At 68.5% G+C, this 45,006-nt stretch carries 33 protein-coding genes; 11 read left to right on the top strand and 22 right to left on the bottom strand.

The genetic code is table 11. The annotated features are described in order from the left end of the window. The coding region (locus AAF184_10875) for an EAL domain-containing protein (GenBank protein ID MEO0422831.1) at positions 1–3,510 on the top strand (3,510 nt) is incomplete at its 5' end. Positions 3,511–3,516: 6 nt separating this feature from the next. On the opposite strand, the gene AAF184_10880 is transcribed toward AAF184_10875, so the two are convergent. Continuing rightward, the gene (locus AAF184_10880; GenBank protein MEO0422832.1) at positions 3,517–4,398 is read right to left on the bottom strand and encodes a PHB depolymerase family esterase; all 882 of its coding nucleotides are present in this window, start codon (positions 4,396–4,398) and stop codon (positions 3,517–3,519) included. 336 nt (positions 4,399–4,734) lie between these two features. On the opposite strand from AAF184_10880, the gene AAF184_10885 reads away from it, so the two are divergent. Continuing rightward, positions 4,735–6,453 (top strand): methyl-accepting chemotaxis protein, encoded by a 1,719-nt coding sequence (locus tag AAF184_10885; protein ID MEO0422833.1) that lies wholly within the window; start codon positions 4,735–4,737, stop codon positions 6,451–6,453. A gap of 10 nt (positions 6,454–6,463) precedes the next feature. Here AAF184_10885 and AAF184_10890 read toward each other — a convergent pair whose 3' ends face one another. The 5 genes from AAF184_10890 to AAF184_10910 form a co-directional block, all read right to left on the bottom strand. After that, entirely contained in the window at positions 6,464–7,030 is a 567-nt protein-coding gene (locus tag AAF184_10890; GenBank protein MEO0422834.1) for a methylated-DNA--[protein]-cysteine S-methyltransferase, read from the bottom strand. A gap of 12 nt (positions 7,031–7,042) precedes the next feature. Then, positions 7,043–8,323, bottom strand: a complete 1,281-nt coding sequence (locus AAF184_10895) for a helix-turn-helix domain-containing protein (protein ID MEO0422835.1) — start codon at positions 8,321–8,323, stop codon at positions 7,043–7,045. A gap of 15 nt (positions 8,324–8,338) precedes the next feature. Further along, positions 8,339–9,082 carry a hypothetical protein gene (locus tag AAF184_10900; GenBank protein MEO0422836.1) on the bottom strand — a complete coding sequence of 248 codons (744 nt, stop codon included), beginning with the start codon at positions 9,080–9,082 and terminating at the stop codon, positions 8,339–8,341. Between the two features lie 59 nt (positions 9,083–9,141). Next, positions 9,142–10,242: a ferrochelatase gene (hemH, locus tag AAF184_10905; GenBank protein ID MEO0422837.1), complete on the bottom strand. Its 1,101-nt coding sequence runs from the start codon at positions 10,240–10,242 to the stop codon at positions 9,142–9,144. Between the two features lie 162 nt (positions 10,243–10,404). Next, complete coding sequence (locus AAF184_10910; GenBank protein MEO0422838.1) at positions 10,405–12,087, bottom strand: amino acid carrier protein; 1,683 nt, start codon at positions 12,085–12,087, stop codon at positions 10,405–10,407. 161 nt (positions 12,088–12,248) lie between these two features. Between AAF184_10910 and AAF184_10915 the strand changes: the two genes are divergently transcribed. From AAF184_10915 to AAF184_10930, 4 genes are all read left to right on the top strand, one after another. Continuing rightward, a complete protein-coding gene (locus AAF184_10915) occupies positions 12,249–13,643 on the top strand; it encodes an MATE family efflux transporter (protein MEO0422839.1) in 1,395 nt (464 codons plus the stop codon). Beyond that, complete coding sequence (locus tag AAF184_10920) at positions 13,640–14,371, top strand: DUF429 domain-containing protein (GenBank protein ID MEO0422840.1); 732 nt, start codon at positions 13,640–13,642, stop codon at positions 14,369–14,371. The genes AAF184_10915 and AAF184_10920 overlap by 4 nt, the downstream gene beginning before the upstream one ends. Positions 14,372–14,478: 107 nt before the next feature. Beyond that, on the top strand, positions 14,479–14,655 hold the full coding sequence (locus AAF184_10925; GenBank protein ID MEO0422841.1) for a DUF4160 domain-containing protein: 177 nt from the start codon (positions 14,479–14,481) through the stop codon (positions 14,653–14,655). Positions 14,656–14,690: 35 nt separating this feature from the next. Then, on the top strand, positions 14,691–14,909 hold the full coding sequence (locus AAF184_10930; GenBank protein MEO0422842.1) for a DUF2442 domain-containing protein: 219 nt from the start codon (positions 14,691–14,693) through the stop codon (positions 14,907–14,909). On the opposite strand, the gene AAF184_10935 is transcribed toward AAF184_10930, so the two are convergent. Both AAF184_10935 and pdsR read right to left on the bottom strand, forming a co-directional pair. Further along, a complete protein-coding gene (locus tag AAF184_10935; protein ID MEO0422843.1) occupies positions 14,888–17,065 on the bottom strand; it encodes an ATP-binding protein in 2,178 nt (725 codons plus the stop codon). The genes AAF184_10930 and AAF184_10935 overlap by 22 nt on opposite strands. Before the next feature lie 9 nt (positions 17,066–17,074). Next, positions 17,075–17,770: a proteobacterial dedicated sortase system response regulator gene (gene pdsR / locus AAF184_10940; protein MEO0422844.1), complete on the bottom strand. Its 696-nt coding sequence runs from the start codon at positions 17,768–17,770 to the stop codon at positions 17,075–17,077. A gap of 142 nt (positions 17,771–17,912) precedes the next feature. Between pdsR and ggt the strand changes: the two genes are divergently transcribed. After that, positions 17,913–19,694 (top strand): gamma-glutamyltransferase, encoded by a 1,782-nt coding sequence (gene ggt, locus AAF184_10945; GenBank protein MEO0422845.1) that lies wholly within the window; start codon positions 17,913–17,915, stop codon positions 19,692–19,694. On the opposite strand, the gene AAF184_10950 is transcribed toward ggt, so the two are convergent. The 7 genes from AAF184_10950 to AAF184_10980 form a co-directional block, all read right to left on the bottom strand. Continuing rightward, entirely contained in the window at positions 19,691–20,446 is a 756-nt protein-coding gene (locus tag AAF184_10950) for an isocitrate lyase/phosphoenolpyruvate mutase family protein (GenBank protein MEO0422846.1), read from the bottom strand. The genes ggt and AAF184_10950 overlap by 4 nt on opposite strands. Continuing rightward, a complete protein-coding gene (locus AAF184_10955) occupies positions 20,443–21,510 on the bottom strand; it encodes a trifunctional transcriptional activator/DNA repair protein Ada/methylated-DNA--[protein]-cysteine S-methyltransferase (protein MEO0422847.1) in 1,068 nt (355 codons plus the stop codon). The genes AAF184_10950 and AAF184_10955 overlap by 4 nt, the downstream gene beginning before the upstream one ends. A 70-nt stretch (positions 21,511–21,580) precedes the next feature. Further along, positions 21,581–23,584: a tetratricopeptide repeat protein gene (locus AAF184_10960; GenBank protein ID MEO0422848.1), complete on the bottom strand. Its 2,004-nt coding sequence runs from the start codon at positions 23,582–23,584 to the stop codon at positions 21,581–21,583. After that, a complete protein-coding gene (locus AAF184_10965) occupies positions 23,581–25,350 on the bottom strand; it encodes a CRTAC1 family protein (protein MEO0422849.1) in 1,770 nt (589 codons plus the stop codon). The genes AAF184_10960 and AAF184_10965 overlap by 4 nt, the downstream gene beginning before the upstream one ends. Before the next feature lie 60 nt (positions 25,351–25,410). Further along, positions 25,411–26,892: a hypothetical protein gene (locus AAF184_10970; GenBank protein MEO0422850.1), complete on the bottom strand. Its 1,482-nt coding sequence runs from the start codon at positions 26,890–26,892 to the stop codon at positions 25,411–25,413. 71 nt (positions 26,893–26,963) lie between these two features. Beyond that, positions 26,964–29,462 carry an FtsX-like permease family protein gene (locus tag AAF184_10975; protein MEO0422851.1) on the bottom strand — a complete coding sequence of 833 codons (2,499 nt, stop codon included), beginning with the start codon at positions 29,460–29,462 and terminating at the stop codon, positions 26,964–26,966. Beyond that, the gene (locus tag AAF184_10980; protein ID MEO0422852.1) at positions 29,459–30,145 is read right to left on the bottom strand and encodes an ABC transporter ATP-binding protein; all 687 of its coding nucleotides are present in this window, start codon (positions 30,143–30,145) and stop codon (positions 29,459–29,461) included. The genes AAF184_10975 and AAF184_10980 overlap by 4 nt, the downstream gene beginning before the upstream one ends. A gap of 43 nt (positions 30,146–30,188) precedes the next feature. On the opposite strand from AAF184_10980, the gene AAF184_10985 reads away from it, so the two are divergent. The 4 genes from AAF184_10985 to AAF184_11000 all read left to right on the top strand — a co-directional run bounded on the left by AAF184_10985 (position 30,189) and on the right by AAF184_11000 (position 34,955). After that, entirely contained in the window at positions 30,189–30,821 is a 633-nt protein-coding gene (locus AAF184_10985; protein MEO0422853.1) for an arylesterase, read from the top strand. Positions 30,822–30,999: 178 nt separating this feature from the next. After that, positions 31,000–33,156, top strand: coding sequence for a marine proteobacterial sortase target protein (locus tag AAF184_10990; protein MEO0422854.1), 2,157 nt, complete (start codon positions 31,000–31,002; stop codon positions 33,154–33,156). Between the two features lie 14 nt (positions 33,157–33,170). Beyond that, complete coding sequence (locus AAF184_10995; protein MEO0422855.1) at positions 33,171–33,752, top strand: class GN sortase; 582 nt, start codon at positions 33,171–33,173, stop codon at positions 33,750–33,752. 36 nt (positions 33,753–33,788) lie between these two features. Next, a complete protein-coding gene (locus AAF184_11000; protein ID MEO0422856.1) occupies positions 33,789–34,955 on the top strand; it encodes an MFS transporter in 1,167 nt (388 codons plus the stop codon). Here AAF184_11000 and AAF184_11005 read toward each other — a convergent pair. From AAF184_11005 to ftsY, 7 genes are all read right to left on the bottom strand, one after another. Then, positions 34,952–37,168 carry a patatin-like phospholipase family protein gene (locus AAF184_11005; GenBank protein MEO0422857.1) on the bottom strand — a complete coding sequence of 739 codons (2,217 nt, stop codon included), beginning with the start codon at positions 37,166–37,168 and terminating at the stop codon, positions 34,952–34,954. The genes AAF184_11000 and AAF184_11005 overlap by 4 nt on opposite strands. 76 nt (positions 37,169–37,244) lie before the next feature. Then, positions 37,245–39,557, bottom strand: coding sequence for a thiamine pyrophosphate-dependent enzyme (locus AAF184_11010; GenBank protein MEO0422858.1), 2,313 nt, complete (start codon positions 39,555–39,557; stop codon positions 37,245–37,247). Between the two features lie 119 nt (positions 39,558–39,676). After that, on the bottom strand, positions 39,677–40,822 hold the full coding sequence (locus AAF184_11015) for an acyl-CoA dehydrogenase family protein (protein ID MEO0422859.1): 1,146 nt from the start codon (positions 40,820–40,822) through the stop codon (positions 39,677–39,679). 185 nt (positions 40,823–41,007) lie between these two features. Continuing rightward, on the bottom strand, positions 41,008–41,880 hold the full coding sequence (gene rpoH, locus AAF184_11020; protein MEO0422860.1) for an RNA polymerase sigma factor RpoH: 873 nt from the start codon (positions 41,878–41,880) through the stop codon (positions 41,008–41,010). 191 nt (positions 41,881–42,071) lie between these two features. Then, positions 42,072–43,190: a permease-like cell division protein FtsX gene (gene ftsX, locus AAF184_11025; GenBank protein ID MEO0422861.1), complete on the bottom strand. Its 1,119-nt coding sequence runs from the start codon at positions 43,188–43,190 to the stop codon at positions 42,072–42,074. After that, the gene (ftsE, locus tag AAF184_11030) at positions 43,174–43,875 is read right to left on the bottom strand and encodes a cell division ATP-binding protein FtsE (protein ID MEO0422862.1); all 702 of its coding nucleotides are present in this window, start codon (positions 43,873–43,875) and stop codon (positions 43,174–43,176) included. The genes ftsX and ftsE overlap by 17 nt, the downstream gene beginning before the upstream one ends. Positions 43,876–43,932: 57 nt before the next feature. Further along, a complete protein-coding gene (ftsY, locus tag AAF184_11035; protein MEO0422863.1) occupies positions 43,933–44,976 on the bottom strand; it encodes a signal recognition particle-docking protein FtsY in 1,044 nt (347 codons plus the stop codon). Positions 44,977–45,006: the final 30 nt, after the last annotated feature.

The following is a 45,006-nucleotide window of genomic DNA, read 5'->3' on the forward strand; positions in this document are numbered from 1 at the left end:
CCCGACACCGATGACGGCTTCGAGATGCTCCTCGAGACGGCGAGCGGCCTGCGGGCTAGCGAACTCGGATATGTGGTGGTCGGCAACGAGGACGGCCGTATCGGACGCTTGCTCGACTCAGGACAGGTGCAGTGGCAGGAGACAGCCTATCCCGGGCGCGTGACGGAATTCGGCTTTGATCCGCAGGGAGAGCTCGGGTGGGTACTCATCGACGAGCGCACCTGGCTGGAGGCCGAGGACCCCTCGCGCAGCTTCTCCCTGGAAGGCGCCGACGGCACCATGCTGTTCGACCACGAGCAGGTGCAGTGGATCCCGACCCGTCACGGCCTGGCGAGACACTTGGGTGATCGCTTCGCCCACTACGGCCTGGAGGTCGACGGGACACGTCCAGAGGTGTTTGCCATCCAACCCGGCACGCAAGGTGACGCCTGGTTCGGCACCAATGACGGCCTCATCCGCGTCGATGAGCAGGGACGCATCGAGAACGTCTCCGAAGCCCTTGGCATCGAGCGGGTGGAGGTGCGCGGGGTCGCCATGTCGACGGATGGCCGCTCCCTCTACATCGGTCATGTGGGCGAGGACTTCTATCACATCGATCTGCCGACGATGACGGCGACGCCGATCATCACCGGCGAGTCGGTGGTCAGTACCGGGCTCGACATCGACGCCCAGGGGCGGGTCTGGATCGGCTCCTTCCGCGGCGCGCTCATCCTCCATGACCCACGCGATGGCAGCCTGCGCCGCTATCCCCTGGGCACGGGTGCCTCCGTGTACGGTGTCGACAGCAGCCAGGCCGGCGAGGTGTGGTTTACCGCCCACCAGCAAGGCTTGTATCGCCTGGACACCGGTAGCCTTGATAACGAGCCGGAGCTCATCGTGCCCGTCGAGGCCTTCGGGCGCGAGTACTTCACCCAGGTGGTGGTCGATCCCAACGAATCACTGCGCACCGTCTGGGTGGCGACCGTGGAGGGGGGCGTGTTCCGCTGGCGTGACGGTGAACTAGAGCGCTTCGAGATCGGCGCCGCCCTTGGCGACTACACGGTCTACGCCCTCCATCCCCTCGCCGACGGCACCGTGGTGCTCGCCACCAACCGCGGCGCCTATCGCTACGATCCCGACACCGGGGCGCTGGACCACTACACGGCCCTCGACGGCTTCGTCTCGCTGGAGGCGAAGGCGCATGCCACCTATTTCGACGGCGACCATACCCTGTGGATCGGGACCACCTCCGGGGTCACCGCCATGGACGTGCGGCAAGCCCCTGCGCGCCCGATACCGCCCCGTCCGTTGATTCGCCGACGCCTCCTCGACGGTGAGGTGCACGAGGAGGACGGCGCCGCCAACGCGAATCGGGGCAACATCCTGGTCGACTTCACGGCGATCTCGATGCGTCGCCCGGACGGCATCGAGTTCAGCTATCGCCTCGAGGGTCACGATGGGCTCTGGAGCGAACCCACGCGTACCACCTCCATCGGCTACTCGAGCCTGGCGTCGGGTGAGTACCGATTCTCGGTGCGGGCGCGCTCGCCTGGCAGTGCTTGGAGCGAGCCGGTGAGTTGGTCCTTCGCCGTGCCCACGCCCTTCTGGCGAACCTACTGGTTTGCGGCGCTGATGACACTGCTGGCGGCGAGCATCGCCTGGGCGGCGGTGCAGCTGCGCATGCGTGCCATCGAGGGGGCGAACGAGCGCCTGCGCCAGCTGGTCGCCGAGCGCACGGCCTCCATCGACGCAGGGCGCAGGGAGCTGGAAGCGGCGAACAGAAGCATTAGTCAGGAGATCGAGGAGCGGCAACGCGCCGATGCGGCGCGGGCCGACGTCGAGGCGCGCTTTCGCCAGGCCTACCGGAACTCACCGATCGGCATGGCGCTGGTGGATACGCAGGGGCTCGCCTACGAGGCTAACCCCAAGATGAAGAGCTTGTTCTGGCCCGATGCGAAGGAGGAGGACGTCGAGCCGCTGATCAGCGTGGTCACCGAGGCCGATCGGGTGGCCTTCGCCCAGCGCTTCGATGCCCTGGTGAGCGATGGGGAGCGCCGCTTCGACAGCCTGGAAGTAGATTGCCTGTCGCACGCTGGTGATCTGCATCGGGTGGACTTCCTTCTGTCACCCGTGCGCGATGCGCACGGGGTCATCCAGTATGTGGTGGTGCTGGCGCAGGACGTCACCGCGAGTCGCGCCATGACGCGCCAGCTCGAATTCCAAGCGAGCTACGACGAGCTGACCGGGCTTCTGAACCGCCGGGCCTTCAAGGAGTGTCTGGCGCGGGTCAATCAGGGTGACGATAAGAAGAATGCCCACCTGCTGTTCCTCGATCTCGATCAGTTCAAGGTGGTGAACGACACCTGCGGCCACGCGGCGGGTGATGAGCTACTCGCCACGGTGGCCCAGCTCATCACCGAGAGCGTTCGCAAGGACGATGTGGTGGCGCGCCTCGGGGGCGATGAGTTCGCCGTGATCCTGCTCGATTGCCCCGAGGACGTCGCCCTGCAGCGGGCGGAGCGCATCCGCATGGCTATCCAGGAGCTGGAGTTTCTCTGGGACGCCGACGTCTTTCGCATCGGGGCCAGCATCGGCTTGGTCCCGCTGGGGGACTCGACTCACGACTTCGACGAGCTGCAGCAGATCGCCGACGCGGCCTGCTACGCCGCCAAGGACGCCGGGCGAAATCGTGTTCATCTGGTGTCGGGGGTGGAGGATGCGGTGCATGCGAGGCGCGGTGAGATGCGCTGGGTGCAGCGCCTCAATCAAGCGATCGATACCGATAGCTTTATCCTCTACGGGCAGCGCATCGCCCCTCTCAACGGGTCCGACGCCGAACGGATCGAGGTGCTTCTGCGGATGGTCGATCGGTCAACCGGGCGCTTGATTCCGCCCGGCGCGTTCCTGCCAGCGGCTGAGCGCTACGGCTTGCAGTGCAGGCTCGACCAGTGGGTGGTGAGCCAGGTCATGCGGATGCTGTCATCGATCGGCAGCGACGCCGAGGGTCGCTACCAGCTCTGGGTGAACCTCTCGGGCGCCAGCGTGGGCGAGGAGTCCTTCTCCCGTGGGCTCCAGGCGCAGATGCAGGCGGCGGCCCTGCCTCCCGGATGCCTGAACTTCGAGATCACCGAGACCGCCGTCATCCGTCAGATCGACAGCGCGACGGCGCTGATCGATGCCTTGCGTCGCATGGGATCGTGCTTCGCCCTCGATGATTTCGGCAGTGGCCTCTCCTCCTTTGGGTACCTGAAGCGCCTGCAGGTCGATTGCGTGAAGATCGATGGCCAGTTCGTGCGCGACATCACCAAAGATCCGACCGATCGCATCTTCGTCAAATCCATCATCGACATCGCCCACACGCTCGGCATGCAGGCCGTGGCGGAGTTCGTCGAGGACGACCAAGTGCTCGCGATGGTGCGGGAACTCGGCAGCGACTTCGCCCAGGGCTTCGGCGTGCACCGCCCGCAACCGCTGGCGGAGCTGCTGGGCGTGAGTGAGCGCGCGGTCGTGCAGGCCAGCGACTCCGCCTGACCCCGCCTAGCGAACCGCTTTGGGGTGCTGCAGGAGAAACTCCACGACGCCTGCGGCGAAGGCTGGTTCGAAGCTCGGGACGTGACCCGTCCGTGGACTCGACCACAGCTCCACCGCCGAATCGACGCAGCCGTCGAACCCCTGGCGCAGCGTGTCCAGCCCCGGCCGCCGCTCCACGATATCCAGCAGCGGTAAGCGTGCGGTGATCTGTGGATCACACCCGTTGAGGGCTGCCCAGGTGTCCGCGGTGGTGCGCGCGGAGGGGTGGCAGGCCAGACCCGGGATGCACCCGCCGCCGTACGGGATCGTGAAGTCAGCGGTGCCGTGGAACTGCACCACGCTCACCGGCTCGCTGGGCAGGCAACGCTCCACATCCTCCCACTGGGCACCCGCGAAGCTAAAGATCGCCGCAACCTGATCGGCGTGATCGCAAGCCATGCGGTGGCTCATGAAGCCGCCGTTGGAATATCCGACCACGTAGATCCGTAGTGCATCGGTCGGGTAAGCCTGCGCGATCACCTCGATCAGCGCGCGCAGGTAGGCCGAATCGTCGGGCGCGGCCCCGAAGAAATCGCAGCACCCATCCGTGGCGTTCCAGTAGCGCAACCCCGACAGGTCTTGCGTGCCGTCGGGGATGGCGACCATCAGCCCCTGGGCGTCGGTCTGCGGTAGCAGGCCGAAGTAGCCTTGCTGGCCTTCGCCGTCGCCGCTGTAGCCGTGCAGGTTCAGGATCAGGGGCAGGGGCGTGAGCCCATCGAAGGCCGGCGGTAAGTGCAGGGTGACGAGTCCGCGGCCGGCATCGACGCTCACGTCCGTTTGGGCGTGGGACGGGGCGATGGCGAGGAGCGATGCGAAGGCGAGTGCGGTCGCCACGAGTTTGTTGAGCATGGGGTGCGCTTCCGTGTGCAGCTGATGCGATGAGCACCGACGCCTCGTCGGGCCAATGGTGCGGTTGCGATGACGTTACCACCGCTGGCGGGTTCAGGTCGCGCCGCCACCTCCGGGCGGTTGGTCATAAGTCGGCTTCGAATTATTCGGCGGCGATCACAGTCTTCGCCTTGCACTGACGGGCGGCGGGCGCGTACCACGCGGGGGAGAAGCCCACACTAAGCGCCATCGACCAGGCGATGCTCGAAAGCCTAACGCGTTCTATCGTCGCCTGAACCCCGTAGACACGATCGCTCACCCGTCGAGCGCGACGGCAAGCGCCAAGAGGATACGACGATGGACACTTCTCCAAAGACGCACGACGACTACCACGCCCAAGTCCTGGCCCAGGCGATCGATGCCGTCGTGACCATCGATGAGCACAACAACGTCACCTTCTTCAACGCCTCTGCCGAGCGCCTGTGGGGCTACACTGCCGACGAGGTGATCGGACAGAACGTCAAGATGCTGGTGCCGCAGGAAATTCAGCACCGACATGACGGCATGGTGAACGCCAATCGCACCACGGGCGTCGACAAGATCGTAGGCACCAGCCGAGACATCGAGGTGCCGCGCAAGGACGGCGAGACCCGCTGGTGCAACCTGTCGCTCTCGAAAGTGGACGTGGGCGGTGGTGTCCTCCACTACACGGCCTTCGTCAAAGATGTGACCGAAGAGAAGCTGCGTCGAGACATGATTCAGCAGACCCTGACCCAGGCCTTGGATGCGGTGGTCACGATCGACGAGCACAACAACGTGACCTTCTTCAATCCGGCGGCCGAGCAGTTGTGGGGCTGCGCGGCGCAGGAGGTGATCGGTCGCAATGTGCGCATGCTGGTGCCGATGGCCATCCAGGCCAACCACGACGATCTGGTGAACGCCAACCGCCACACGGGCGTCGACAAGATCGTCGGCACCTCGCGGGAGGTGGAGATCAACCGCAAGGACGGCGACAAGAAGTGGGGGCGCCTATCGCTGGCCAAACTCACCGTGGGCACGAAAATCCTCTACACAGCGTTCGTGCGCGATGTCACCGAAGAGAAGCGTATGCGCGACGGCCTCAAGTTGGAGGCTGCCCAGGTGATGAAGGCGATCGCTGCCGGGGATCTTCGCTCGCGCATTGAAGGGGACTACGGCGATGACATGCGCGAGCTGACCGATGCGATCAACGACTGCGCCTCCTCCATCCGCCAGATGGTGATGGGTATCCGCAATTCCTCCACCGTGTTGGAAGACAAGGCCATGGAGGTGCTCAAGGAGAACAATGGTCTACGCGAGCGCACGGAGGCTCAAGCCTCATCCCTCGAGGAGACCTCGGCCAGCATGGAGCAGATGGCGACGAGCGTCGAGTCCAACGCGTCGAGCTGCTCGGAGGTGGCGACCCTGTCGAGCCAGGCCAAGGGCATCGCCAGCAGCGGCCAGTCCGTGGTGGGCAACGCCGTGGAGGCCATGGCGGCCGTGCGTCAGACCAGCACCGAAGTGGCGGACATCATCGGGGTGATCGATGAGATCGCCTTCCAAACGAACTTGCTGGCGTTGAATGCTGCCATCGAAGCCGCTCGAGCTGGCGAGCAGGGTCGTGGCTTCGCCGTCGTCGCCACCGAGGTTCGCTCGCTGGCGCAACGCAGTGCTAGCGCGGCGAAGGAGATCAAAGGGTTGATCAGCACCAACATGGAACGGGTGACGGCGGGCACGGATCTGGTCAACGAGTCGGGCGCCAAGCTAGAGGAGATCGTGACCTCCGTCGGCAAGGTGACGGACATCATCAACGACATCGCCAAGGCGAGCGCCGAACAGAGCGATGGCATCAAGATGATCAGCCGAGCCGTCGCCCACATGGACAAGCTGACCCAGGAGACCGCAGCGGTGGCTGACCGGGCCGCCGCCACGAGCACCTCCATGCGCGACGATGCGCTCTCCCTCCACGCGTCGGTGGCGGACTTCGTACTCGATGAGAGCGATCTCCAGGGCCGCACCCATGCCGATCGCGGTGCCCATCACTCGGTCGCCGCGTAAGGCGGCGCGCTTAGAAGATCGGCAGCTGGCGGTGCTCTGCATTGTCGATGAACGATGCCCCCTCGTGCGCGAGCAGCCACCGCTTGCGCGCGAGCCCGCCGCCGAACCCGGTGAGTTGGCGGTCCGCGCCGATCACCCGGTGGCAGGGAATGATGATAGGGATCGGATTGCGCCCGTTGGCCCCGCCGACGGGCCGGGCGTGCGCCTTCGGTCGCAGGCGATCGGCGAGCTCGGCGTAGCTCCAGGTCTCGCCGTAGGGGATCTGCTGCAACAGGGCCCACACCCGCTGTTGAAAGGGGGTGCCGATGGGCGCCAGCGTGATGCCCTCGAAGGCTCTGCGCTCGCGAGCGAAGTACTCGCCCAGCTGAGCGATCACGCGCTGCAGGGGCGGGAAGGCCAGGTCCGCGGGCGCCAGCGCCGAGGCCGGATCCTCTCGACCATCGAAGGCGATGCGCAGCAGGGCGCCCGAGTCGTCGATGACGACGTCGAGGGGTCCCACGGGGGAGTCCACCGTGGTCCTGCGTGCGGTCGCGGGGTAGGGCGCGGTGGGAGCGCCCGGCGCGAGATCTGTCGCCACTGTACGACCTCCTCAAAAACCGGCTTGCCACGCCCACAGATGCTGGCAGGCCACGCTGCGCGCTGGCGCGAAGGGCGCCAGGCAGCGGGCCACATCATCGGCCTTCGGGCGTTCAGGTGTACCGAGTATCCCATGCAGGTTGCGCATGAGACCTGCGTCGGCTGCGGGCACGCAGTCGTTGTAGCCCATGCCACGCAACATCACGTACTGCGCCGTCCAGTCGCCGATGCCCTTGCGCGCGACGAGCGCGGCGTACGCCTCGTCCGCCGGTCCCAGGCTCAGGGCCTGCAAGCGTAGATGCCCCTCGGCGATGGCGGCGGACAGGTCGACGATCCAGTGTGCCTTGCTGCGCGAGAAGCGTCGTCGCTGTAGCTCGGCCGGATCCAGGCCAGCCACCTGCACAGGCGCCGGGTGCGGAAGCAGCTGCGGGTGGTCAGCGCAAAGCGCCGGTTGCGCCAAACGAATCAGTTCGGCGCGCAGTTGTGCGGCGAAGGTGAGATTGACCTGTTGGCCGAGGATAGCCCAGATCAGCGCCTCGTACTCGCTGCCCATCAGCGGCACGCGAAGGCCTGGTCGGCGGGCGAGCAGCGGAGCGAACCAGGCGCACTCGGCGCGACGCGCCTGCGCCCGCAGGGCCGGCAGGTGGGTCTCGAAGCCCAGCAGTCGTCGGGCGACGGCGTGGGCGGCGAGGCGTTGGGCCGGCGTGCAGGTGGAACCGCTGCGTGGGGTGATGTGCACGTGGGCGTCGCGGCCGCGCACGGTGAGGTGAAGCACCGCCGCTTTCTGTTCCCGCTCGTCCTGGAAGCCGCGCTCGAGGCGCAGCCCATGCGCGTGTGTCTCGAGCACACGCTCGCTCGCGCTGCTCGGGTCGCGGGCCATCAGGTGACGCACGGGTTCGGTCGCAAACCCCGCCGGTAGGCGCAGGGTGAAGGCGCTTGCCCGGCCGCTGCTCGCCAGGGTTCGGTACGCGGCCGGTGTCAGCCCCTGGTATTGCTGAAAGCTCCGGGCGTAGGCGGGTTCGCTCGCGAAGCCCGCGTCGCTACCGGCACTCGCTGCTCGAGCACCCTCGGCCAGGGCTGACCGCGCGGCGTCCACGCGCGCGCGCTCGATCAACGCGTTGGGGCTCAAGTGATAGTGGCGCTGGCATAGTTCCGTGAGTCGGGTTCGGGCAACGCCCGCCTGCTGCCCGAGCGCTCGTGCGTCCGCGATGCCGGCGGGCTCTGCGCGCAGCGCCTGGACGGCCTGGTGCAGGCCAGTGGTGGGCGTCTGTGCGCGTGGAGACGGGGGTGACATGGTGACCAGTGTAGGTCACCCAACTCTCGCTGGGTCAGCGCCCAACGCGGCCTCGTGCACCACGATCGGCAGCTTGTCGGGGCCAGTGAAGCTGAAGGCCATCTCCGCACCCGCCGGGGGCGTGGGCAAGGTGGTCCAGGGGATGTCCGCGTCATCGAGGCGCATGGCGAGGCGGCCCGGTTCCGCGCACGCGAAGCGCAGGGCGCGACGCGGTAGCACCGACGCATCGTGCAGGCCGATGGTGACGTCTTCGCCGGCGAGATGGGCGTGAGCGTAAGGCGTCTCGCGCAAACCCGCTGAGCGCAGGCCGATCGACTCCCAGTAGCGCAGTTCCGCCGCCACATCCGCGCACGGCACCATGAGTTCGACGAAGCGGCCGAGGTCCGACACATCGGGCGTGTCGAAGGCGGCGGGCGAGTAGGTGCGCGCCTCGAGCAGGGTGATCATCTGCCCCGTGGGGCTCACGAAGCCCGCCTCGTTGAACTGATCGTCGCCGGTCTTGGCGAAGGCGAATTCGATCCCCTGATCCGCCAGCCGAGGCAACTTCGTACGCAAGGACTGGAGCACGAAGGTTACGGCAGGTGAATCGAACTCATAGGCGTGCAGGCCGATGACCGCGCGGCCGTCGGAGACCACGGCGTAGGGGTGCGACCAGATCTCACCCACGCTCAGTTGACGCAGGCCCAAGCGCTCGTAGTGGTGCACGGCGGCCAGCACATCCGGGGCGTAGACGCTGAACTCGAGGAAGCGACCGATCATCGACGAAGGCTCCGACTGCAAGCGGCGATGGGCGCGCCGTGTCTGTCAGTCGTGCCCGCCTATCGCGCGGCGCCCATGGCGAGGGCGCGCTTGACCGTGTTCTCGTCCTTGTAGGGCGTTTGGCTGGGCGTGACTTCCGGCCACCCGCTGGCGTGGCGCACGACCAGATCATACAACGCCTCGATGTGGTCATCGCGGTCGTTAAGTGCGGGCACGTAGGAGAACTCGCCACCGCCCGCTTCCTGGAAGATGTCGCGATTCTCCAGCTGGATCTCCTCCAGCGTCTCCACGCAGTCGGCGGAGAAGCCCGGGCAGATCACGTCCACCCGCTTGGTGCCGGCCTTGCCGAGCTCTTCCATGGTGGCGGCGGTGTAGGGCTGCAGCCATTCGGCGGGGCCGAGGCGCGACTGGAAGGTCACGCGGAAGCTGCCCTCGGCGAGCTGCAGCCGTTCCGCCACCAGGCGGGCCGTCTTCAGGCAGTGGCAGTAGTAGGGATCGCCGGCCAGCATGCTCTGGCGCGGGATGCCGTGGAAGGAGAACACCAGCACGTCGCCACGGCCGTTCGCCTGCCAGTGCTCGCGCAGGCTGGCGGCGACGGCTTCGACGTAGGCGGGGTCGTCGTGGTAGCTGTTGACGAAGCGGAACTGGGGCACCCAGCGCTGACCGTTCAGCACCCGGGTCACCTCGTCGAAGGTGGAGGCGGTGATGGCGGAGCCGTACTGCGGGTAGAGGGGCAGCACCAACAGGCGCCGCACGCCCGCGGCGAACATCTCCTTCATCGCGCTCTCGATGGAGGGGTTGCCGTAGCGCATGCCTAAGGCGACGAGCGGCGGGTTCTCGAAGCGCTCGTCCATCATCACCTGGAGGGCGTCGCGCTGGCGCTTGCAGATGGCCAGCAGCGGTGAGCCTTCATCGGTCCACACGGAGGCGTAGGCCTCGGCGGATTTGGCCGGGCGTGTGCGCAGGATGACCAGGTTCAGGACCAGCCACCAAATGGGCCGAGGCAACTCGATCACGCGGGGATCTGACAGGAACTCCCGCAAATAGCGGCGAAGCGCCTTCGGCGTGGGCGCATCGGGCGTGCCGAGATTGCTCAGCAGGATGCCGAGGCGGTCTGAGCTGCCGTGGTCGAACTGGCGTTGGCCGGCGAATCGGGGCATGGAGCGGGGGTGACCTCGCGAGGGACTGAACAGAACGATACCGCAACGCACGCAGGCTCGCGCGTGACGTGTGACTCACCTCCAGCTTTCGCTAGCGGCAAGCGTTTCGGATTCGCGTCAGGCGACCCCGTCTTGGATGCTAAGCAGTTGTCTTAGCGACAGTTATTGCGGTTCTTCGAACTCGCCAGAATCAAGGCGGCGAATATAGTCCCGGTAGGCGTTGATCGCCTGGTGGCCGAACAGCCACATGATCGGCAGGTTGGCCACGAGCATCACGCCCATGCCGATGCCCGTGAGGTTGTCGAGCTCGGTGCTGGTGCGGATGAAGCCCAGGGTGGCCACGATGATGAGCCCGCAGTAGGCGAGCTTGTACGGCAACACCGCCCGCTGGCCGGCCAGGTACACGATGCCCTGCTCGCCGTAGTAGCTCCAGGACACCATGGTGGAGATGGCGAACAGCCAGGCGGCGAAGGTCACCAGCCATTGGCCGAGGCCTGGGGCCACGCTGTCGAAGGCCTGGGCCGTGAGCGTCGCGCCCGTGTAGTCGACGTAGATGCCCGCATGCTCCACCTGCGGCACCACCCCGCTCGTGAACTCGTCCCACACCAGCGTGGCGCTGCCGGGGCCGTCGAACTCGACGTGGCCGTAGAGGCGATGCAGCGCGTTGCCCGAGGCGGGGTTCAGGTCTGCCTGGTAGATCAGAAAGACATCGTCCGTCGTGCTCCACGGGCGTCCGTCATCACGGGGCGGGGCGACCATCGTCTCCACGGTCCACATCGACGCGGAGACGGGCAGCACCGTCGGGGTGGTCTCGAAGGCCGCCGCCGGCGGTCGGTTCCACACGCCTGTGCTCAAGATGATCAGGGCCGTGAAGGTGCACACCACCACCGTGTCGACGAAGGGCTCGAGGCCCGCGACCACGCCTTCGCGCACGGGTTCGTGGGTTCGCGCGGCGGCGTGCACGATCGGTGAGGTGCCCTGGCCGGCCTCGTTGGAGAACTGCGCGCGCTTCATGCCGAAGAGGAACGCGCTGGCGACGCTGCCGCCGATGAACGCGCCCTCGGCCTCGGCGGGGCTGAAGGCCGACGTCACGATCAGGATCAGCATCTGGGGAATGGCCCCGAGATTGCTGATCAGGACGAAGCTGCCCGCGAGCAGGTAGAGCACCACCATCGCGGGTACCAGCTTCGAGGTGACCGCGCCGATGCGACTGATGCCGCCGATGATCACCGAGCCCACGATGAGCGCGAGGATGATGCCCGTGATCACGCTGGGCACGCCGAAGTAACTCTCCGTGAGATCGCCCACGCTCCAGGCCTGGAACATGTTGCCGCCGGTGGTGGTGGCGATGAGCAGGGTGACGCACAGGAGCACCCCCACCGCCTTGCCGAAGCCAGCCAGGTCCGCGCGCTTGGCGGCGAAGCCCTTGCGCGCCACCCACATGGGGCCGCCGTGGGGATTCTGGGGGTCGTCGACGTTGCGGTAGAGCATCGCCAGGGTCACTTCCGTGAGCTTGGTGGCCATGCCGACCAGCCCCACGAGCCACATCCAGAACACGGCCCCCGGGCCGCCGAGGGAAATGGCGAGGGCGACGCCGCCGATGTTGCCGAGCCCGACCGTGCCCGAGAGGGCGGCTGTCATCGCCTGGAAATGGCTGACCGCGCCGGGGGCGTCGCTGGCGTCGTAGCGTCCGCGCAGGAGCTGGGTGCCGTGGGAGAGGGCGCGGAACTGGGAGAAGCGACTCCACACGGTGAACAGCACACCCGTGCCGAGCAGGGCGAAGAGCACGATCTCATGCCACAGCACCGCGTTGATCGCGGCCATGAAATCGTTCAGTTCCTGCATCGAGTGCTCGGCCCCTCGGGGCCCCATGCCCTGCTCGCGCCCATGATCGCGAGCCCCCGGCACCGGTGCAAGCAGCGCACGGCCCTGCTAGGCTCCCCGGCCCGGCGAGCGTCGCCGGTGCGCGCCGCCGACGGCGCGATCAGCTGATCAGCGAGTCCGCTATGAGCGCCCCCCCGTTCCCCCGCCGCCTGAGCCGCGAATTGCGCGCGATGTTGCACCTCGCGGCGCCGATCATCGTCAACAACCTGGCGACCACCGGCATGGGGTTCTTCGACACGGTGATGTCCGGCCGGCTCGGAGCGACCACCCTGGCGGCGGTGGCGGTCGGCCACGCGCTCTACATGATGCCCTACCTCCTCGGCCTCGGCTTGCTGATGGCCGTCAACCCGCTCACGGCCCATCGCATCGGCGCCGGCGAGCGGGGGCGGGTAGGGCGCCTCTTTCGCCAAGCCCTGTGGCTGGCCCTGGCACTGTCGATCGTGCTCCTGCTCGCCCTGCAGGGGAGCGGACGGTTTCTGCTTTGGATCGGCATCGATCCGGCGGTCGTGCCGGAGACAGCGGGCTACATCGGTGCCATCGCCTGGGGCCTGCCCGCACTCTTTGTCTTTCTCGTGTTGCGCTACACGAGCGAGGGCATCGGTCACACGGCTCCGATTCTGCTAACAGCAGCGATAGGTTTTGCGGGCAATCTGCTGGGCAACTACGTGCTCATGTTCGGACACTTCGGATTTCCCGCCCTGGGGGCTGTCGGCTGTGGGTTGGCCTCGGCCCTGGCGCAGTGGCTCATGCTCGTCGTGCTGCTGATCTACGTGCTCGTGCGGCGGCAGGTCTACGCGCGGCTGAATCTCTTCTCCCGCTTCGAGTGGCCGCGCCTCGACCGCCTGCGCGAAATCGTTGCCCTCGGGCTGCCCATCGGCGGCTCCGTGCTGGCCGAGGCGAGTCTGTTCTCCTGTGTCGGGTTGATGATGGGCACGCTCGGCGCAAGCGTGGTCGGTGCCCATCAGATCGCCATTAACTACGCGGCGATGATGTTCATGCTGCCCTTGTCGGTGCACAACGCGGTGACCGTGCGGGTGGGGCATGCGTTGGGAGCGGGGCGCGCCGATGACGCTCGCTTTCGCGCGTGGTTGGGGGTCGGGCTGTGCGGCGCCTTCATGCTGTTGTCGGCCATCGTGATGCTGATCTTCGGCGAGCAGATCGTGGGCTTCTACCTGCGTCCCGGCGAGGCGGACGAGGTGCGCACGATCGCGATCAGCCTGCTCGGCATGGCCGCCCTGTTCCAGATCTCCGATGGCCTGCAGGTGGGCGCAGCCGGTGGACTGCGCGGCTACAAGGACACGCGCATCCCCTTTCTCATCAACCTCTTCTCCTATTGGGTGGTGGGCTTTCCGCTTGCATACGGGCTCGGCATCGTTCTCGATTGGGGGCCGCGCACCGTGTGGGTGGGGCTCGTGGTGGGGCTGACCGTGTGCGCGGCGTTGCTCAACTATCGCCTTTGGCAGGTGAGCAGGCGGCCGTGGGCGCCTGAGCGCTCGGCGGCGCCGGTCACGCCGTGACGACGGTCGCGCTGGGGCCGGCTCGTGGGGGCGTCGTCGGCGTCGACGGATGCCGCGCTGGCTGGTTGGCGATTCATCTGACCAAGGCCGGGGCGACGAGTTGGGGCGTGTTCACCGGCGTCGACGAGGTGCTGGCGCGCTGGCCTCGCGGCCGGATTCTGGTCGACATGCCGATCGGCCTCGCGGACGACGCTCCGCGTGCCGTCGAGCGCGAGGCGCGCCTGCGCCTGGGGCGTCCCCGCGCCTCGTCGGTGTTCGCCGTGCCGAGCCGGACCGCCGTCTACGCGCCCAACTACGAGAGCGCTTGCGCGCGCAACCGTGAGCGCCTGGGGGTGGCGATCAGCAAGCAGGCCTGGCATCTCACGCCCAAGATCCGCGAACTCGACCGACTCCTGGCGGCAGACCCGATCCAGCGCCGGCGCGTCCTGGAAGCGCACCCGGAGCTGTGTTTCGCCGCGTTGGCGCCCGATGGGGAGGCGCTGGCGGAAAGCAAGAAGTCCGACGCTGGCCAGGCAGCCCGCTACGCCATCCTGAAGCAGCACTTTCCCACCGCACAGGTGCTCAAGGACGATATCGTGCGATCCACCCGCCGCGCCGACGTGGCCCTGGACGACATCGCTGACGCCCTGGTGCTGGCGATCAGCGCCCGCCTGTCCCTCACGAGAATCCCAGCGGACGCCGACGCCTGTGCGCACATGGTGTTCCCGGCTAGTCGCAATGATCGGTGAGTTCGCTCGGCCCCGGGGGCTGGAAGAGGTAGGGGCGCAACGCGCGGAAGTCGCCCAGGTTCACCACCCCGTCTTCGTTGAGGTCGAGCTCCGGGTCTGAGCCGGGGATGCCGGCGCGCAGGTTCTTCTTCAGTCGAGAGGAGTCCCGCCGCCATGTGCACGTCCTCTCCGGTCAGGGAGAGGCCAAGTTCCGGCTTGAACCTAGAATCAGCCTGGCTAGGAATCACGGTCTGTCGGCGGCACACAAACCGCATTCAACGCATCGTCGAGGCACACTCCGATGAGCTCATCGCGGCGTGGGACACCCACTTCGGTTGAGGTGACCAACATCTCACAACATGGCTTCTGGCTGTTGGTCAGCCAAGAGGAGCTGTTCCTGTCATTCGATCAGGTTCCATGGTTTCGCGAGGCGACCGTCGCGGCGATCCAGTGCGTTGAGCAACCGGCTGCCGGGCACCTTCGCTGGCCGGACCTCGATGTGGACCTCGCCCTGGACAGCATTCGCCATCCAGAACGCTATCCGTTGACGGCTCGCTGAGTCCCTGACCTAACCAAAACCCTCGGTAGCGTGCAGGTGAATTTGACGCCGGCAGGACGCTCCGTGTTGCTTGCTTCTACTCGTCCACCGTGCAGCTGAGCCACCAGCCGGACCACGTAGAGCCCAAGGCCCAGATGCGGTGAACCGTCTTCGCGTTCGTCGTCCGTGCGTCGCGAGCCGCCCTCACGCACCGACACCATGCTGTCGAACAAGCGCGCTTGCATATCCTGCGGTAACGGAGGTCCCTCGTTACGCACGATGAGACGGTACTCGTCTGCGTCCTCTTCCAGAGTCAACCCTATCGGCCTATCGGGGGGCGAGAAGCTAACGGCATTGTCGACCAGCTTGTCCAGTAACTGCGCGATCAGCTCTGGCGCGCCGTCCAGCGGGCTCTGTGCACCCCCGGAAGGGAGGCGCAGCTCGATGGTCGCCTGCGGATACGCGGCGCCGTACCCCGCGTGCATGCCCGTCACCAGCGCCCGAAGGTCGAAGCGTTCGAACTCCACCGACTCCAAGCTCTGCTCCAGGCGCGTCGCCTCGCTCATCGCCTTGAGGATCGCGCCAAGCCGTCGCGTACCGGCCGCGGCACGGGTGAGGTACTCCTGGGTCTCGCCGTCCTGCTCGGAATCCAGGTTCTCCAATGACGACTGGACGATGGTCAGCGGCGTACGCAGTTCGTGCGAGAGCTTCTGGGCCAGGGTCTTCAGGTAGTCCGTCTGCTCCCGAAGGCGTTCGAGGAGCACCTGGAAGCTACGGGCCAGGTCGCCGAGTTCGTCCCCCGCGCGCGTCAGGGGCATCCGCGGACTCAGTACGGCCCCGGGACGCATCACCCCTTCGGCAGCGCGCTCGGCGGCGTTGCGTAAGCGTGCGATGCGCAGGGATAGCACCGTGGCGTACGCCAACAAGCCTATTGCAGCGATAAGGCTGGCGAGCACAGTGGTCTGCATCAGGCCCGAGAACGCGGGGGTGTTGAGGGTGAGGTAGGTGTCCGTCGACTGCTCGATGAGCACAGCGCCCAGCACTTCGTCGTTGCGCCCCCGCATGGGGTGGGCGGCGGACAGGACCACCGTGCGATCTTCGCCGCCGGCCACCCGGTAGCGCATGCCGGCAGGGGATCCGCCCAGGGTTTCGTCCAGGCTCACCAGGGACGGCCTCGGCAGGTCCGTCTGCACCACCGGCATCGCCTCGTCTTCCTGACGGAGCAGAAAGCGAAGCAGCGCTTCGGCGAGGGGCACGTTGGTGGGTTCGGTGGTGCCGTCGATGGCGTAGCGCTCGGCGGCTAGCAGGTCGCTAAGCTGCCCCGCGCTGGCCACCCGCCATCCCGCGCTGTCCACCACGCTCAAGCGCTGACCGGGTCGTCGCAGTTGGCCAAGTAGATCGTTGACGCGCGTCGCGGGGCGGATCAGCAGTCCGGGCTGCACCGAGCGCCATGCGCTCACGGTGGCGGGGCGGGGCATGGCGTCGAGATCGCCATCCAGGGTGCCGGTAAGCCGTGCGTAGGATCCGGCCTCGTCGGCGTCGAGGACGGCGAAGCCGAAGCGGTCGCCGACCATGTCCAAGGGGAGGCGCACTTCGATGGCGTGTCCGTCGGGCCCGGCGCGCCAGAAGCCGCGGATGCGTGGCAGCACGTCGTCGTCGCGCAGGTGGCGGGCGCTGACGGGGCCAGGCGAGGGCGTATCGATGCGCGCGTAGGTGCGCGCGCCGTCGGGGGCGTCGAAGATCAGGATCAGGGCGTCGTGATCGGCGTCGCCAGCGCCCGGGGCGGAGCGGTAGCGCGGCGAGGCGTCGTCGGCTTCCACGTAGAGGTAGAGGAAGCGGTCGTCGAGCCCTGCCTGCCAGCGCGTGCCCTGCGCGCCGGTCGTCGTGCTGGCGAGCGGCGCCCACTCGTCGACGAAGCCGTCGATCAGCACCGTGCGCGTGAGGCGGCGTGCGCTGAGCTCGTGGTTCGGGTCCCGGCCCTGGGTCTCCAGCAGCGGATCGGGCAAGCGCTCGAGGCGGGCCGACAGGATGCGCTCCACCAGGGCGGCGTTCTCCATCAAGCCCGCTTGGCGGTCGGCGCGCTGGGCGCGCTCCACGGCCACCGTGTAGCGCCACCCGGCCCAGGGCAGGGCCAGGGTGAGCAGGCTCACGAGCAGCAGTTGCCAGCGCAGGCGCATGGGCAGCGTCTAGCGGCCGTCCAGCCAGCGATAGCCCATGCCGTACACGGTCTCGATGGCGTCGAAGGCCTGGTCCGCCGCGACGAACTTGCGCCGGATACGCTTCACCTGGGAGGTCACGGTGCTGTCGTCGAAGACCACGTTGGCGGCTTCCATCAGCTGCTGGCGGTTCTTCACGTGGCCGGGGTAGCGGGCGAGGGCATGGACGATCCAGAACTCCGTGAGCGTGAGGGGCACCTCTTCGCCATCCCAGCTCGCGTGCATGCGGTCCACGTCGAGGCGCAGCTTGCCGCGCTCGAGCACATCCTCGGCCGCCTCCTGGCTGGTCAGGGCGTCGACCCGGCGCAGCAGCGCCACCACCCGCGTGGTGAGGTGGGCGATGGAGATGTCCTTGGTGAGGTAGTCGTCGGCGCCGAGGCGCAGGCCGGAGATCACGTCGAGCTCGGAGTCGCGGGCGGTGAGGAAGATCACGGGCAGGCGCTTCGACATGCCGCGCAGCTCGCGGCACAGCTCGAAGCCGCCTTCCACGTCGTCGCCGAGGCCCACATCGACGATCACCAGTTCCGGCAATCGATCGCGAAAGGCGCGCAGGGCGTCCTCGCGATTGCCGTAGGTGCTCACGCGGTAGCCCAGGCGCGTGAAGGCGGCCGAGTAGTTGGCGCGGATGTCGGGTTCGTCCTCGACGATGGCGATGTGGCGGCTCATGGCGCTCCGTTGGGCGGCGGATCAGCGGCGGATAACTATCCTGCTAGAGTAGCGTGCGACAGGGGTCGGGCGGGCCAGTTCCCGCTCGTGTCCGGCCGGCGCGACCCCGTCCGGCACCCGTGAACACCTGAAGGAGTATCGCTTGAGTCACGCCGCCCCCGCATTTCTCGCCGCCCCCCTGTGCCGCCTGGCCGTGCTCGCCGGCCTCGCCCTGGCAGGCGTCGCCGCCCTCGCCGCCACGCCGCTCGAGGTGGTGAACACCTTCGAGCCGACGGCCGTCTCCCTCGGCGCCAGCCGCGACGGCGTGCACGGGGAGAACGGCGTGGTGGCCTCGCGCTCCCTGCTGGCCTCCGAGGCGGGCGTGGCGATCATGGCCCAGGGCGGCAACGCGATCGATGCGGCCGTCGCCACGGGCTTCGCCCTGGCCGTGACCTACCCCTCCGCCGGCAACATCGGCGGCGGCGGCTTCATGGTCATCCACCTCGCCGACGGCACCCTGGTCACCAACGACCACCGCGAGCGCGCGCCCCTGGCGGCCACCCGCGACATGTACCTCGACAAGGAAGGCAAGGTCATCCCGGGCCTCTCCCGCGAGTCCCACCTCGCCTCCGGCGTGCCGGGTACGGTGGCTGGCCTGCTCGACGTGCTCGAGCGCTACGGCACGCTGCCGCGCGAACAGGTGATGGCCCCGGCGATCGCCCTCGCCGAAGACGGCTTCGCCCTCAGCTACGACATGGTCAACCAATTCACTCGGCGCCAGGAGATGTTCGCCCGCCATGAACCCACCCTGCGCACCTTCAATCACCCGACCGGGCGCCCCTACGAGGTGGGTGACGTCTTCCGTCAGCCCTACCTCGCGGCCACGCTGAAGCGCATCGCCGCCGAAGGCAAGGCGGGGTTCTACGCGGGCCGTACGGCAGATCTGCTGGTGGCGGAGATGGAGCGTGGCGGCGGCATCATCAGCCACGAGGACCTCGCCCAGTACGAGTCCGTGTGGCGCGAGCCGATGATCGGTACCTACCGAGATTATGAAGTGGTGAGCATGCCGCCACCCTCTTCCGGCGGCACCCTGCTGATCCAGATGCTCAACATGCTCGAAGCCTACGACGTGAACGAGATGGGCTACGCCAGCGCCAACGCCGTGCACCTGATGGTGGAGGCGGAGCGCCGCGCCTACGCGGACCGCGCCGAGCACCTGGGCGACAGCGACTTCTACGACGTGCCCCTCGCCATGCTCACGGACAAGGCCTACGCCCGCATGCGCATGGAGACCTACGATCCCTCCGTGGCCTCGCGCAGCGACGACATCCTGCCGGGCCGCGCGACGCCCGAACCCGTCGACACCACCCACGCCTCGGTGATGGACAAGGCCGGCAACGCCGTCGCCTACACCACCACCCTGAACCTCTCCTACGGCGCCAAGTACGTCATCCCCGGTGCCGGGTTCCTGATGAACAACGAGATGGACGACTTCTCGGTCAAGGCCGACGAGCCCAACGCCTACGGCCTCATCGGCCGCGTCGCCAACGAGATCCAACCCGGCAAGCGCATGCTGTCCTCGATGACGCCGACGATCCTCCTCAAGGACGACAAGCCCGTGCTCGTCACCGGCTCACCGGGTGGCTCGACGATCATCACCACCGTGTTCCAAGTGGTCGTGAACACCGTCGATCACAAGATGAAGCTGCGCGATGCGGTGGGCCGCCCGCGCTTCCACCACCAGTGGAAGCCCGAGCGAGTGATCTACGAGCCCTTCGGTCTGTCGCCGGACACGTTGATGCTGCTTGGCCTGCGCGGCCACGACATGCGCCCCCTGCCCGGCACGTGGCTGCTGGGGGATGCGAACTCGGTGAGCCGGTTGGAGGATGGATCGCTGTTGGGCGTGAGTGATCCGCGCAATGAGGGTGGGGCGGCGGCCTACTAGCCGCCCACCACCTCGCGATACCCCGCCTCGAGGGCGGCCTGCGCCTGAAGATAGGGCGCAGGCCCGAAGCTCACGCGCGCGACCCCCAGGTCAGCGAAGGCGGCGATGGGGCGCCGGTGATTCAGGAGCATGACGTTCACCGGCAACACGGTGTCCTTCACCAGCCGCTCCACCAGACGATCATCCGTTAGGCCAGGTACGAAGAAACCGTCGGCGCCCGCATCGCGGTACGCAGCGCAGCGGTCGACCGCCTCGTCCGTGAGCCCTTCGTGCAGACCTCCATCGACCCCAAAGAACAGATCGGTCCGGGCGTTGATGAACAGCTCGACGCCCGCGTCCGTCGCGCCGGCGCGGACGGCGGCGATTCGGGCAACCTGCGTCTCTACCGAATAAAGACCTTCACCACTGACGATTCGGTCCTCGACGTTCACGCCAACAGCCCCCGTGGCGATGAACCGCCGCGCGTTAGCCCTGCCGCTGGCGGGGTCTTCCGCGTAGGCACCTTCGATGTCGATGCTGAAGGGGACAGCGACCGTGGCGGCCACACGTTCGGCCACCCTGAGCACGGCATCCATGGGGACCTGTTCCCCATCCTCGTACCCCTGTGCGGCGGCCACCGCCCAGCTTCCCGTGGCGACCGCAGGCGCTCCCGCCGACGCAACAGCGTTGGCGCTGCCCGCGTCCCAGACGTTGTACAGCACCAGCGGCTTGCCCGGCACGTGCAGCGATCGAAAGGTGGCGGCGTTGTTCATCGTGTCGTCGGTCGGTAGCACGCTTCGATCTCCAGCAGTTTCTGCTTGCGCCACAAGCCACCGCCATAGCCGGCCAGGGATCCGTCCGCGCCGATCACCCGATGGCAGGGCACGATCAACGCCAGCTGATTGGCCCCGTTGGCGCGAGCGACCGCACGGGTGGCGGTGGGTTGGCCGATGGTCCGGGCGATGTCCGCATAGCTGCGCGTTTCGCCTGGCGGAATCTCCACCAGCGCGCGCCAGACGCTCTGTTGGAAGGGCGTTCCCGCAAAAGCTACCGGCGTTTTAAAGGCCGCCGAGGTGCCCGCGAAGTAGGCCTCGAGCTCGGCGCCGATCTGCTCCGCCGGCGAAGATGCGCCAAAGCCAATGCGGCCTTTCACCGCTGCCGCGAGCTTGTTCAACTCCGTCTTCAAGGCCTTGCGCTCGAAGAATTCCAGTAGGTGTAAGTGCGTCCGCGAGGTCACGCTGATCATGTCGCCTAGCGGAGTCGTCAGCCAGTTCACCATCAGGGTCGGCTTCGCATCGAGCGCGCTCGGCGCGCAGCCGAGGAGTTGGGCGAAGGCGCTGCGGAAGGCGCTGGGGGAGTCGAAGCGAGCGTCCAGTTGGGCATCGATCACGTCGCCGCCGTCGCGCAGGGTGTCGAAACCGGCCTTGAGGCGCCGTTGCCGCGCCATCTCCAGGAAGGTCATGCCGAACTGGCGTTTGAAGTGCTTGCGCACGGTCGATGGGTCGTAGCCGAGGCGTTGTACGTCGGCCTCCAGCCAGCGCCGTGTAGGGTCCGCCTCCAGAGCGTTGAGCAGGGCGCCGATCATCGGGTCCATCGCCGTCGCGTCCGCCAAGGGCTGGCAGCGCTTGCAGGCGCGGTAGCCAGCCTCCAGGCATTCGCCGACGGTGCCGTAGAACGTGCAGTTCTCGCGCTTGGGCTTGCGGGCCGGGCAGGTCAGGCGGCAGAAGATGCCCGTGCTGGCCACGCACACGTAGGCGCGACCCTCGTAGGCGCTGTCGCGTGACAGGAGCGCGGCGTAGAGCGCCTCATCGCTGGGCAGATCGAATAGGGCGTGCATGGGCGCACCCTACCATCGCCATCCCGCGGTGCCGCCGGAAATCGGGCCGGGAATTGCGTAGCGGGTCGCCCTAGCCGGCGTCCAGGGGCAAGCGGCCGAGGCTGCCGGCGCGATAGCGGCCTAAGTTTTCCTGGATGCGATTGAGCTGGGCCTCGCTGGCGCGCCCCCGGGCTTGGCCGAGCACCTGTTCCTGCAACTCGACGGCGTCGGCATTGCGACCCGCTGCTACCAGAGCTAGGGCCAGGGTCTCCGCGTGGCCGATGGCGCCGCTGCGGCGCAGGGCCTGTTCGGCGAGCCCCAGGGCCCGGTCCACGTCGCGCACCGCCGGATCGCCGGTGAGTACCAGCAGGCGGGCCAGGGAGGAGAGCACGCGGGGGCTGGGGCTCTCCAGCGCCGCGCCGGCCTCGAGCAGGCGCAGGGCGTCGGGGCCGCTGCCGCCGAGCACCGCGCTCATGGTGGCCTCCATGCGCACCTGCGTGTCGTCAGGTGCCGAAGCTAAGTAACCCTCATAGGTGGTGACGGCGGAGGCGTAGCGCCGGCCGCCGGCCTGGGTGCGCGCGAGGGCGAGGCGTGAGGGTTGGTGATCGGAGTCGGCGCTGAGGGCTTGCTCGAAGGCCTCGATCGCTTCCGGCACCTTCTGCGCTTCCTGCTCGAGGCGGCCCACGGCGTACCAGACGCGGGCGCGGCCTGCCTCGTCACTGGCCTGGGCGAGGGCATCGTTCAACTCGGCGGCTGCATCCTCCGCCCGCCCCGCTTGGGCCAGGAGGATGCCGTAGGCACCTCGCAGCACCCCATCTCCCGGGTTGGCCTGCGCCGCTGCCGCGATCGGCGCCAGCGCCTCCTCCGTGCGACCGAGCGCCAGCAGGGCCTCCGCGCGCGTGAGCAGGAGTTGGCGGTCATCCGGGGCCAGGGCGAGGGCGGCATCGTAGGCCTCGATGGCGGCCTCTTGGCGCTCGGTGGCGATCAGCAGCTCAGCCAGGCCGAGCTGGGCGTCCGCCAGAGCCGGGTCGAGCGCCAAGGCGCGGCGAAAGTGCGGTTCGGCATCGTCGTAGCGTTTGCTCGCCAGCTGCAGTTCCCCGAGCGCCAGATGGGCATCGGCGCTCTCTTCGATGGCGAGCGCTCGTTCGTAGGCCTCCGAAGCGTCATCGCCTTGGCCCAGGCGGGTGAGGGCGCGGGCGAGGCCTACCCAGGCCCGTGCGTCGTTCGGCAGATCTTCGGTCGCCTGACGGAATTGTTCGGCGGCGCGGCGGTAGTCGCCATCGATGAGCGCTTCGGAGCCGAGGGTGAGCGAGGTGTACAGGCCGCCGATGCGCGATTCGCCGCCGCTGATGGCGTCGAACAAGGGGTCCTCGAAGGACGGTTCCACCACGCCGTGCTGGGCGAGGCTCGCGCGCGCCTTCTCGTTCTCGCCGAGGTTGCGGTAGGCGAGGCCGAGGAGGTAATGGGCGCGGTTGGCGCCGGGCTGTTCCGCGAGGACTGTTTCGAGGTGGCGCACGGCGGCGCGATCATCGCCGCGGGTGCTTGCGATCTGGCCGAGGCCGTAGTGAGCGGAGGCTTCGCGAGGCGAGCTCGCCAACACCTGTTCGTAGGCGTCGCTCGCCTCGTCCAGGCGTGCTTGCTCGAAGCGGACGTCGCCGAGGCGCAGCAGGGCCGGGACGTCGCCGGGACGTTGGTCGAGCACCTGTTCCAGGGCGGACGCGGCCTGGTCGAAGTCGCCCGTGAACTGGTGCAGCAGGGCGAGGAAGTAGACCCAGCGGGCGTCGTCCGGATCGAGGGCGACGGCGTTCTCGAAGGCGATCTGCGCGGGCAAGACGAGGCCGTTGCCGAAGCTCGCGAGGCCGTAGTCCGCGTAGGCCTCGGCGCGGGCCGTGTCGCCGTCGGCGGCGTCGAGGTTGGTTTGGAACTCTTCCCAGCGCTGCGCCATGTAGGCCGCCACGTCCTCGCTCATCGCATCGGCGACGGGCGCCTCCAAAGTGCGCAGGGGCGCAGGGGGTGCGTCGGGGGCCTCCGGCGCGCAGGCGCCGAGCAGCGCAGCTAGGGCGCTGAGCCCGAGGATGTGCGCGCGCCGGATCATGGGCGCGTGTTACCCGTGCCGCGTACCAGCGTGTGGTAGCGCTGCGAGGGCAGGGGGCCGAACTGCTCGCGGGCGCCGTCCACCCACCGCACGGTGACCGTCACGTCCTGCGGGCTGCTGCCCCGTGCACCTAATCCGAAGAGTAGGCGGGGATCGTTGGCGGAGACGTAGCTGCCGGCGGTGCGCACGCGACGCAGCCATTGCTGTCCGTTGGCCAGGGTCACCGTCGCGGCGGCGCCGAGGGCGTACCCTTGATCAGGTCCCACCCGTAGGGACAGGCCGATCCAGTCGCCGTCCTGGCCGACGCGGTTTTCCAGCACGCGCGCCGGGCCGCCGTTGTTGGTGATCACCACGTCCGTGTCGCCGTCGTTGTCGAGGTCGCCGAAGGCGGCGCCGCGGCTCACCTCGGAGCGGGCGAAGGGGTCTTGGGCGTCGTGGGTGTAAGCCTCGAAGGCGAGCGTGTCGCCCGCGCTCACGTTGCGGAACAGTTGGTTCGGTTGGTGGTACGGAAAGTCGTCGCCGGCGAGGGCGAGCTTCTCCTCCACGGTGACGGCGCCGTTCACGGCGAGCAGATCCAATAGGCCGTCGTTTTCCACGTCGAGCCAGGCGGTGCCGAAGCCGGTGGCGGAGAGGCTGCTGGCGGCGAGGCCGAAGCGCAAGGTGCGATCCTCGAATACGGCGTCGCCCCGGTTCAGGTACAGCGTGTTGGTCTCACCGCGCAGGTGAGTCATGAAGATGTCTTCGTCACCGTCGCCGTCCACGTCGGCGGCGTCGACGCCCATGCTCGCCTCAGGCGCGCCCTCGAAGTTCACGGCGCAGCCGGCGAAGAGCGCGTCCTCCTGGAAGGTGCCGTCGCCCTGGTTGACCCAGAGTTGGTTGGCGACGCCGTCGTTGGCCACGTAGAGGTCCGTGCGGCCGTCGTCGTTGAAGTCGCCGGTGATCACGCCTAGGGCCTTGCTGGCGATCCCGCGCACGCCGGCGGCAGCGCTCACGTCCTCGAAGGTGTCCTCGCCCGTGTTGCGCAGGAGCCGATCGCGGGTGGAGCCGTAGCTCAGGGGGCTGCAGTAGTCCGAGGCGCCGGTGGCGGTGAAGCAGTCCTGGTGGTTGGCGAGGCGGAAGTCGACGTAGTTGCCGACGAAGAGATCGAGGTGGCCGTCGGCATCCAGGTCCAAGAACGTGGCGGGCACGGACCAGGCGGGATCGTCCGCACCGGCTGCGTCCGTGATGTCCTCGAAGGTGCCGTCGCCGCGGCTGAGCAGGAGGCGGTTGGGGCCCCAGTTGGTGATGTAGAGATCGGCAAGGCCGTCGCCGTTCACATCGCCCGTGGCGACGCCCATGCCGTAGCCGTCGGCGGGGATGCCGGCGTCGGCGGTGATGTCCGTGAAGCGCAGTTCGCCCTCGGCGCTGAGGTCGTTGCGCATGAGCACGTCCTGGCGGGGTACGGCGGGATCGTCCAAGGGGCCGCCCTGGAGCAGGTAGACGTCGAGGTCGCCGTCGCCGTCGACGTCGAAGAGGGCGGCGCCGGCGCCCATGATCTCCGGCATGTAGCGCTGATCGGAGCGACCGTTCTCGTGCACGAAGCGCATGCCGCTGGGGTCGGTGATGTCCGCGAAGGGGGCGGGGCCGCGGCTCGTCTGCCCGGTAGCGTCCGAGGGCGTCTGGGGCTCAGCGCCTGCCGGCGGCGTTGGCGGTGTCTCCTCGCACGCGGCCAGACCGAGGGCGCACACGACGGCGATGACGTGGCGGAGAGAAACGAGTCGTGACATAGGGCGGGTGGCGTTCGGCGCAAAGCGCTAGAGCTTACTGTATCGCCGGGCGCCTCGCCTTCAGGGCGCCGGGCCGAAGAATGCCGGGAAGTCGGCTCGCAGGCGCTGCGCAAAGCGCTCACGTCCCACCTGCGGCGTGTCGGGCGCGCGGGCCCCCGGCACAGGTAGGGACCAGGCCACCTCGATCAGCCGGTAGGCCGTGGCGGTGTCGTAGTCCTCGGTGTAGCGGTCGCTGAGATCGACCCAGAAGCCGGGGTGGTAAGGCTGGGCCTTGAGGTTCTGCCGCATCATTGCGATGGGGTCGTGGGGTAGGCCGGTGCCTCGTGCCTGGTCGATGGCCTCCCGGCCGCCGCGTACCAACGCCAGGGCGAGGGATTGCTGGAAAGCGGGGCTGGCGACGCCGGGTGCGTCCTTGATCGCAGCGCTCGCGCTGATCGCCGCGTCCAGGCCCTGATTGGTTTGCTCGGCGGTGATGATCTGCATGTAGGTCGCCGCCACGCCGCCGTCGGCCCGCGTACGCAGGGGCGCGAGGGCGCGACAGATGCCTTCGGTGCTCGTCGCGCACTGCTCCATCAGGGCCGGCACCTGGGCGACCCGCGCCATGAAGAGCATGGCCGCCTCGTCCGCTCGGTCGTCGGCCAGTAGGGCGTCGAGCTCGCCAGTCACAGAGGCGATGTCGGGCGGCTCACTATCAGCAGATCCATTAACTGCGTCCAGGGCGACTTGGGCCAGGGTCTCGCCGATGGCGTCGGTCAGGTCGCTGAGGGTCTGGCTGCGCATGGTGGAGCGCAGTGGATACGAGGAGCGTGCCTCCTCCCGGGAGAGCAGCGTCCAGCGATGGCGGTGGGTGACCTGGCCGGCGAGGTCGCGGTACTCAGTCTCGATCAGCTCGGGTAGCTCATTGGCGGTGATCAGGGCCTCGCTGGCCTTGGGATGTAGCGCCACCATCGACGAAACGGTGCTGGCGAAGGAGGCTGGCACGGTGCCTGGGCGGAAGCGTAGGCGGGCGAGGGTGGTGTCCTCGCAGATCACGGTGATCACACCGTCATCGCGCGCGACGCTGACCATCGGATCGGGCGTGTCCGGCGGCACGCTCACGCCGAGTTCGGCGTCCTGATCGCAGCGTCGCGCGACGTTGGGGATGAAGGTGCCGAGGCCATTGCTCAGGAAGTCGCGGTTCTGCCGCTCCTGCACTCGGGCGGCCACGCCAGCGCTGAGCGGGAGTGATCCGAAGCGGATGCCCGTGCCGTCGATGGAGAAGATACGGCCCGTGGCGTAGTCGTAGAGGCCGATCGTCGATTCGCCGTCGGTCTCCACACTCGCCCAATCGGGGCCCAAGCGCAGGGTGACCTGCGGGCCCGCCTCGTCGTTCTTCTCGGTTGCGTAGACGAGCGTCGTCGTCGCATCTGCTGCCGCCCCGCGCTCGGCGAGGACTGTCTGTCCGTCGGCGAAAGGATTGGCAAACGTGGCGGGTGCGCCGAGCGCGCCGGGGGCGAGGGCGAGCGCACCGATGGCGGCGGCGAAGGTCAGGGAAAGACGCATGAGGAAGACCGTTGAGGGACGAAGTCCGCAGCCTACTGGAGCCAGCCGACGGAGCGAAGCACCAGGCGGCCCTACCCAGCCAACACCCGCACCGGCGGTACGGACGCGCTGCGCCCCGCGGACGCGACCCCCGCCAACCCCACCAGCAGCAACCCGAGCACCACGCCGAGCAGCAGCAGCGAAGGGGCCGGCACGTAGTCGAAGGAAAACGCCTCGCGGGCGAGGAAATACCCCGTGACGCCAGCCCCGATGGCGCCGCCGAGCCCGGCCAGCGCCCCGATCGCCGAGTACTCGGCGGCGATTCCGGCCAACACCTGCCGTCGGGAGGCTCCCAGGGCACGCAGGGTGGCCGCCTCCACCATGCGCGGCTCGCGCGTCGACTCCACCGCGGCCAGCAGCACCAGCACGGCGGCGACCAGGCTCAAGGCGAACACGTACTGCACCGCCGCCACCGCCCGCGACACGGTCGAGCGCACCTGCGTGAGCAGGGCGTTCACGTCGTACACCGTGACCGTGGGGTAGCGCTGACCCAGGGCGACCAGTGCCCCGCGTTGGTCGTCGTCCACGTGGGCGCTGGTGAGGTAGCTCGCGGGAAAGTCGCCGAGGGCGCCGGGGGAGAACACCAGGAAGAAGTTCGGTTCGAAGGAGTCCCAGTCCACCTCGCGCACGCTGGTGACCGACGCTTCGAACTCCTCGCCCGCGGCGGAGAAGATCAGCCGATCGCCGAGGGACAAGCCCAGGGTGGCGAAGGTCTCCTCCTCCACGGACACCTCCGAGACGGCGCCGCCGTCCTCCCACCACCGCCCGCGCAGCACCCGGTTGGCGGGCGGCAGATCGGCGGCCCAGCTGATGTTGGCCTCGCGACTGGCGAACACGCCGCCCTCGTCGCGGGGAAACGCCACCTCGTCCACGGCGATGCCGTTGATCGATACGAGGCGTCCTCGGCTAAGGGGGGCGTAAGCCGCGGTTTCCACACCGGCATCCTCGAACAGGGCGCGCACGCCTTCGCGCTCGTCCGGTTGGATGTTGAGCAGGAAGTAGTTCGGCGCGTCGGGCGGCAAGCTGCGCTGCCAGGCCTCCAGCAGATCGCCGCGCAGGAGCGCCAGGAGCAACATCACGGCGAGGCCGAGGCCGAAGGCGACCACCTGGGTGGCGCTGTCCCACCCCCGTCGGGCGAGGTTGGCGAGCCCGTAGCGCCACGCGACGCCAACGCCGCCGCGCGTCATCCCCACCAGGCGCACCACGGCGTAGGCCAGCAGCAGCATCAGGAGGGCCGCGGCCCCGAGGCCGCCGAGGAGCCAGAACACCAGGTGCGGATCGTCCACGATCAACCACAGCAGTCCCCCCAACGCGACCAGGGCGCTGAGGTAGCTGACCAGCTGACCGGCGCCGGGAGCGGGCAGATCCGCGCGCAGGACGCGCAGGGCGGGCGTGCGCTGCAGGGCGAGGAGCTGGGGCAGGGCGAAGCCGCCGGTCACAAGTACGGCGGTGACCAGGCCTACGCCGAGGGGCCAGGGCGCAGCGGGAGGCAGCGTGACATCGATGAGTCTTGCGGCGATGCCCGTGAGCCCCGTCTGCACGAGCAAGCCCAGGAGCATGCCGAGGACGGCGCCGCCCACGGCGACGGCGCCGAGTTCCACCGCGAACACGAAGGCCACCTCACCTTGCCTGCGACCGAGCACCTTCATTAGGGCAGCCGTATCCAGATGCCGACGCATGAAGCGCGACGCGGCGATGGCCACCGCGGCGGCGGCGAGGATCACGGCACTCATCGCGGCGAGGCCGAGAAAGCGGCGCAGGTTGTCCAGGGCATCGCGGATCGGGCCCTGCAGCGAGGCGGGGTCGGTGAGGGTCTCGCTCGGGGCGAGGGTGCTGTCGAGGGCGATCTCCAGGGCGCCGATCGACGAGGCGTCACCGGCGAAGAGCTGGCGGTAGACGACGCGACTGCCCGGCCGCAGTAAGCCCGTGCTGGCGAGATCGTCGAGGCGCATGAGCAGGCTGGGGGCGATCTCGGCGAAGGCGAAGGCCTGGTCGGGGCGGCTCACAAGTACACGGCCGACGCGGAAGCTGGCGGTGCCCACCTTGAGCTGCGTGCCCACCTCGCCGCCGAGGCGCAGGAGGAGATTGGTGTCGACCCACACCTCGCCCGGCGCGGGCAACCCCTCGGCCACGCGCCCCTCCTCGCCGATGCTGTCGGTGATCAACACATCACCGCGCAGGGGGTAGCCATCTTCGGCCGCTTTCAAGGACACGAGCTCACGACGCAGATCGTCGCCCTGCGCCCAGGAGACCACGGTGGGAAAGCCTACGGTCTGTACGGTTTGCGTATTGGTGGCGGCCGCCAGCTGCACGATCTCCGGCCGCGGTGGATGCGCGCTGCGCACGCTGAGATCGGCGGCTAACACGGATGCTGACTGTCGCTCGACACCGCGCGCGATGCGATCGGTGAACAACCCGACGGCGGTGAGCGCCCCCACGGCGACCACCAGGCCGAGCAACAGCACCGTCAGGTGACCGGCCCGCAGGTCGCGCACCAGCAGGCGCAGGGCAAAGGCCAGCAGGCGCGTCACGCGTCCGCCTCGGCGAGGCGGCCCTCGACCAGGCGCAGTACGCGATCGCAGCGCTGGGCGAGGCGGTCGTCGTGGGTCACCAGGACCAGGGTCACCCCCGAGTCGTGCTGCAGGCGGAACAGGAGATCGGCCACGCGCTGGCCGGTGCGCGTGTCGAGGTTGCCCGTCGGCTCATCGGCGAAGAGCAGCTGCGGCTCTGTCACGAACGCGCGCGCGATCGCCACGCGCTGGCGTTCGCCCCCGGAGAGGTGTTTGGGGTAGTGGCGGGCGCGATGGCTGAGATCGACCGCATCCAGCGCGGCCAGGGCGCGCTCGCGCGCATCCGTGGTGCCGGCGAGCTCCGCCGGCAGCATCACGTTCTCCACCGCCGTCAGGGACGGCAGCAGGTGGAAGGACTGGAATACGAAGCCGACGCGCGCGTTGCGCAGCTGCGCCCGCGCATCCTCGGACAGGCTTGTGATCGCCTGGTCCCCCAGCCACACTTCGCCGGCAGTGGGCGTGTCCAGGCCCGCCAGCACGGCCAGCAGCGTCGACTTGCCGGCGCCGGACGGGCCGACCAAAGCCACCGACTCGGAAGGCGCGATCTGTAACGTGATGTCCGACAGAATCTCCAGCGTGCCCTCGGGGCCGGCGACCTGCTTGCCCACGCCCTGCGCGCGCAGTACGGATTGGCCCTCGTCCATCGTCGCCTTGCTCCTCAGTGCCGTGCTAGGCATCGCATCGTTGGTGGTCTCTCCCCGCGTATTCGCTGAAGCGGCGGACCGCGATGCGCCTGCCGTCTCCACCGTGCTGCTTTTCGGGGACAGCCTGACCGCAGGCTACGGCCTTGCACCCGGCGAAGGTTGGGCAGATCTGCTGGCGGGCGAACTCGCCGAACGCACACCCCCGTGGCGGGTGGTCAACGCGAGCGTGAGCGGGGAGACCACGGCTGGCGGCCGCACGCGCCTTGCGCGCGCCCTCGCCAAGCATCGCCCACAGGTGCTGGTGCTGGAGCTCGGCGGTAACGACGGCCTGCGCGGCATGCCCCTGGACGTGACCCGGGCCAATCTCGCGGCGATGATCGCCGAAGCACGGAAGGTTGGTGCGCAGGTGCTGGTGGTGGGCGTTCGGATTCCGCCGAACTACGGTCCCGACTACGCGGCGGACTTCGAGGCGGTCTTTGCGGAACTCGCCGCCGAGGGCGCGCAAGGGGTGTACGTGGTGCGCTACCTGCTCGAAGGCGTCGCCCTCGACTTCAGCTTAATGCAGCCGGACGGCATCCACCCGACGGCGGCCGCCCAGCCGCGCCTGCTCGATAACGTGCGCGAGGCGCTCCTGCAGGCTCTCGACGCGGCCGGCGCCACAATTCGTCAGGATTGATCACGGCGGCGTCCCCGCCCGTCCCCAAGTCCACCCCGCGCGAGCGCTCCAATGACGGCCATCCCCACCGTCGTCACGGAGATCGACCGCCATGGCCAGCGCCCCGCCTTCCACCTCGCCTCGACCCGAGTCATCCGCCTCGCCGCGGGCTGAATCCAGCCGTTCCCTCGCGCCGCCGATGTCCTCGGCGCAAGACGAGCGCGACTGGTATCGGCTGATCGCCCTCACGATCGGCCTCGCCGTGCTGCTGCTGGCGGCGGGAATCGCCAACGCGGCGCCGCAGGGCGAGCCCTTGCCGGAGCGCCCCGCCGCTTCGCGCCCTGCGTCGACGTCCGCCGGCAGCTCCAGCGGCGCCCCCACCGCGCCGGCGCCTGGCACCAGCGCCCGCGCCGCCCAGGTGGCCACGCGCCTGTTGGACACGAGCGGCGCTGGCCGCTTGCTCCTGCACGACGAGGCGGGCAATTCGGCGCTGGCGCCCTGGGTGGATAGCGATGTGGACGTACGCATCTCCGGCGTGGTGGCGCACGTGACCCTGCGCCAGGGCTTCATCAACGTGGCCGAGGGCTGGGTGGCGGGCGAGTACACCTTCCCCCTGCCCGCGGACGGGGCCATCCGGGACATGCGCCTGGTGCTGGCCGATCGCGAGATCGTCGGTCAGATCGAGGAGCGTGCCCAGGCGCGAGCCACCTATGAGGCGGCGAAGGCGGCAGGTCAGCAAGCGGGCTTGCTGGAACAGCAGCGCTCGGACATCTTCGGCCTCAACGTGGCCAACATCCCGCCCGGTGAGCGCATCGACGTGGTGTTGGAATACGTGCAGCCCCTGCACCTCGAGACGGGCGCGTTCGAGTTTCGCTTCCCGATGACCATCACACCGCGCTACTCGCCGACCGAGATCAGCGCAGCGGATCGCCGGCCAACCCCCGCTGCCGTCTTGCGCACCGCCATTCTCGACGACGCGGAGGATTACCGTGCGCTAGCCTCCCTCGAGGTCACCTTGGATGCAGGTATCGCAGCGGACTCGATGGTCAGTCCTAGCCATGCCTTCGACGTGCGCAGCGACGCCGCAGGACACCAGCTGACCTTACGTGACGGTAAGGTGGCGATGAACCGCGATTTCGTGTTGCGCTTCTCGCCCGCCGCTCAGGATCAACCGCGCTTCGGCATCTACACGGAAGCCCGCGACGGCTATCACTACGCCCTGGCGATGGTGGTGCCCCCCAACACCTTGCCGACCCAGCGCCGCCCGCGGGAAATGATCGTGGTGGTCGACACGTCGGGCAGCATGCAGGGCGAGTCGATGCGCCAGGCCCGCCGCGCAGCCCAGTTGGCCCTCGACGCGCTCATGCCCACCGATCGCCTGAACGTGATCGCCTTCTCCGACGAGCCCACGGCCCTGTTCCCCTTCCCCGTGCCCGCCGATCACCACCAGATCCGTAAGGCGCGCGAATTCCTGCGGCGGCTCGACGCGAACGGCGGCACGGAGATGCACAAGGCCCTGACCCGCGCCCTCGACGTGCGCCCCCCGACGGACCACCTGCGTCAGGTGGTGTTCGTGACCGACGGCGCCGTGTCCTCCGACGGCTCGCTCGAATCGCTCGTCCGCCGCCTGCGCGGTGAGGCTCGCCTGTACCCCGTGGGCATCGGCGCGGCCCCGGCCACGCACCTGATGCAACGCTTAGCCGAAGTGGGTCGCGGCACCTACACCCAGATCGCCACCCTCACGGAGGTGGCCGAGCGCATGAGCGGTCTGTTCGCGCGCCTCGAGCACCCGGTGCTCACGGACATCACGATCGCCTGGCCGCCGGGGGCGGAGGTGTGGCCGCAGGAGGTGCCCGATCTGTACGCCGGCGAGCCGCTGCTGGTCAGCGCGCGCCTGCCGAGTGCGCAGGGCGTGGTGGCGCTCGAGGGTCGCTACGGCGGCTCGGGGTCGACGTGGCAGGCTGAGATCCCCCTGGCGAGTGCTATCGAGGCGGACGGCGTCGGTGTGCTCTGGGCTCAGCGCAAGGTGGCGACCCTGCTCGCGGACGGTACCCGCAGCGGTCGCAGTCAGGACGACGTTCGAGCGATGGTGGTGGAAACGGGATTGCGTCACGGCTTGCTCACGCCGCACACGAGCTTCGTGGCCGTCGAACGCGCGCGTGAGCGTCCCCTGTTCGCATCCCTGGAGGACACGGTGGTGCCGACCCTCGCGCCCGCTGGTGGACGTCAGGTCGGGTATTTGGCGACCGCCACCCCTGCGCCCTGGCTCGGGTCCGTCGCCTTGTTCATGCTGCTGTTCGGTGCCTTGCTGCTGACCCTGTCGCGCGCGTCCAGCACCCGAGCCTGCCCGGCGTGAGGCGTACCCTGCATGTGAGGACGCTGACCACGGGCGTCGCCCTGTGCGCGCTCCTGGGCGGCGTCGTGGTCGGATTGCAGGCGGCGGTGATCCCTGCCAAGGCGGTCCTCGCTCAGCACCTGCTGAGCGACGCCTGGCGCCGCGCGCAAGCCGGGGAAGTGGCGCCGACGCCTTGGTCCTGGGCCGACGCCTGGCCGGTGGCGCGCCTGCAGCTGCCCGACGCCGCCCATGTCGTGTTGGCGGGCAACGAGGGCAGCGCCCTGGCGTTCGCGCCGGCGTGGGTGCCGGCATCGGCGCCGCCCGGCGCGCCCGGCACCACGGTGATCGCCGCCCACCGCGATACGCACTTCCGCGGCCTGGAGCGCTTGGAGGTGGGTGATGCGGTCACGGTGCAGACGGCTGCCGGCACCACCGTGACCTACGAGGTATCCGCCACGGAAGTGCACAACCTTCGTCGCTCACCGTTGCTGGCCCTGCGCGAGGACGGCGAGCGCCACCTGGCCCTCATCACCTGCTACCCCTTCGATACCTTGCAGGCCGATCCCACCCGGCGCTACGTGGTGTGGGCGCGCGCTACGGGGAGCGAACCAGGCTGATAAGCTGCACGGCCCCCGCGCGCCTGATCGACCCCCGTGTACCGACGCCTCCTGTTCCCCATCTACGCGCCATCCTCCTGCACCTCCTTGGCGCAGGAGGGAATGCTGGTGCTGGTGCCCCTGTACGTGCTGGCGCTCGGCTACTCGCCTGCTACGGCAGCCTTCGTGGCGGCCGCCCGTGGCCTCGGCATGTTGCTGGTGGATCTCCCCATCGGCCTGCTCGCCGCGCGCCACGGCGAACGTGCCGTGATGCTCGGTGGCCTCACGGGGTTGACCGTGGCGATGATCGGGCTGGCCCTCGCCAGCACGCCGCTCGGGCTCGCCCTGTCGGCCTTGCTCTCAGGCGCGGCGTTCTCCGCTTGGATGCTCGGCCGCCAGTCCTACCTGGCCGGCGCGTGCGCGAGCGCCGAGCGGGGCCGTGCCATCGCCGTGCTGGGCGGTCTGATGCGGGTGGGGGCGCTGACCGGGCCCCTGGCGGCGGGCTTGATCGCCGATCGCTTCGGCTTTCCGTCGGCGCTCCTCGTGTCGGCGGGGCTGTGCGCCCTGGCCGCCGTGTTCGTGGCGGCGCGGGCGCGCCCGGTGGACCACGATGCAGCTGCCGCGCGTGAACCGGCCGCGGCCCGCTTGAGCAAGCTCATCGCCGATCACGGCGGCATCTACGCCCGCGCGGGCTTCGCCTCCATCTCCCTGCAGCTGATGCGCTCGGCGCGCGCCATTCTCCTGCCCCTGATGGGGCACGCGCTCGGCCTGGACCTGGTGACGATCGCCCTGGTGGCCACCCTGGCCGCCTGCGCAGACCTCGTGCTGTTTCTGCCGGCCGGGCTGGTGATGGATCGCTACGGCCGCAAGTGGTCCGCCGTGCCCTGCATGATCGGACTCGCGGCCACCTTGGCGCTGCTGCCCTTAGTCAACGATTTCACCAGCTTGGTGGCCGTGGCGATGGCGATGGGATTGGCCAACGGCATGGGATCCGGCGTCGTGCTTACCCTCGGTGCAGACCTCGCGCCCGCGCACGATCGCGCCACCTTCCTCGGCGTCTGGCGCTTGATCGGCGATACGGGGCGCGCCGGCGCCCCCTTGCTGGTGGGGGCGCTCGTGGCGCAGGTGGGCAGCCTCGGTCTGGCGGCGTGGGTGATCGGTGGCGTGGGGCTGGTCGGCGCCGGCGTCTGGTCCTGGTTGGTGCCGGAGACGCTCGAACGCTAGCGGAAATTCCTGCCCAGGTTCAGGAAGAAGTTGTAGCGACCTTCATCGCTGAACCCGATACCGAGGAACGCGGGCCCCACGAAGGTATCCGCGCCGATGTAGACGGACAGGGCGCCGAAGTTCTCCTCCGCATCCTGGGCGAAGGTATCGAAGCTCACGTTGGCGAATTCGAGGTCGGCGCCGAAGTACAGGGGTAGCGTGCCGACCTTGTCCGGCGCATCGAGGCGCCGATAGTAGCTGATGCCCATCAGGGCGTATTCGGTGGAAGGGATCGAGTTCGGCGAGAAGGCGCCCAGGCGACGGAAGCCTCCGAGGCTAAGAATTTCGATCACATCATTGCCTTCCGCATCGATCGACTCGGCGCGCGCGCGGAAGTTGAGCACGTTGCGACCGAAGGGCACCGCCTGGCTGACACTGAAGCGGTACTTGGCGTTGACGTCGTCGTCGCGCAGATCCACCAGTTGCTCCGCGGAGATGTTGAGGGCGATGCCCTGGCGGGGGAAGGTGGCCGAGTCGAGCGTGTCCACGGCGAAGCGGGCGCCGACACCGGCGTTGCTGAAGCCCTCCGTCGGGAAGAGGTCCGGGGCGACGGTTACCTGAGGTCGTACCCGTCCTTCGTTGATCAGCGCATCGAAGGAGAGCACGCCCCAGAGGCCGAGTTCCCGGCCCACGCGTAGGCGCGCATTCCCCGATTGCTGCCAGAATTCACCGAGGCGCAAATCGCCGACGTCGAAGAAGATCTCCTCCGCCCGATAGGAGATGGACGGCAGGAAGAAGTAGCGACCCTCGGCGCCGACCGGGCGGTACAGTTCGGCGGTCACGCCGAGGTTGGTGCCGAACTCGCCGGAGACGGCGAACTCCCCGCCCTTCGGGCCAAAGGGGCGGCGAGAGATACGCGCCAGCAGGGCGAAGTTGCTGTCGCCGTCGAGATCGGTGGCGCCTCGTGCGCCCGCTTGGATCAGCGTGGTGCCGAGGGGCCGTTCCACCGTACGCACCACCGGCGTCAGGCCGTCGAGGGAGAGGTCTACTTCGCCGAAGCCACCGAAGGAGGCGAGGTCGCGCAGCTTGCGGCGCAGGCCGGCGGGCTGCTCCAGATCCTCGGGTTCGAAGTCGAGGCGGCCGCGCAGGGCATCGTCGCTGATCTTGGTGGCGTTGCGAATCTGCACCTCGGCGAGCACGCCCTCCGGCGCGGTGCGCGACAGCGTCTTCTCCGTCGGCGTGGCGGCGAGTTCGCGTATCTTGAGGAGCGCCTCACGGTATTGTTCGGCGGCCTCGCGACCGCGGACGTAGCCGTCATCCGCATCCTCCGGTGCGAAGGAGCTGACGCTGAGACCCTCGAAGTCTGGCTTGATCACCACGTCGAGCTCGCTGAGCAGCTCCAGCTGCTTCAGGTAGTTGTTCCACACGGTGATGCGGTTCAGCTGCAAGTTGATGTCGGCCAGGGAGACGCTGCGGTCCATCTTCGGCGGCTCGATCGTGAGGTCGATGCCGATCACCATGTCCGCCCCCATCAGCAGCGCGGTCTCCACCGGCAGGTTCTGGGCTAAGCCACCGTCCACGTAGACCTCACCCTCGATGAAGCGGGGCGTGAAGACGGCGGGCACGGCCATGCTCGCCAGCATGGCCTCGACGAGATCACCGCGTTCGAACACGTAGGCCTGACCGGTGGAGAGGTTGGTGGCCACCGTGCGCACGGGCACGCGCAGCTCGTCGAAGTCCGAGGTCAGCGGCACGTGGCGCGTGAGCTCGCGGAAGTACTGCTGCATGCTGCCCATGCCGACCACGCCGCCGGGCAGGGCGAGCCCCTCGCTCTTGATGCCGGCGATGTACTCGGAGAAGAACTGATCGCGCCGCTCCTTGGCGATGAAGGGCGTGTCGCGGCGCGACTGGACGTTGGCGAAGAGGTCAGGCCAGGGAGCCGTGCGGAAGATCTCGCGGATCTCCCCCACGTCGTAGCCAGCGGCGTAGAGCCCCGCCACCACGGCGCCCATGCTGGTGCCGACCACGCAGTGAATGGGGATGTTCAGCTCCTCGATCACGGCCATGGCGCCGATCTGGGTATTGGCCAGGGCGCCGCCGCCGCTCAGCACGAGCGCCACCGTGGGGCCACCGCCCTCGGGGGCGCGGCAGGCGTGGGCAGCGGTGGAGGCAAGGCTGGTGAGGCCGACGAGGCACACGAGGAGGGCGCGCCAGCGCATGGTTGCTTGGCTCATGGAGATCTTCGGGCCGGTGGAGGAGGAGTGGAAAGCCTACCAGCCCGCGGCGGTCTGACAACCGCCCAGCCAACCTCTAGCGCAACAGTTTTTCGGCCGCCTCGCGAATCTGCCCTTCGCTGACCAGCACGAGGTTAGCGGCATCGCCCAAGGGGATGTAGCTGTCCTCGCCGGTCACCCGACGCTTGTGCACCGAGGGGGCGTGTTCGTCGAGGAGGGTGAAGATCTCCTCGGAGATGCCGCCCGTGCGGCGACCCTCGTCCACCACCAGCACGCGTCCTGTGTCACGGGCGTGGCTGGCGATCACCGGCGCGTTCAGGGGCTTCAGCCAGCGCAGGTCCAGCACGCGCACGCGCGCACCCCGCTCCTGCTCCAGCTGGCGGGCGACGCGCAGGGACATGCGTACCCCGTTGCCGTAGGTCACGATCAGCAGCACCGGCTCGCGCGAGTTGCCCTCGGCCTCCTCGTACACGCGTGGCGCACCGAAGGGTGCGGCCTGGTTCGGGGCGGGGTAGGGGAACACCCACTTGCCGTCGCGCTCCTCGTACAGATCCTTGGTCATGTACAGAGCGATAGGCTCGAGGAAGGCCACCACGCGGCCATCGAGCTGCGCCAGCGCCGTGCAGGTGCGCAAGAGCTCCGCCGCATCATCGCCGCGCGAGGGGCAGGCGATGATCAAGCCCGGGATGTCGCGCAGGGCGGTGATCGAGTTGTCGTTGTGGAAGTGTCCGCCGAAGCCGCGCTGATAGCCCAGGGAGGCGATGCGCATCACCATCGGGTTGGTGAACTGGCCGTTGGAGAAGAACTTCAGGGAGCACGCTTCGCCGCGGATCTGGTCACCGGCGTTGTGGAAGTACGCCAGGTACTGGATCTCCGGGAAGGGCAGCAGGCCCATGTGGGCGGCGCCTTGGGCGATGCCGAGCACGGTGGTCTCGTCGAGCAGGGTGTTGAAGACGCGCCGGCCACCGAAGGTGTTCGCCAGGCCCGTCGTCACCGTGTACACGCCGCCCTTCTGCGCCACGTCTTCCCCGAACAGGGTCATCTGCGGGTACTTGACCATGAGGTCCGTGAGGGCGCGATTGATCTGGATGGCGAGATGACGGGGAGCTGCTTGCGTTTCGGGCAGTCCGCCGCGGGAGGCAAAGGCCTTCTCGCGGGCTTCCGTGGGCGCTTCGCGCGTCGCCTCCTCGAGCACGCGGTCGGCCGGGGAGACGCGCGTCAGGGGCCGCATCACCTCCTGGGCGGTGCGCAGCTTCGGCGCTTTGGCGGCGCGGCGCGCGGCGATCTCCGTGCGTTCGCGGATAGCCTCGTAGCGTTGGCGCAGTTCCATCACGCTCAGCAAGCGGGCGGCGACGATGGAGCGGGCCGAGTTCAGGAGCGGGTCGCGGGCCTCGTCGGCCTCGATCTCCGCCAGCGGGCGATACTCCGCCTCCGCGTCCGTCCCGGCGTGCGCCAGCAGGCGTGGGTGGGTGATGTGCAGGAAGACGGGGCGCCGTTCTCGGCGGCACCAATCGATCGCCTCACGCGCTGTGCCCACCGTGTCGAGCAGGTCCGTGCCGTCGGCGTGAAGGTAGTGCAGATCCGCCCGGTGCGCGAAGTTCTGCCTCACCCAACCGCCCGGCGTGCGCACGGAGATGCCGAGGCCGTTGTCCTCGCAGACGAACAGGATCGGCACGGGCAAGCGCTGGTAGGCGGTCCAGGCCGCCGAGTTGAAGGCGCTGAGGGCCGTGGCGTGGTTGGTGCTGGCATCGCCGAAGCTGCAGTAGACGATGCTGTCGTCGGGCACGGGGAGGGCGCCTTCCACCCGTGCGGCCTGGGCGAGGGCCACGGCGGCACCTACCGCTTTCGGTAGCTGGCTGGCGATCGTCGAGGTCTGCGGCGGAATCCACAGGGGGCGGCTACCCCACACCTTGTGACGACCGCCGGAGATCGGGTCCTCTGCGCTGGCGGCGATGCCGTGCGCCGTGTCGAGCACGGGGTCTACACCGGGCACCTTCATGCCGCGCGCCATCACGAAGGCGCCGCTGCGGTAATGGAGGAAGGCGGGGTCGGTGACGCGGGTCAGCCAACCGAGCACGGCATTGGCCTCGTGGCCGGCGCTGCCGATCGTGTAGAAGCCCTCGTTGCGCGAGCGCATGCGGCGCGCTGCGTAGTCGAGGTGGCGCGACATCAGCTGAGCTTCGAGGATCTGCAGGGCGTCGTCGCTCGCAAGGCCCGCGGCTTCGAAGTCGGCGCGGGTCACCTTCGGCAAGGTCTGCTCGGGCCTCGCCTCGATGTCGGCGAGCAGCTCGAGGAAGTTGCGGTCGATGATGTCGGCGCGGTTGACGCTGCGCGTGGCGGCCTTCGTGGCGCGCGCAGAGGTCGGCGGCGGCGTGGGCGTGGCAGCCATGCGTTACGGCCTGTCCTTAGCCTGGTTGACGAGCGAAGAGTGTAGCTTCGTTGCGCGCGGCAAGCATCAGGACGCCGCCATCATCGAAGACGTCCTGAGCCTGCCGGCGACGGGATTTGCTAAAACGCGTTGGTGCCGGTCAGTTCCTGACCAACCACCAGCTCGTGCACGGTCTCCGTGCCCTCGTAGGTGATGACACTCTCGAGGTTGAGCATGTGGCGAATCGGGCAGTACTCGGTGCTGATGCCGGCGCCGCCGAGCAGGTCGCGGGCGTCGCGGGCGATGTCGATGGCCATGCGCACGTTGTTCCACTTCGCCACGGACACCTGGCTCGGCGTCATTGCGCCGCGCTCCTTCAGGCGGCCGAGCTGCAGCGAGAGCAGCTGGGCGGTGGTGATGCGACGAGCCATGTCGGCGGCACGGCGCTGCACGGTCTGGGTGTGATCGAGCGGGCGACCGAACAGTTCGCGTGACTTGGTGTAGTCGAGCACTTCGCGCAGGCAGGCCTGGGCGGCGCCGATGACGCCCCAGGTAATGCCGTAGCGGGCTTGGGTGAGGCAACTCAAGGGGCCCTTCAGGCCTTTCACGCCCGGCAGCATGGCTGAAGCGGGCACGCGCACATCGTCGAAGAACAGGCCCGAGGTGATGGAGGCGCGCAGGGAGAACTTGCGTTCGATCACGGTCGCTTCGAAGCCCGGCGTGCCCTTCTCCACCAGGAAGCCGCGGATGCCGTCGTCCGTCTGGGCCCAGACCACGGCGACGTCGGCGATGGCGCCGTTGGTGATCCACATCTTGGCGCCGTTGATGACCCAGTCATCGCCGTCGCGGCGGGCGTGGGTCTTCATGTTGGCTGGGTCGGAGCCGCCGTGAGGCTCCGTGAGGCCGAAGCAGCCGATCGCCTCACCGCGCGCCATGGCGGGCAGCCAGCGCTGGCGCTGCTCTTCGCTGCCGAAGGCGTGGATCGGGTACATCACCAGGCTCGACTGCACGGAGACGAAGCTGCGAAGACCGGAGTCGCCGCGTTCGAGCTCCTGGCAGATCAGGCCGTAGCAGATGGCGTTCAGGCCGGCGCAGTCGTAGCCCTCGATGGAGCTGCCGAACAGGCCCAGCTCGGCGATCTGCGGCACCAGTTCCATGGGGAAGGTGTGATCGTCGAAGGCCTTGGGGATCAGCGGCAGGGCCACCTCGTCGACGAAGCGGGCCACGGTGTCCTGCACCATGCGCTCTTCGTCGTTGAGTTCACCGCGCACGTCGTACAGATCCATGGGATCGAGGCGGCGGCGGGAGGTGGCGGCTGGCGCGGGGGCGACAGCGGGATCTTGGGCTGCGGTAGACATAGCGTCAGCTCCGTGCACGGGCTCTTATTTGGGGGCGCAATGATACCCGTGCGGGCGAGGGCCCGCACGGGTCGACGCTAGTCGTGAATCAGCGCCGGGAGGCGCGTTTGGCCCTAAGCGGCGGCGACCAGTTTGCCGAGCTTCTTGATCGCGGCGGCTTCGATCTGGCGGATGCGTTCCGCCGACACGCCGTAGCGATCGGCGAGCTGGTGCAGGGTCGCCTTGTTCTCGGTCAGCCAGCGCGACTGCACGATGTCCCGGCTGCGCTCGTCGAGCGCGTCCAGGCCCGCGGTGAGGCTGGCGTGGTTCGCCGCCTCCCAGTCGTCCGCCTCGAGGGCCACGGCGGGGTCCTCCTCGGCAGCCGGCAGGTAGGTCTGGGGCGAGTAGCCGCCGTCTTCGTCGTCCTCACCGGGCAGGGGATCGAAGGACTGGTCGCGGGCCGCGAGGCGCCGCTCCATCTCCGTCACCTCCGCCGGCGTCACGCCGAGGTCCTCGGCTACCGCCTTGGTCTCGTCGGCCGAGAGCCAACCCAGGTGTTTCTTGGCTTTTCGTAAATTGAAGAACAACTTACGCTGGGCCTTGGTGGTCGCCACCTTGACCACGCGCCAGTTGCGCAGCACGAACTCGTGGATCTCGGCGCGGATCCAGTGCACCGCGAAGGACACCAGGCGTACGCCCACCTCCGGGTCGAAGCGCTTCACGGCCTTCATGAGACCGACGTTGCCTTCCTGCACCAGATCGCCGAGCGGCAGGCCGTAGCCCATGTAGCCGCGAGCGATGTGCACGACGAAGCGAAGGTGCGCGATCACCAGCGAACGTGCCGCTTCCACGTCGTTATCTTCGCGGAAACGAGCCGCCAGGCTGCGTTCCTCTTCCACCTCGAGCACGGGCACGGTCTGTACGGCGCTGATGTACGCGTCCAGGTTGCCGACGGGGCCGACGGCCAGCAGGTTGTGCTGATTGTTGATAGTCAGGGCAGTACTCATGAGATCGCCCTCCTTCCAAGCATGGATGTCATTACCTTAAATTTAGCACTCAACCGTAGGGAGTGCTAACACCAGCGGCGTTCCTGTGACGCATTACCGTGAATAACGGTGGGGTCAGTGCCGTCGAACGGTGACCTGGGGCGCAAACGGGGCACGCAAATACGCTTACGCCCTATTAGTGTACCGACCGGTCAATTTGGTTCCATCGATCGTAAAACGCGATCGGCAGCGATCCAGGCGCTCGTCGCCCCAAGAAATGCCGCGCCACCGATCACGGTCGCCACGGGGCCGACGCCGAGGCCAGACAGCGTGAACGACGTGCCATAAACCTCCGCCAGTCTCGCCACCGGGCCGCCGAGGGCTAGCAGGGCCAGGGCGACCAGCACGATCGCAAGCACGCCACCGCCGAAGCCGTACCACAGGCCGCTGAACACGAAGGGTTGGCGCACGAACCCGTCGCTGGCCCCGATCAGACGCGAGATCACGATCTCCTCTCGTCGTGCGCTCACATCGCCGCGAATCGCATTGGCGATGACGAGCAGGGCGGCGAAGCCGAGCAGCACGGTGGTGAGCAGGCTCGCCTGGCCAAGGAGGCTGAGCGTGGCCCGCAGGCGCCGCAGCCAGGCGAGGTCCTCGGTGACCGTATCCACCTGCCTCAGGCCTTGCAGCTCGCTCACCAGGGCCCGGACGGATGCATCGTCGTCGCGACCAGGCGCTGGCACGACCACCAACGTGTGGGGGATGGGATTGGCCGGATCCCCGCGTTCGTCGGTGAGCGACTCCAGTAGCTCGTCCATGCCGCTGTTCTCGCGGAACCAGGTCAGGCCCTCGTTGGCAGGGATCGCCTCCACCGCACTGATGCGTGCATCGGCCCGGTAGCGGGTCGCCAGCTCCTGCAGCGTGGTCTCCGCCACGCCCGGCGTGAGGTAGGCGGAGATCTCCGCCCGGTAGCGCCAGGCCGAGGTGGCGCGCGTCGCGTTGTCGGTGAGGAGCTTCAGCGCCAAGGGCAGGGCAAGGGAGACGCCGATCACCGCCACCGTGAGTATGGATGTCGTTGGCGTACGGGCTAATCGGCCGAGGGCGCCGATGAGCATCTGCGCCTGACGGAGTCCATAGGTGCGCAGGCGGGCAAGAGTGCCTTGTCCTTCGCCGTCGCGGCGTGGCACCCGTTTGGTCTCGCGCTGTGCGGTCTGCTCTGCCGCCACCTCGCGCTCGCGTCGGGCGCGGCGGCGACGGCGCTCCGCTGCGGCCTGGCGGTCCGGGCCTGGATCGGCACCGGCGTTGCGCGAGCCGTCACGACGGATCGGCATCGTTGGGCTCGGCGGTGGTGGCTTGGCGATTGGCGAGGAGCTGACCCTGATCGAGGGTCAGGACCCGGCTACCCATCAAACGGATTAGCTGTACGTCGTGGCTGGCGATGAGCACGGTCACCCCCACCTCGTTGAAGCGCAGGAAGAGCTTCATGATCTCGTAGGAGAGGAGCGGATCGAGGTTGCCCGTGGGTTCGTCGGCGATCAGCAGGCGCGGCCGACTGACCACAGCCCGGGCGATGCCCACGCGCTGCTGCTCGCCGCTCGAGAGGGCGTCGGGCGATGAGCGCTCGTACTGCGCGAGCCCCACCTGGTCGAGGGCCGCACGCACGCGTTTGCCTATCTCCCGCGTGCCGGCGCCGGCGATGACCAGCGGCAGGGCGACGTTGTCGAACACGGTGCGATCGGCGAGCAGCTTGTGATCCTGAAAGACGATGCCGATGCCGCGGCGAAAGGCGGGCACAGCACGCCGGGACAAGCGTGAGGTGTTGGTGCCGCCCACGAACACCTGGCCGCGGGTGGGGCGCTCGACGAGGGCGATCAAGCGTAAGAGCGTGCTCTTGCCGGCCCCGGAGCGACCGGTGAGAAAGACCATCTCGCCGTCATCGACGGTGAAGCTGAGCTCGCGCAAGGCGTCGCGTCCGCCCTGGGCGTAGCGCTTGGTGACGTTGTCGAACTGGATCATGGGGGCGAGCTCTCAGCCCTCAGGCGCCACGACGGCACGCAGCCTCGGCCCAGCACTTCAGTGCGCCTCACCGTCCTCGGCGGCGAGCAAGGCTTCGGCGTACTGGCGTGCGTCGAAGGGCCCGAGGTCTTCCAGCCCCTCACCCACGCCGATGTAGCGAATCGGTAGTCCCAGCTCCCCGGCGATGGCGAGCAAGGTGCCGCCGCGGGCGGTGCCGTCGAGCTTGGTGATCGTGATGCCCGTGACGCCGATCGCTTCGTGGAAGGCCTTCGCCTGTTGCACGGCGTTCTGGCCCATGCCCCCATCGAGCACGAGCATCACCTCGTGGGGGGCGTCGGGGTCGTGGCGGGACACCACCCGCTTCACCTTGGCCAACTCGTCCATGAGCCCACCTTGGGTGTGCAGGCGGCCTGCCGTGTCGGCGATCAGTACGTCCGCCTTGCGGGCGCGGGCTGCTTCCATGGCGTCGAACACGACGGCGGCGGGATCGGCGCCGTCGGTCTGGGCGATGACGTCGATCTGATTGCGCTCGCCCCACACCTTGAGCTGCTCGACCGCGGCGGCGCGGAAGGTGTCGCCGGCGGCCATCATCACCCGCTTGCCCTGGGCTGCGAAGTGGCGGGCGAGCTTGCCGGCGGTGGTGGTCTTGCCGGCGCCGTTGACGCCCACCATCAGGATCATGAAGGGGGCGACGTCGTCCGGCAGCTCGAGGGGCGCGGTGACGGGCTCGAGCAGTCGCACGATCTCCTCGCGCAGGGCGGCGGCGAGGGCGTCGTAGTCCGCCAGCTCCGCGCGGGCGACGCGCTTGTGCAGGCCGCTCATGATCTGCTCGGTGACCCCGAGGCCCACGTCGGCCATGATCAGGTTGGTCTCGAGTTCCTCGAGCACCTCGTCGTCGATCTTGCGCCCGGGCAGGAGGCTGCCCACCTTGAGCCAGGAGTCCTTGCGCCCCAACCTGTCCCGCATGCGAGAGAAGAATCCCTTGCGCGGTTTATCCTCGACAGGCGGCGCCTCAGCCTCCACCTCGGGGGCGGCTGCTGCTGCGGTGGGTTCGGGGGGCGTCGCCTCGGCGTCGCCTTTCTTTTTCTTACGTCCAAACACGGCGCCGGTATGGTAGCGCAGGGGCCACGG

The organism is Pseudomonadota bacterium, assembly GCA_039815145.1.
Taxonomy (GTDB): Bacteria; Pseudomonadota; Gammaproteobacteria; order Steroidobacterales; family JBCBZW01; genus JBCBZW01.

Excerpts from the sequence above, each read along its gene's own strand:
- ftsX (MEO0422861.1), bottom strand. The coding sequence starts at position 43,190 with ATGCCGATCCGTCGTGACGGCTCGCGCAACGCCGGTGCCGATCCAGGC.
- AAF184_10935 (MEO0422843.1), bottom strand. The coding sequence starts at position 17,065 with ATGCGCCTGCGCTGGCAACTGCTGCTCGTGAGCCTGCTCACCCTGGCC.
- AAF184_11015 (MEO0422859.1), bottom strand. The coding sequence starts at position 40,822 with ATGGATCTGTACGACGTGCGCGGTGAACTCAACGACGAAGAGCGCATG.
- AAF184_10965 (MEO0422849.1), bottom strand. The coding sequence starts at position 25,350 with ATGTCACGACTCGTTTCTCTCCGCCACGTCATCGCCGTCGTGTGCGCC.
- AAF184_10955 (MEO0422847.1), bottom strand. The coding sequence starts at position 21,510 with ATGCACGCCCTATTCGATCTGCCCAGCGATGAGGCGCTCTACGCCGCG.
- hemH (MEO0422837.1), bottom strand. The coding sequence starts at position 10,242 with ATGCCCCGATTCGCCGGCCAACGCCAGTTCGACCACGGCAGCTCAGAC.
- AAF184_10910 (MEO0422838.1), bottom strand. The coding sequence starts at position 12,087 with ATGCAGGAACTGAACGATTTCATGGCCGCGATCAACGCGGTGCTGTGG.
- ftsE (MEO0422862.1), bottom strand. The coding sequence starts at position 43,875 with ATGATCCAGTTCGACAACGTCACCAAGCGCTACGCCCAGGGCGGACGC.
- rpoH (MEO0422860.1), bottom strand. The coding sequence starts at position 41,880 with ATGAGTACTGCCCTGACTATCAACAATCAGCACAACCTGCTGGCCGTC.
- AAF184_11010 (MEO0422858.1), bottom strand. The coding sequence starts at position 39,557 with ATGGCTGCCACGCCCACGCCGCCGCCGACCTCTGCGCGCGCCACGAAG.
- AAF184_11005 (MEO0422857.1), bottom strand. The coding sequence starts at position 37,168 with ATGAGCCAAGCAACCATGCGCTGGCGCGCCCTCCTCGTGTGCCTCGTC.
- AAF184_10990 (MEO0422854.1), top strand. The coding sequence starts at position 31,000 with ATGTCCTCGGCGCAAGACGAGCGCGACTGGTATCGGCTGATCGCCCTC.
- AAF184_10880 (MEO0422832.1), bottom strand. The coding sequence starts at position 4,398 with ATGCTCAACAAACTCGTGGCGACCGCACTCGCCTTCGCATCGCTCCTC.
- AAF184_10885 (MEO0422833.1), top strand. The coding sequence starts at position 4,735 with ATGGACACTTCTCCAAAGACGCACGACGACTACCACGCCCAAGTCCTG.
- AAF184_10895 (MEO0422835.1), bottom strand. The coding sequence starts at position 8,323 with ATGTCACCCCCGTCTCCACGCGCACAGACGCCCACCACTGGCCTGCAC.
- AAF184_10925 (MEO0422841.1), top strand. The coding sequence starts at position 14,479 with ATGCCGGCGCGCAGGTTCTTCTTCAGTCGAGAGGAGTCCCGCCGCCAT.
- AAF184_10950 (MEO0422846.1), bottom strand. The coding sequence starts at position 20,446 with ATGAACAACGCCGCCACCTTTCGATCGCTGCACGTGCCGGGCAAGCCG.
- AAF184_10915 (MEO0422839.1), top strand. The coding sequence starts at position 12,249 with ATGAGCGCCCCCCCGTTCCCCCGCCGCCTGAGCCGCGAATTGCGCGCG.
- AAF184_10970 (MEO0422850.1), bottom strand. The coding sequence starts at position 26,892 with ATGCGTCTTTCCCTGACCTTCGCCGCCGCCATCGGTGCGCTCGCCCTC.
- AAF184_10900 (MEO0422836.1), bottom strand. The coding sequence starts at position 9,082 with ATGATCGGTCGCTTCCTCGAGTTCAGCGTCTACGCCCCGGATGTGCTG.
- pdsR (MEO0422844.1), bottom strand. The coding sequence starts at position 17,770 with ATGAGCCGCCACATCGCCATCGTCGAGGACGAACCCGACATCCGCGCC.
- AAF184_10960 (MEO0422848.1), bottom strand. The coding sequence starts at position 23,584 with ATGATCCGGCGCGCGCACATCCTCGGGCTCAGCGCCCTAGCTGCGCTG.
- AAF184_10980 (MEO0422852.1), bottom strand. The coding sequence starts at position 30,145 with ATGGACGAGGGCCAATCCGTACTGCGCGCGCAGGGCGTGGGCAAGCAG.